Annotated in this window: 50 protein-coding genes and 1 pseudogene (1 of these 51 cut by a window edge); 6 read left to right on the top strand and 45 right to left on the bottom strand. The window is 71.3% G+C overall.

Annotation, left to right across the window (positions count from 1 at the left end; all coding sequences use genetic code 11):
• Window positions 1–64 carry the beginning of an allophanate hydrolase gene (atzF, locus tag AB0M46_RS04185; protein WP_363332820.1) on the bottom strand. The gene continues 1,607 nt to the left of window position 1, outside the view, so only the first 64 of its 1,671 coding nucleotides appear in the window; its start codon is at window positions 62–64; its stop codon lies off the left edge, out of view.
• Window positions 65–218: 154 nt separating this feature from the next.
• Here atzF and AB0M46_RS04180 point away from each other — a divergent pair, with 154 nt between their 5' ends.
• On the top strand, window positions 219–1,424 hold the full coding sequence (locus AB0M46_RS04180; protein WP_363332819.1) for an RNA-guided endonuclease TnpB family protein: 1,206 nt from the start codon (window positions 219–221) through the stop codon (window positions 1,422–1,424).
• Window positions 1,425–1,439: 15 nt separating this feature from the next.
• Here AB0M46_RS04180 and AB0M46_RS04175 read toward each other — a convergent pair whose 3' ends face one another.
• From AB0M46_RS04175 to AB0M46_RS04160, 4 genes are read right to left on the bottom strand one after another with little or no spacing between them, the layout of a single operon-like run.
• A complete protein-coding gene (locus AB0M46_RS04175) occupies window positions 1,440–4,934 on the bottom strand; it encodes a 5-oxoprolinase/urea amidolyase family protein (RefSeq protein WP_363332818.1) in 3,495 nt (1,164 codons plus the stop codon).
• Window positions 4,935–4,938: 4 nt separating this feature from the next.
• On the bottom strand, window positions 4,939–5,577 hold the full coding sequence (locus tag AB0M46_RS04170; RefSeq protein WP_363332817.1) for an urea amidolyase associated protein UAAP2: 639 nt from the start codon (window positions 5,575–5,577) through the stop codon (window positions 4,939–4,941).
• Complete coding sequence (locus AB0M46_RS04165; protein WP_363332816.1) at window positions 5,574–6,371, bottom strand: urea amidolyase associated protein UAAP1; 798 nt, start codon at window positions 6,369–6,371, stop codon at window positions 5,574–5,576. The genes AB0M46_RS04170 and AB0M46_RS04165 overlap by 4 nt, the downstream gene beginning before the upstream one ends.
• Window positions 6,368–7,957 carry an amino acid permease gene (locus AB0M46_RS04160; protein WP_363332815.1) on the bottom strand — a complete coding sequence of 530 codons (1,590 nt, stop codon included), beginning with the start codon at window positions 7,955–7,957 and terminating at the stop codon, window positions 6,368–6,370. Before AB0M46_RS04160 ends, AB0M46_RS04165 begins: the two co-directional genes overlap by 4 nt.
• A 191-nt stretch (window positions 7,958–8,148) precedes the next feature.
• Here AB0M46_RS04160 and AB0M46_RS04155 point away from each other — a divergent pair, with 191 nt between their 5' ends.
• Complete coding sequence (locus AB0M46_RS04155; protein ID WP_363332814.1) at window positions 8,149–8,778, top strand: helix-turn-helix domain-containing protein; 630 nt, start codon at window positions 8,149–8,151, stop codon at window positions 8,776–8,778.
• A 281-nt stretch (window positions 8,779–9,059) separates the two neighbouring features.
• Here the strand turns inward: AB0M46_RS04155 and AB0M46_RS04150 are convergent, their stop codons facing one another.
• Window positions 9,060–9,998, bottom strand: a complete 939-nt coding sequence (locus tag AB0M46_RS04150) for an alpha/beta hydrolase (protein WP_363332813.1) — start codon at window positions 9,996–9,998, stop codon at window positions 9,060–9,062.
• Window positions 9,982–11,859, bottom strand: a complete 1,878-nt coding sequence (locus AB0M46_RS04145; RefSeq protein WP_363332812.1) for an AMP-binding protein — start codon at window positions 11,857–11,859, stop codon at window positions 9,982–9,984. Before AB0M46_RS04145 ends, AB0M46_RS04150 begins: the two co-directional genes overlap by 17 nt.
• Window positions 11,860–12,017: 158 nt before the next feature.
• On the opposite strand from AB0M46_RS04145, the gene AB0M46_RS04140 reads away from it, so the two are divergent.
• A complete protein-coding gene (locus tag AB0M46_RS04140) occupies window positions 12,018–12,716 on the top strand; it encodes a TetR/AcrR family transcriptional regulator (protein WP_363332811.1) in 699 nt (232 codons plus the stop codon).
• Between the two features lie 43 nt (window positions 12,717–12,759).
• Here AB0M46_RS04140 and AB0M46_RS04135 read toward each other — a convergent pair whose 3' ends face one another.
• The 36 genes from AB0M46_RS04135 to AB0M46_RS03960 all read right to left on the bottom strand — a co-directional run bounded on the left by AB0M46_RS04135 (window position 12,760) and on the right by AB0M46_RS03960 (window position 50,015).
• On the bottom strand, window positions 12,760–12,972 hold the full coding sequence (locus AB0M46_RS04135; protein ID WP_363332810.1) for a hypothetical protein: 213 nt from the start codon (window positions 12,970–12,972) through the stop codon (window positions 12,760–12,762).
• 1 nt (window position 12,973) lies between these two features.
• The gene (locus AB0M46_RS04130; RefSeq protein ID WP_363332809.1) at window positions 12,974–13,327 is read right to left on the bottom strand and encodes a tail fiber domain-containing protein; all 354 of its coding nucleotides are present in this window, start codon (window positions 13,325–13,327) and stop codon (window positions 12,974–12,976) included.
• A gap of 78 nt (window positions 13,328–13,405) precedes the next feature.
• Window positions 13,406–15,616 (bottom strand): hypothetical protein, encoded by a 2,211-nt coding sequence (locus AB0M46_RS04125; protein ID WP_363332808.1) that lies wholly within the window; start codon window positions 15,614–15,616, stop codon window positions 13,406–13,408.
• 3 nt (window positions 15,617–15,619) lie between these two features.
• Window positions 15,620–16,255 (bottom strand): phage tail protein, encoded by a 636-nt coding sequence (locus AB0M46_RS04120; protein WP_363332807.1) that lies wholly within the window; start codon window positions 16,253–16,255, stop codon window positions 15,620–15,622.
• A complete protein-coding gene (locus tag AB0M46_RS04115; protein WP_363332806.1) occupies window positions 16,252–17,181 on the bottom strand; it encodes a hypothetical protein in 930 nt (309 codons plus the stop codon). The genes AB0M46_RS04120 and AB0M46_RS04115 overlap by 4 nt, the downstream gene beginning before the upstream one ends.
• Window positions 17,182–17,187: 6 nt before the next feature.
• A complete protein-coding gene (locus AB0M46_RS04110; RefSeq protein WP_363332805.1) occupies window positions 17,188–20,538 on the bottom strand; it encodes a putative baseplate assembly protein in 3,351 nt (1,116 codons plus the stop codon).
• 2 nt (window positions 20,539–20,540) lie between these two features.
• Window positions 20,541–20,927 (bottom strand): GPW/gp25 family protein, encoded by a 387-nt coding sequence (locus AB0M46_RS04105; RefSeq protein WP_363332804.1) that lies wholly within the window; start codon window positions 20,925–20,927, stop codon window positions 20,541–20,543.
• A complete protein-coding gene (locus tag AB0M46_RS04100) occupies window positions 20,924–21,316 on the bottom strand; it encodes a PAAR domain-containing protein (RefSeq protein ID WP_363332803.1) in 393 nt (130 codons plus the stop codon). The genes AB0M46_RS04105 and AB0M46_RS04100 overlap by 4 nt, the downstream gene beginning before the upstream one ends.
• 30 nt (window positions 21,317–21,346) lie before the next feature.
• Complete coding sequence (locus AB0M46_RS04095) at window positions 21,347–21,982, bottom strand: phage baseplate assembly protein V (protein WP_363332802.1); 636 nt, start codon at window positions 21,980–21,982, stop codon at window positions 21,347–21,349.
• 1 nt (window position 21,983) lies between these two features.
• Window positions 21,984–23,015, bottom strand: a complete 1,032-nt coding sequence (locus AB0M46_RS04090; protein ID WP_363332914.1) for a contractile injection system protein, VgrG/Pvc8 family — start codon at window positions 23,013–23,015, stop codon at window positions 21,984–21,986.
• Between the two features lie 5 nt (window positions 23,016–23,020).
• Window positions 23,021–23,737 (bottom strand): LysM peptidoglycan-binding domain-containing protein, encoded by a 717-nt coding sequence (locus AB0M46_RS04085; protein WP_363332801.1) that lies wholly within the window; start codon window positions 23,735–23,737, stop codon window positions 23,021–23,023.
• Entirely contained in the window at window positions 23,737–24,864 is a 1,128-nt protein-coding gene (locus AB0M46_RS04080; RefSeq protein WP_363332800.1) for a hypothetical protein, read from the bottom strand. The genes AB0M46_RS04085 and AB0M46_RS04080 overlap by 1 nt, the downstream gene beginning before the upstream one ends.
• Window positions 24,861–25,406 carry a phage tail protein gene (locus tag AB0M46_RS04075; RefSeq protein WP_363332799.1) on the bottom strand — a complete coding sequence of 182 codons (546 nt, stop codon included), beginning with the start codon at window positions 25,404–25,406 and terminating at the stop codon, window positions 24,861–24,863. The genes AB0M46_RS04080 and AB0M46_RS04075 overlap by 4 nt, the downstream gene beginning before the upstream one ends.
• The gene (locus AB0M46_RS04070) at window positions 25,403–25,576 is read right to left on the bottom strand and encodes a DUF6760 family protein (RefSeq protein WP_363332798.1); all 174 of its coding nucleotides are present in this window, start codon (window positions 25,574–25,576) and stop codon (window positions 25,403–25,405) included. The genes AB0M46_RS04075 and AB0M46_RS04070 overlap by 4 nt, the downstream gene beginning before the upstream one ends.
• Window positions 25,573–25,965 carry a hypothetical protein gene (locus tag AB0M46_RS04065; RefSeq protein WP_363332797.1) on the bottom strand — a complete coding sequence of 131 codons (393 nt, stop codon included), beginning with the start codon at window positions 25,963–25,965 and terminating at the stop codon, window positions 25,573–25,575. The genes AB0M46_RS04070 and AB0M46_RS04065 overlap by 4 nt, the downstream gene beginning before the upstream one ends.
• Window positions 25,956–26,393 (bottom strand): phage tail protein, encoded by a 438-nt coding sequence (locus AB0M46_RS04060; protein ID WP_363332796.1) that lies wholly within the window; start codon window positions 26,391–26,393, stop codon window positions 25,956–25,958. The genes AB0M46_RS04065 and AB0M46_RS04060 overlap by 10 nt, the downstream gene beginning before the upstream one ends.
• 38 nt (window positions 26,394–26,431) lie before the next feature.
• Entirely contained in the window at window positions 26,432–27,559 is a 1,128-nt protein-coding gene (locus tag AB0M46_RS04055; RefSeq protein ID WP_363332795.1) for a phage tail sheath subtilisin-like domain-containing protein, read from the bottom strand.
• 19 nt (window positions 27,560–27,578) lie between these two features.
• Window positions 27,579–28,775: a phage tail sheath subtilisin-like domain-containing protein gene (locus AB0M46_RS04050; RefSeq protein ID WP_363332794.1), complete on the bottom strand. Its 1,197-nt coding sequence runs from the start codon at window positions 28,773–28,775 to the stop codon at window positions 27,579–27,581.
• Window positions 28,776–28,795: 20 nt separating this feature from the next.
• Entirely contained in the window at window positions 28,796–29,374 is a 579-nt protein-coding gene (locus tag AB0M46_RS04045; protein WP_363332793.1) for a DUF4255 domain-containing protein, read from the bottom strand.
• Window positions 29,375–29,449: 75 nt separating this feature from the next.
• Window positions 29,450–31,201 (bottom strand): DUF4157 domain-containing protein, encoded by a 1,752-nt coding sequence (locus AB0M46_RS04040; protein WP_363332792.1) that lies wholly within the window; start codon window positions 31,199–31,201, stop codon window positions 29,450–29,452.
• Window positions 31,202–31,255: 54 nt separating this feature from the next.
• Complete coding sequence (locus tag AB0M46_RS04035; RefSeq protein ID WP_363332791.1) at window positions 31,256–33,100, bottom strand: ATP-binding protein; 1,845 nt, start codon at window positions 33,098–33,100, stop codon at window positions 31,256–31,258.
• Window positions 33,100–34,005, bottom strand: coding sequence for a bacterial transcriptional activator domain-containing protein (locus tag AB0M46_RS04030; protein WP_363332790.1), 906 nt, complete (start codon window positions 34,003–34,005; stop codon window positions 33,100–33,102). The genes AB0M46_RS04035 and AB0M46_RS04030 overlap by 1 nt, the downstream gene beginning before the upstream one ends.
• 484 nt (window positions 34,006–34,489) lie before the next feature.
• Window positions 34,490–35,725, bottom strand: coding sequence for a Na+/H+ antiporter NhaA (gene nhaA, locus AB0M46_RS04025; RefSeq protein WP_363332789.1), 1,236 nt, complete (start codon window positions 35,723–35,725; stop codon window positions 34,490–34,492).
• Between the two features lie 168 nt (window positions 35,726–35,893).
• On the bottom strand, window positions 35,894–37,222 hold the full coding sequence (locus tag AB0M46_RS04020) for an LLM class flavin-dependent oxidoreductase (RefSeq protein WP_363332788.1): 1,329 nt from the start codon (window positions 37,220–37,222) through the stop codon (window positions 35,894–35,896).
• Window positions 37,219–38,538 (bottom strand): LLM class flavin-dependent oxidoreductase, encoded by a 1,320-nt coding sequence (locus AB0M46_RS04015; protein WP_363332787.1) that lies wholly within the window; start codon window positions 38,536–38,538, stop codon window positions 37,219–37,221. Before AB0M46_RS04015 ends, AB0M46_RS04020 begins: the two co-directional genes overlap by 4 nt.
• On the bottom strand, window positions 38,525–39,493 hold the full coding sequence (locus AB0M46_RS04010; protein ID WP_363332785.1) for an LLM class flavin-dependent oxidoreductase: 969 nt from the start codon (window positions 39,491–39,493) through the stop codon (window positions 38,525–38,527). The genes AB0M46_RS04015 and AB0M46_RS04010 overlap by 14 nt, the downstream gene beginning before the upstream one ends.
• Window positions 39,490–40,488, bottom strand: coding sequence for an LLM class flavin-dependent oxidoreductase (locus AB0M46_RS04005; protein ID WP_363332783.1), 999 nt, complete (start codon window positions 40,486–40,488; stop codon window positions 39,490–39,492). The genes AB0M46_RS04010 and AB0M46_RS04005 overlap by 4 nt, the downstream gene beginning before the upstream one ends.
• Complete coding sequence (locus AB0M46_RS04000) at window positions 40,481–41,272, bottom strand: ATP-binding cassette domain-containing protein (RefSeq protein WP_363332781.1); 792 nt, start codon at window positions 41,270–41,272, stop codon at window positions 40,481–40,483. The genes AB0M46_RS04005 and AB0M46_RS04000 overlap by 8 nt, the downstream gene beginning before the upstream one ends.
• Window positions 41,269–42,075 (bottom strand): ABC transporter ATP-binding protein, encoded by an 807-nt coding sequence (locus AB0M46_RS03995; RefSeq protein ID WP_363332779.1) that lies wholly within the window; start codon window positions 42,073–42,075, stop codon window positions 41,269–41,271. Before AB0M46_RS03995 ends, AB0M46_RS04000 begins: the two co-directional genes overlap by 4 nt.
• Entirely contained in the window at window positions 42,056–42,931 is an 876-nt protein-coding gene (locus AB0M46_RS03990; RefSeq protein ID WP_363332777.1) for an ABC transporter permease, read from the bottom strand. Before AB0M46_RS03990 ends, AB0M46_RS03995 begins: the two co-directional genes overlap by 20 nt.
• Window positions 42,928–43,890 (bottom strand): ABC transporter permease, encoded by a 963-nt coding sequence (locus tag AB0M46_RS03985; protein WP_363332775.1) that lies wholly within the window; start codon window positions 43,888–43,890, stop codon window positions 42,928–42,930. Before AB0M46_RS03985 ends, AB0M46_RS03990 begins: the two co-directional genes overlap by 4 nt.
• 3 nt (window positions 43,891–43,893) lie before the next feature.
• Complete coding sequence (locus tag AB0M46_RS03980) at window positions 43,894–45,477, bottom strand: ABC transporter substrate-binding protein (protein WP_363332773.1); 1,584 nt, start codon at window positions 45,475–45,477, stop codon at window positions 43,894–43,896.
• Entirely contained in the window at window positions 45,474–46,790 is a 1,317-nt protein-coding gene (locus tag AB0M46_RS03975) for an aminotransferase class I/II-fold pyridoxal phosphate-dependent enzyme (RefSeq protein WP_363332772.1), read from the bottom strand. The genes AB0M46_RS03980 and AB0M46_RS03975 overlap by 4 nt, the downstream gene beginning before the upstream one ends.
• Before the next feature lie 160 nt (window positions 46,791–46,950).
• The gene (locus AB0M46_RS03970; protein WP_363332770.1) at window positions 46,951–47,829 is read right to left on the bottom strand and encodes an alpha/beta hydrolase; all 879 of its coding nucleotides are present in this window, start codon (window positions 47,827–47,829) and stop codon (window positions 46,951–46,953) included.
• A gap of 127 nt (window positions 47,830–47,956) precedes the next feature.
• Window positions 47,957–48,904, bottom strand: coding sequence for a hypothetical protein (locus AB0M46_RS03965; RefSeq protein ID WP_363332768.1), 948 nt, complete (start codon window positions 48,902–48,904; stop codon window positions 47,957–47,959).
• Between the two features lie 82 nt (window positions 48,905–48,986).
• Complete coding sequence (locus tag AB0M46_RS03960) at window positions 48,987–50,015, bottom strand: YafY family protein (RefSeq protein ID WP_363332766.1); 1,029 nt, start codon at window positions 50,013–50,015, stop codon at window positions 48,987–48,989.
• Between the two features lie 62 nt (window positions 50,016–50,077).
• Between AB0M46_RS03960 and AB0M46_RS03955 the strand changes: the two are divergent.
• Window positions 50,078–50,638, top strand: a pseudogene (locus AB0M46_RS03955) (DinB family protein); the annotation flags it as partial.
• Window positions 50,639–50,662: 24 nt separating this feature from the next.
• A complete protein-coding gene (locus AB0M46_RS03950) occupies window positions 50,663–51,055 on the top strand; it encodes a RidA family protein (RefSeq protein WP_363332913.1) in 393 nt (130 codons plus the stop codon).
• Window positions 51,056–51,227: 172 nt separating this feature from the next.
• Here the strand turns inward: AB0M46_RS03950 and AB0M46_RS03945 are convergent, their stop codons facing one another.
• Complete coding sequence (locus AB0M46_RS03945; protein WP_363332764.1) at window positions 51,228–52,478, bottom strand: discoidin domain-containing protein; 1,251 nt, start codon at window positions 52,476–52,478, stop codon at window positions 51,228–51,230.
• 190 nt (window positions 52,479–52,668) lie between these two features.
• A complete protein-coding gene (locus AB0M46_RS03940; RefSeq protein WP_363332762.1) occupies window positions 52,669–53,460 on the bottom strand; it encodes an SMI1/KNR4 family protein in 792 nt (263 codons plus the stop codon).
• A 379-nt stretch (window positions 53,461–53,839) separates the two neighbouring features.
• On the opposite strand from AB0M46_RS03940, the gene AB0M46_RS03935 reads away from it, so the two are divergent.
• A partial coding sequence (locus AB0M46_RS03935; protein ID WP_363332760.1) for an FG-GAP-like repeat-containing protein occupies window positions 53,840–57,405 on the top strand: 3,566 nt, incomplete at its 3' end.

Genomic DNA, 57,405 nt, shown 5'->3' with positions numbered 1-57,405 from the left:
CTTCGGGTCGTTCGCCGAGGGCGAGCCGGGCGTAGGCGGCGCGGACGCGGTCGGTCGGGGTCATCAGATTCCTTTCGTGGATACCCCGGCCTTCAGGCCGGGGAGGAAACGGAACCCCTGCGGAGCAGGGCAAGGGCAGCCGATCCGCCGCTAAGGCGGACCGGCGTGTACCGGCGTGTCGCCGCAAGGTTCACCACAAGACTGTGAACATGTGAGCCATGTCCAGGAGTGTGAAGCGGGCGTTCAAGTACCGCTTCTACCCGAGCCCGGGGCAGGCAGCCGAGTTTGCCCGGACGTTCGGGTGTGTCCGGCTGGTCTACAACATGGCGTTGCAGGCCCGGACCGAGGCGTGGACGCTGCGGCAGGAACGGGTCAGCTACAACACCACCAGCGCGATGCTGACCGCGTGGAAGAAGACCGAGGAACTGGCGTTCCTCAACGACGTCTCCTCCGTGCCGTTGCAGCAGGCACTGCGGCACCTGCAAGTCGCGTTCGCCAACTTCTTCGCCAAACGCGCCCGGTACCCAAGCTTCAAGAGCAAGAAGAAGTCGCGCCGGTCGGCCGAATACACGACCAGCGCGTTCCGCTACCGCGACGGCCAACTCACGTTGGCGAAGATGGCCGAACCCCTGCACATCGTGTGGTCCCGGCCCCTGCCCGACGGTGTGTCCCCCTCCACGGCGACCGTCAGCCAGGACGCGGCGGGGCGCTGGTTTGTGTCCCTGCTCTGCGACGACCAGATCGAGCAGAGCCCGGCCACGGACGCGGTCGGCATCGACGCCGGCCTCGACAGCCTGCTCGCCCTGTCCACCGGGGAGAAGATCAGCAACCCGCGGCACGAACGCCGCGACCGGGCCCGGCTGGCCCGCGCGCAGCGAGCGTTGTCCCGCAAGGAGAAAGGCTCCAACAATCGGGCGAAGGCCCGGGTCAAGGTCGCCCGCGTCCACGCCCGGATCGCCGACCGGCGCCGCGACCACCTGCACAAGCTGACCACTCGGCTCGTTCGTGAGAACCAAACGATCGTGATCGAAGACCTGACCATCCGCAACATGGTCAAAAACCACAGCCTGGCCCGTGCCATCTCCGACGCGGCCTGGCGGCAGTTCCGCACCCTGCTGGAGTACAAGGCCGAATGGCACGGCCGGAACCTGGTCGTCGTGGACCGCTGGTTCCCGTCGTCCAAGCTGTGCTCTGTCTGCGGTGCCCTCGCCGAACGGATACCGCTGCACGTACGGTCGTGGACGTGCCGGTGTGGCATCGTCCATGACCGTGACGTGAACGCGGCCCGCAACATCCTCGCGGAGGGGCTCTCCGTGACTGCCTGTGGAGGCGGTGTAAGACCTCAACGAGAGTCCTCTCGGACGGGGCAGTCGTCGGCGAAGCAGGAACCCCCTGGGGCGACCCAGGCAATCCCCGTCCCTTGAGGACGGGGAGGATTGTCAAGCCAGCACCACCAAAGGGCTGCCCGGTGCCACCTGGGTGCCGGGGGTGACGAGGACGTCGATGACCGTGCCGTCGCGCGGTGCGGTGACGACGCTCTCCAGTTTCATCGCCTCGAGGGCCAGCAGCGGCTGCCCGGCGGCCACACGGTCGCCGGGGCGGACGTCGACCCGCCACACGCTGGCGACGAACGGGGCCTCTACCAGTGCGCCGCCGTCCGGCACGGACACTGTTGAGGCGGCGGGCGGCGCCTGCGATTCGGGGCGGGGGTCGAACTCGCCGGCCGCGGCCCAGGCTTCGCGTTCGGTGCCGAACGCGGCGGCCTGCTTGGCCCGGAAGGCGGCGATGGAGGCGGCGTTGCCGGCCAAGAAGGCTTCGTGATCGGCGAGGCGGAAGGTGCCGTCGTCGATGCGCAGCCGGTGCCGCCCGGCGGCGACGTCGGCGCGCAGGTCGAGCAGTTCCTCGGCGCCGACCGGGTACCACTGGATGCGGTCGAAGTGGCGCAGCAGCCACGGGTCACCGGCTTCGCGCTGCCAGCGGGACCAGACCTGCACGGTACGGCCGACGAACTGGTAGCCGCCGGGGCCTTCCATGCCGTAGATGCACAGGTAGGCACCGCCGATGCCGACGGCGTTCTCCGGGGTCCAGGTCCGGGCCGGGTTGTACTTGGTCGTGACGAGCCGGTGCCGCGGGTCGAGCGGGGTCGCGACCGGTGCGCCGAGGTAGACGTCGCCGAGGCCGAGGACCAGGTAGCTGGCGTCGTAGACGGTGCGGTAGACGTCGTCGACCGACGCCAGGCCGTTGACCCGGCGGATGAACTCGATGTTCCACGGGCACCACGGCGCGTCGTCGCGGACGCCGTTGATGTAGCGGGCGATGGCCTCCCGGGTGGCCGGGTCGTCCCAGGACAGCGGCAGGTGCACGGTCCGGCTGGGCACGACCAGGTCGCGGGTGGCGGGCAGGTCGGCCTGCAGCGCACGGACCAGTCCGAGCAGCTTGCGCACCGGCAGCCGGGCCGGGTCGACGTGGACCTGCAGCGAGCGGATGCCCGGGGTGAGGTCGACGACGCCGCCCAGGCCCTCGGCGCGCAGCCGGTCCATCAGGGCGTGGGCGCGCATCCGCAGGCCGAGGTCGAGGGTCATCGGGCCGTACTCGATGAGCAGGTTGTCGTCGCCGGAGCGCCGGTAGGTGACATCCTCGTCGCGGGCCAGGATGCCGTCGTCGGCCGGCTGCAGCAGCGGTGTGCAGTCGAGGTCGGAGACGGGCACGAACCGCACGGTGTCGCCGGGGGCGAGCTGGCCGAGCTTCCACCGGTCGGCGGTGATGACGGTGGCCGGGCAGACGAACCCGCCGAGGCTGGGCCCGTCCGGGCCGAGCAGGATCGGTACGTCACCGGTGAAGTCGACGGCGCCGACCGAGTACGGGGTGTCGTGGATGTTCGACGGGTGCAGCCCCGCCTCGCCGCCGTCGGTGCGCGCCCACCGCGGCTTCGGGCCGATCAGCCGGACGCCGGTGCGGGCGGAGTTGAAGTGCACCTGCCACTGCGCGGCGTAGAACGCGTCGATGTCCTCGCGGGTGAAGAACTCGGGGGCCGCGTGCGGCCCTTCGGTTACCCTGAGCCGCCAGTCACGGCCGATCACCGGTCGCTGCGCCACCGGTACAGCAGCGGCGGCTGCTCCGGTCGGTGCCGCCGTGCGCAGCACGTCGCCCAGGCGGAGGGTTCGGCCGCCGTGCCCGCCGAACTGCCCGAGGGTGAACGTCGCCGCACTGCCCAGGTACGCCGGGACGTCGAGCCCGCCGGCGAAGAGCACGTAGGTGCGCAGGCCGCCGCCGGTCGCCCGGCCCACGTCGAGGACCGAGCCGGCGGGCACCCGGACCGGCTCCCAGTGGGGCACCGGGACGCCGTCGACGGTGACCGGCATCGCGGCGCCGGTGATGCAGACGGTGGTGTCGGCGGTGCACCGTAGCGCCGGTCCGTCGACGGTGCACTCCAGGCCGGGTGCGCCTTCGGGGTTGCCGAGCGCCTTGTTGCCGAGCCGGAACGAAAGGTCGTCCATCGGCCCGGACGGTGGCACACCGACCTCCCACAGCCCGGTGCGGCCCGGCCAGTCCTGCACGGCCGTCAGCGTGCCGGCCCGTTCCACGACGATGCGCGGCTCCGTGTCGTGCACGCCGGCGAGGGTCGCCGTCGCGTGCCGGGCGGCGAGCACGTCATCGTGGCCGGCCGCCGCCCGCAACAGGCCGAGGTTGGTTTCGATGCCGTCGACGCGGGTGGCGAGCAGGGCGGTGCGCAGGTTGGCGAACGCCTCGTCGCGGGTCGCTCCGGTCACGATGACCTTCGCGAGCATCGGGTCGTACGCCGTGCTCACCTCGGTGCCGGCCTCGACCCAGCCGTCGACCCTCACGCCGGCCGGGAACTCGACATTGGTGATGAGGCCGGCGCTGGGCCGGTGGTCCTGGGTGGGGTCCTCGGCGTAGACCCGGGCCTCGACGGCGGCGCCGGCCCCGCCCCGGCGGGGGGTGTCCAGGACGGTGTCGTCGCCCTGGGCCAGGCGCAGCATCCACTCGACCAGGTCGACGCCGAGGACCTCCTCGGTGACCGGGTGCTCGACCTGGAGGCGGGCGTTGACCTCGAGGAAGGACGCCTGTTCGCGTTCGGCGTCGTAGACGAACTCGACGGTACCCGCCGACCGGTAGCGCACCGACGCGCACAGGGCCGCCGCCGAGGTGTGCAGCCGCTCACGCACGGCGTCGGACAGTCCGGGCGCGGGCGCCTCCTCGATCACCTTCTGGTTGCGGCGTTGCAGGCTGCAGTCGCGGTCGCCGAGCGCGACGACGCGGCCGTGGCCGTCGCCGAAGACCTGGACCTCGACGTGGCGGGCCCGCCGGATGAAGCGTTCCAGGAAGACGCCGCCGCTGCCGAAACTGGCGACGGCGAGGCGCTCCACCCGGTCGTAGGCGGCGGTGAGCTCGGCTGGTGTGTGGCATGCCTGCATACCGATGCCGCCACCGCCGCCGGTCGCCTTGACCATCACCGGGTAGCCGATCCGGCCGGCGGCGGCGAGCGCCTCGTCGAGGCCGGACAGCAGACCGGTGCCCTCGATCATCGGCACGCCGGCCGCGTGGGCCAGCTCACGCGCGGTGTGCTTGGCGCCGAACGCGGTGAGCTGGGCGGGTGTCGGCCCGACGAAGGCGAGCCCGGCCGCTTCCACGGCGGTGGCGAAGGCGGCGTCCTCGGAGAGGAATCCGTAACCGGGGTGCACGGCACCGGCGCCGGTGGACAGCGCCGCGTCGAGCACGCGGTCCACCAGCAGGTAGCTCTGCCGGGCCGGGGCCGGCCCGAGCCGTACGGCCTGGTCGGCCAGGCGCACGTGCGGGGCGCCGCGGTCCGGGTCGGAGAAGACCGCGACCGTCTTGAGGCCGAGCCTGGCGGCGGTGCGGATGATGCGGCAGGCGATCTCGCCGCGGTTGGCGACCAGCAGGGTGTTGAACACGTGGCTACTCCCCCGTGACAATCATGCGGACCGGCGTCGGGTCGAAGCCGTTGCACGGGTTGTTGATTTGCGGGCAGTTCGATATCAGGACCAGCACGTCCATCTCGGCGCGCAGCGCGACCCGCAGGCCGGGGGCGGAGATGCCGTCGACGATGCCGAGGCTGCCGTCCGGGTCGACCGGGACGTTCATGTACCAGTTGATGTTGCTGACCAGGTCCCGTTTGCCCAGGCCCCACCGGGCGCCTTCGATGAGGAAGTTCTCCACGCAGGCGTGCTGGTGCTTGGTGTGCTGCCCGTAGCGCAGGGTGTTCGACTCGCGGCTGCAGGCGCCGCCGACGGTGTCGTGCCGGCCCACCTCATCGCCGACGACGCGCATCAGCGCCCGGCCTTCGCTGGAGTGCAGCACGCTGCCGGTGGTCAGGAAGATGCCGCCCTGCGCGGCGATCGTGTCCGGCGCCGAATAGCGTTCGCTGGTGTCCTCGGCGTTGTAGAGCAGACAGTCGACGGCCTGGTTGCCGTACAGATCCACGATGGTCAGGACCTGGCCGCGGCGCACGATCGCCGACCAGGGCGCGCGGGCGGCGACGGTCTCGTCGAGCACGATCCGACCGGCGACCAGCGCCGGTGCAGCGGTGGTTGTCATGCGATCCCCCGGGCGGTGAGGTAGTCCGCGGTGTTGAGCAACGCGCGCTCGCCTTCCGGCGTCCGCGACCACAGGGCGTCGGCCGGCGCGGTGGGTAGGCCGGGCCGGGCCTCGATGCGTACGGGTGTGCAGGTGTACGCCTCGCGCGGATCGAGCGGGTGCGGCACGTTGGCCAGCAGCACGATGAGCGGCATCTCCGCGCGCAGTTCCACAATCGCGCCGGCCCCGGCCGATCCGAGCCAGGTGCACGCGCCGTCGTCGCCGACGCGGACCCCCTGGAAGAACGAGATGCACGGCGGCAGGTCCCGGCGGGTCAGGCCGTGTTTGGCGGCGGCCAGGGTGAACAGCTCCCGCCCGGCCGGTGTCGGGCTGTGCGGCGAGCCGTCGCCGTACCGGCCGGTGTTGCTGGTCAGCGTGGAGGTACCGCAGAAGGTGTCCGAGCGGTCCTGGGCGCCTACCGTCACCGAGGCGAGGACGCGCCCCTGGTCGGACAGCAGCAGGTGGCCCTCGCCGATGTACGCCTGCCACAGGACTTTGACGGTGTCGGCGACGTTGAGGCGCTCCCACGGCTCGTCGGCGTTGAACAGCAGCACCGAGACGCAGGCGTCGCCGTACAGGTCGGTCAGGCGCAGTGTGGTGCCGCGGGCCAGCCGTTTGCCGGCGTAGCCGCCACCCGGGACGGTCTCGGCCCAGCTGAGGCCGTCACCGGCCGGGATGGTGGGCATGCACTCCACGACGGTGCCGCCCTGGGCGCGGGCGTGTTCACGCGCGCCGGCGGTGGTGGCGGTGCTCATGCGGACTCCCCCGCGGCGACGGGCGCGGTGACGGGCGCGGCGAAGTCCAGCCGCGGGTGCAGGGCCGCGACCCGGGCGCGGTGGCGCAGGTAGGCCAAAGCTCCGGCGAGCAGGGCGGCGCCGACGAACAGCAGCGAGAAGTAGTGCAGGTACCAGTGGGTGCCGGCCGGGTCGTAGACCTCCTGCCGGGGCCAGCCCAGGTTGAGGATCATGCCGATGCCGTAGAGCACGGCCACGGCGTTGACGACGATGCCGAACCGGCCGAGGGAGAACAGTTTGCCGCCGCGTTCGGTGGCGGCGGCGCCCTCGCTGTGCGGCCAGCCTCGGCCGCGCCGGATCAGCAGCGGGACCGTGACCAGGGCATAGGCGATGTAGAGCAGAACGATGCAGACGCTGGTCAGGGCGGTGAACAGGGCGGCCTGGCCGATGTTGACCAGCAGGACCGCGGCCGCGCCGACACCGACGACGACCGCCGGCACCGCCGGCGTACCGGTGCGCGGGTTGACCTTGCTGAGCGCGCCGGAAAACGGCAGGACACCGTCGCGCGCCATCGAGAAGATCATCCGGCTGCCGGCGGTCTGGATCGCCAGGGTGCAGACTGCGACGGCGATCGCCACGTCGACCAGCAGGATCCGGCCGCCGGTCTGGCCGAGGCGGCTCGTCAGCACGTACGGCAGGCCTTCGGTGGCCAGCCGGCCATCGGTCAGGCTCGGCGCGGCCATCAGCGCGACCAGCAGCATCAGGCCGCCGCCGATTCCGGAGGCGGCCAGCGCCCGCAGGATCGTCCGCGGCGCGATGTGCCGCGGGTCGCGGGTCTCCTCGCTGAGCTCGCCGGCGCTGTCAAAACCGACCACCACGTACGCGGCCATCAACGCCGACACCAGGAACGGACCGACGTAGGACAGGCCGCTGCCCAGACCGCCGGTGTCGAAGACCACGCCCGGTCCCCGCTCGACGTTGAACAGCAACAGGATCACGACGACCGCGACACCGATGATCTCGAGGGTCACCCCGGTGCTGTTGACGATCGCCATGAGCCGCACGCCGCTGACGTTCACCAACGTGGTCAACGCGATCAGGATGGAGCCGAGGACGACGGCGTTGGTGGCACCGCTGGTGGAGGTGAGCGCGGGATCGCCGCCGACGAGCTGGAAGCCGGACCAGATCTGCGGAAGCACCACCTGCAGGGCGATCGCGGCGGCGGCGACCGTGACGATCTGCGCGACGATCATGACCCAGCCGGCGAACCAGCCGATCGTGGCGTTCGACAACCGCCGCGACCACTGGTAGATGCAGCCGGAGAGCGGGTAGCGGGCGGCGAGCTCGGCGAAGTTGAGCGCCACCATGAACTGGCCGGCGAAGACCAGCGGCCAGGTCCAGAAGAAGGCCGGGCCGCCGAACGAGAACCCGAAGGCGAAGAGCTGGAAGACCGTCGTGAGGATCGACACGAAGGAGAAGCCGGCGGCGAACGATGCGTAACTGCCGATGCTGCGGCGCAGTTTGGGCTCGTAGCCGAAACCACGCAGGTCTACGGCGTCAGCTCGGTCGCCCGCCGGCGGTGTCGCCAGGGTGGGGGTAGTGGACAAGACCGCCTCCTCGATGCAGGCGGCGGCGGGTGCTGGCCGACCCGCCGCCCGAATACCTGTCGGGTGACAGATTTGCCGGTGTGAGATCGACGGTCGTTTCCCGGCCGTAAACCTTCGATTGCCGGATGTGTCGGCGCGGTTACGTCGCGGCCGGATCGACCGGGACATCGACCGCGTGCGACGATGCTGGCGTGAGCTCCGCACCTTCAGTCGGTCGTCCCCGCTCCGGAGCTCGGCGCCTGCCTGTCGGTACGGCGCGGGAAGAGATCCTCGACGCCGCGGCCGAGCTGTTCGCCGAACGGGGGTACGCCGCCACGTCGACCCGCATGATCGCCGAGATGGTCGGGGTGCGGCAAGCGTCGCTCTACTACCATTTCAGCACCAAGGAGCAGATCCTCGCCGAACTACTCGAGTCCACCGTCGGCCCGTCCCTGGCCTACGCCGAGCGACTGGCCCAGGAGGCACCGAGCCCCGCCGACGCCCTGCATGCGCTCGTCCGGTACGACGTCGGGGTCCTGCTCGGCGCGCGCTGGAACGTCGGCATCCTCTACGCGCTGCCCGAGATCGCGACCGAACCGTTCACCCGCTTCCGCGCCGACCGCGAGCAGCTCAGGGCCGCCTACCGCCGCCTGGTCGCGGCCGTCGCCGGCGCCTCTTCGCCGGACGCTGACGTGACCGGCGACCTGGTCTTCGGCCTGGTGGAGAGCGTCATCGGCATGCGCCGCGACCTGCCGGCACTGCCACCGCCGGACCGGCTCCAACAGACGGTGGCCGCGGCGGCGTTACGCCTCGCCATCACCCCGTGCGCCGAGCCGGATTGACGCAACGGGCATGAACCCTTTCGTCACTGGGGCCTTGGGCTACTGCGGGGCCAGCTGCTGACGAGCGCTCGGCGAACATGACCGCGACGACGTTCGCTCAGCGCGAGCCGGGAGTGGTTCAGCGCGCGGCGGGACCGGTTGTCGCCGCCCCGGTGGAGCCCGGTTCGTCCGTCATGGCCGTCGCGGGATGGATCGTGGCTGAGCCGCGACCGCATTGGCCGCGAGGCAGGCGGGCGTCCGGCCTGGGCCGCCGCCCGGGAGGCCTCGTGGTGGTGCGCGGATCAGGGCAGCGTGGCCATCCATTCGCGCAAGGTGGTGACGAAGAGGGCGGGGTCCAGGGCGTGCATGAGGTGGCCCGCTTGCGGGAAGGAGCGGTAGTCGAAACGCTGTCCCGCGGCGCTGACCAGTTCGCCCACGCGGCGCGCCTGCAGATCCGAGATCGCACCCTGCAGGGCGCCGGTCGACTCGTCGATCCGGCGGAAGTGGTGGGTGAACAGGACCGGGACCTTCACGGCGCTCAGCATGCGTTCGTGATCGCAGGAGGCGCTGACGGTGCCGGTCGCGAACGCCCGGCCCCACTCCGGGTCGTACTCCTTCAGGCGCTGCGGTGGCGTGTCGCCGTCGATTCCCAGGATCCCCGACATGAAGGGCGGCAGCTCGTTGCGCGCGGCCGCGCACAAACCCGGCCAGTCCGCGATGCTCCACTGGTCGCCGAGATACTTGTTCAGCAGGGCGAGCATCGGTCCGAGTCCCTGGCGCAGCGACGGTCCGTACGCCGGGTCGATCTCGGAGGCGAACAGCGGCGGATCCTCGTAGCAGGCCGCGCGGATCATGCCGGGCGGCGCGTAGGCCGACAGCCAGGCCGATACCACTCCGCCGGAGGACGTGCCGCTCACGATCGTCGGGCGGGCGATCCGCCCGGCGATGAAGCGCACGAGGTCGTTGCCGAAGTTGTCGATCGTGTATCGGCCGGGTGTGCGGGTCGACCGGCCCTGGCCGCGCAGGTCCACGGCGAAGACCTGGAAGTCGTCGGCCAGCAGCGTCATGGCCTGCTCGAAGCCCCACCAGGACTCGGTCTGGGCCGGGACGAGCAGCAGTGCGGGCCGGTCCGGGTCGCCCGCGACGGCGTAGTTGATCGTCACCTCGCCGGTGTCGAAGCTCGCCTCGTCGAAGGCGTGGGACACGTACGTCTCGTCGGGTGTCTCAGGTCCGTACCGCATGAAGATCCTTCCGGTCAGAGGGAGCGCCTGTGCATCCAGTGCGCCGGCGAGCGCTTCGCATCGGTCGCGGCGGTCCTCGCTCGTACGGAAGCGGGTGTTCGCCGCGCCGGCCGCGTCGACGCCCGGCGAGACGCTTGAATCGCTCGACGGCGGGACGGCGGGTCCTCTCGCACGCGTCGAAGGCCGCGGCCGCCGAGCCCTCGCCGACGAGAGCGGCCGCGAGCGCGATGGCGTCCTGGCGCAGCACGTTCTTGGCGACCTTGCCGACGTTCGTCAGCGGGAAGGCCGGGACGATCTCGACCCGCTCGGGGAGCTTGTACTTCGCCAGCCCGCAACCCAGCAGGTACTCGCCGAGGCCACGCACCGTCAGCGGAGCCGCGCCGGGCGCAAGCACCAGGTAGGCGCAGGCCTTCTCCCCCAGCAACCGGTCGGGCATGGCCACGAGCGCGACGTTGACGACGCCGGGGTGCCGGGCGATGAGCTCCTCGACCTCCTCGGCGTGGATCTTCTCGACGCCGCGGTTGATGACGTCCTTGATGCGCCCTTCGATGGAGTAGAAGACGCCCTCGGGGGTGTGGTGGCGCCGCGCGAGGTCGCCGGTGCGGTAGAAGCCGTCGGGCGTGAAGGCCGTGGCGTTGTGCGCCGCCGCCCGGTAGTAGCCCCGGATCGTGTACGGGCCGCGGGTGACGAACTCGCCGATGTCGCCGTCCGGGACGTCGTCCGCGCTGTGGGGGTGCAGGATGCGCACCTCGTCGAGCGGTGAGATCGGGGCGCCCACCGTGTGGTGGCGCACGTCCTCGCCGGCGTCCGCGGGCGTCAGCAGGAACATCCCCTCGGCCATGCCGAACATCTGCCGCACCGCGATGCCCAGCTCGTCGCGCAGCCGCTCGGCGACCTCGACCGCCAGCCGCTGCCCGCCGACGACGACGTCCCGGAGACAGGAGAAGTCCGTGCCCTTGGCGCGCGGCGACTCCAGCAGGCGGATCGCCAGCGCCGGGGGCAGCAGCGGGAGGACGTCGGGGCGATGCTCCTCGATGAGGTCGAGGAGGGTGTCAGTGTTCGCCGAGCGCGCCAGGACCAGGCGGGAGCCGGCGAGCAAGGCCGGTTGCAGGGCCAGCGACACACCGGCGTTGTGCAGCAGCGGCAGCGGGTAGAGCAGCACGCTGCCGGGCCGGTAGTGCATCGTCTCGGCCCAGGCGCGGGAGTTGTAGGCGTACTCCTCGTGCCACCGGGGGGCGACCTTCGGCAGGCCGGTCGTCCCGCCGGAGAGCTGGAAGACGGCGATCTGCTCCGGGTCGAGTTCACGCCACGGCAGCCGATGGACATCGGTGCCGTCCCCCGCGTCGAGCACTTGCCGGTAGTCGACGGCGCCGTCGAGACTGCCACGGACCGCGACCACCTCGGCCGGTCTGCCCTCGGCCATCAGCTGCTCGGCGACCCGGACGAGCCGGCCGCCGTCGTGGTCCAGCTGTGTGATGAGCAGGGTGGCGCCGACGTGCTCGGCCAGCAGCCCGATTTCGCGTACCCCGTGCTGCGGCAGCGTGCACACCGGTCGCAACCCGGCCAGCAGGCACCCCAGATAGCTGACGACGGTCTCCGACACGTTGCCCATCTGGAACATCACCGGGTCGCCGATCCGGGCGCCGGTCACCGCGCCGATCCCGCCCGCGAAGCTCGCCGCGGCCGCGAGGAGTTCCTCGTACGTCCAGGTCCCGTCCTCGGTGACCAGGGCGACCCGACCGGCGTGCCGCTCGGCCGCCGCCACCAGTTCGGCCGCCAGAGGCTGTGCCCGCCAGAGGCCGGCCGCCCGATAGCGATCTCGGTCGGCCGCGGTGAAGGCCACGTGACCCTCTGGACTCATCGAGCCAACCCCTCTGATCAGGCGCCATACGGCGTCATCATCATGGGCTGGCTTTACGTCTACGTCAATAGTTCGACGATTACGTCAAGTTTCCACCGGCGGCGTCAGGTTGTCGACGCCTGCGCAACAAATCGCCTGACCGTGACTAGACTCCGTGCATGACTGCGCAGCACGAGGGCCAATCGCCGAAGCCTGCGCGCAGCACAACCCGGCGGACGCTGGTGACCACCGAGCTGCTGGACCAGGCGACGCAACTGTTCGCCGCCAAGGGATACGAGAGCACCAGCCTGCAGGACATCGCCGACGCCATGTGCATCTCGCGGCCGGCCCTCTACCACTACGTACGCAGCAAGGACGACCTGCTCGCCATGCTCGTCGAGCAGGTCAGCCAGAACCTCGCCGACGTGCTGGCCGACCTCGCCGCGCGGGCGGACCTCTCCCCCACCCAGAAACTCCGCGAGCTCACCGGGCTGCTCGTCCGCCAGCGCGTCCAGCACCCGGCCCAGTTCCGGATCCTCGACCAGTCCGAGAAACTGCTCCCGGAACCGGCCGACACCAAGCACGTCGAAGCCAAGCGGCGCGTCCTGCGCGAGATGACGGCCATCATCGACGCGGGCGTGGCCACCGGCGAGTTCATCCCCGTCCCGGCCAGAACCGCGGCCCTGAGCCTGCTCGGCATGTGCAACTGGGTCGCGTGGTGGATCAAGCCCGGCGCCGAGGTGGAACCGATCGTCGCGACGCTGACCGGGTTCGCCCAGCGCATGCTGGCCAGCACCGCCGACGGCCGGCCCGCCACCCCCGCTGACGCCCTCCGCGAGATCCGCACCAACCTGGATTGGCTCGAACAGCGCATGTGACCCGGCCGGCCTCGCCTGAACCGTTGCGGGACGACGCCTCTGGTCAGGACGCCGCGGCGGCCGGCTGCGGATCCGCCGGGGCCGCGCCCGCGGCAACCGGCCCGATCAGCTCTTGCAGCACTTGCAGGGCACCGCTGATGCGCAGCAGGGTCGCCTGCAACTCGGTCCGGCGCCGGTCCAGATCAGCGAGCATAGCCTCGCCCTCGCGATATTCCTGGACGAGTTGCTCGATCCGTTCCTGCATCTGTTCTCGCATATCAGCCAGCTTTCCTCTCGAGGATGGCCACTCGGCGTTCGAGTTCCTTGACCGCCTGCACGAGCACGGCGGCGAGCTTGCCGTAGTCGACGCTGATCATGCCCGCGGCGTTGGTGTGGACGATTTCGGGCAGGACCGTGGCCACCTCCTGAGCGAGGACGCCGATCTGCCGCTGTCCCGTGGCGGCTCCCGAGGCCGGACCACCGCTGGCCTCGTCGACCCAGGAGAAGCGGACACCACGCAACCCGGCGATGGCGCCGAGCGCGTTGTCGAGCTCGACGACATCGGTCTTCAGCTGAGCGTCGGAGAGCATGGCGAAGCCGTAGGAGAACACGACGTTGTCTATCTGCGTCATTTGGGAGACGTGCATGGCTCCCGCGACGTCGAGTTTCCACGCGGGATTCATGGTGCCGATGCCGACGTTGCCGGACGGTTACAGGATCAGGTGGTCGTCGGCGTCGTTGTTGATGCCCACGATGAAGCGGGCGCTCTCGCCTGTGCCGCCGACGGTCGGCGCGTCCTGATACTGGATGAAACCGTAGTCGCTGCCGCGGTTGCCACAACTGCGGAACACGATGCTGCTGGCTCCGCCGGAATTGTCGTGGTCGATGATCAGCGACCCTTGGTCCGGGCCATGTGTCGTGCCGGTCGGCTCCATGATGCGTACCCGGCCGCCCCAGACGTCGAGGAGGGTCCAGGGCGTGGTGGGGCTGCCGATGCCGACGTTCCCGTTGGCCGCGACGATGAGCCGGTTGGCCTTGTTCGTCACCAGGGTGAGCGGATGGTTCGTGGCAGTTCCGATGATCTGGCCGGCTGGGGCTCCGTAGGTGCCGGCGTTGTGCGCCATGATGCGTGCGTCGATCCCTGGGGCGCGGACCGACAGTTTGGCGGTGGCGGAGCCGTAAAGGTCGAGGGTGCGTGACCAGCCGTCGGCGTTCTCGGGGGTCGTTGTGCCGACGCCGACGTCGCCGCTGGCGTTGACGGACAATGCGGGGCCGGCGTCGCGCGACGAGTCTGCCGTGACGTTGAGGGTGCCGAGCAGGTCGAGCTTCGCCGCGGGATTCATGGTGCCGATGCCGACGTTGTTGCCGATGGGGTTGATCGCCAGCGGCGACGGACCGTTCGACTGGATCCACGTGTACGTCGCCTGGTAGCCCAGCCGCAGGTTCGGCTGGTTCGTCGGCCCGACGATCACGCTGCCCCCGCTGTCGGGCGAGGTGTTCGCGTCCACGACGTGCAACCGGACAGCCGGTGTGGTCGTGCCGATGCCGGTGTTCCCGTTGGCCGCGACGGTGAGCCGGGTGGCCGAATTCGTCGCCAGGCTGAGTGGGTGGTTCGTGGCGGTCCCGATGATCTGGCCGGCCGGGGCTCCGAAGTGGCCGGTGGGGTGGGCCATGATGCGGGTGTCGATCCCTGCGATGCGGACCGACAGTTTTGCGGCGACGGAGCTGTAGAGGTCGAGCGTGCGCCACCAGCCCTCGGCGTTCTCGGGGGTCGTTGTGCCGATGCCGACATTGCCGCTGGCGTTGACGAACAACGCGGGGCCGGCATCGGCCGACGAGCCTGCGGTGACGCTGAGGGTACCGAGCAGGTCGAGCTTCGCCCCGGGACTCATGGTGCCGATGCCGACGTTGCCGGACGGTTGCAGGATCAGGTGGTCGTCGGCGTCGTTGTTGATGCCCACGATGAGGCGGGCGCTCTCGCCTGTGCCGCCGACGGTCGGCGCGTCCTGATACTGGATGAAGCCGTAGTCGCTGCCGCGGCTGCCCTTGCTGCGGAACACGAGGCTGCTGGCTCCGCCGGCGTTGTCGTGGTCGATGATCACCGACCCTTGGTTCGGGCCGTGTGCCGTGCCGGTCGGCTCCTGCACGTGCAGCGGGGCGGCCGGCGCGGTCGTGCCGATGCCAACGTTGCTACCGGCGGGGTTGATCGCCAGCGGCGCCCCGTTGTGCGACTGGATCCACGCGTACGTCGCCTGGTAGCCCAGCCCCAGGTTCGGCTGGTTCGCCGGCCCCACGATCACGCTGCCCCCTGTGGCGGGCGGCGTGTTCGCGTCCACGATGTGCAGCCGCGCCTTCGGGTCGGCGGTGCCGACGCCGACGTAGCCGGGCACCCGCAGGCCCGCCACCTGCGCCGTGCCCGCGGCCACGAATGAGCCGTTCGTGATGGTCCACGAGCCGAGCCCAACGCCTGGGTCGTCCCACGTTGTCGGCGCGTCCGAGGGGGCGACGACGGCGGTGCCGTCCTGCAGCGCGGCGCCGGCAGTCGGGCTCTCGTCCCACCGGGTCGCGCTCTGCCCGCCGGTGGTGGCGATGTCGGACTCCACCTCACGGAATCTGATCGAGACCGGGAACGCCTCCGTCACGTTCTTCTTCGGGAAGGTCAGCACCAGCGGCTCGGTGAGCACGATGTGGCGGCCGAGTGCGTCGACGGCCGTGCCGGGCGAGATCGTCATCTCGTATGGCGCGGACGTCGTCACCTGCAGGCCGGTCAACACCCCGGGGACGCCGAGCTCCCGCAGCGTGCGGCGCTCACGGTCGAGGTGGTACTTCTGCTCGTCGATGAAGTCCTGGTCCTGGAGGAACTGGCCGTCGAAGAACCGGACCCGCTTGGTGGCGGCGTCCGGTTGCCTGTAGTCAGCCATGGCTCATCCTTCCATCTGCTCGGCCGTGCCGAGCCAGGTGTTCTGTCCGAGGATCAACAGGGCGGGTGCGTCGTGCTCGGCTTCGCGGAGCGGCACGGAGACCAGGCGCATGGTCGGGACCACGACCTTCAGCGCGTAGAACGTGTGTGCCGGCTTCTCCAGGTCGATGATCGCCCGGGCTACCTGCTGGGTCCGGCGCAACCGGTCGGGATCGCCGTCGTGCAGCGTCAGCTTGACCTGGAAGTAGTGCGGCGGGTCGACGAAGTCGTCGTAGATCGCGACATTGTCCGCGGTCGAGTCGGGACTCAGGGGCCGCATGTAGATCCGCAGCACCCGGCGCAGGCCCCCGAGCGTGCCGCGCTGGCGGTAGAGCGGCACGACCTCGCGCAGGAACCCGCGCACGGTGGCCTCATTGAAGTCCGCCCGCAGGCTCAGCGCGACCCAGCCGGCCAGCCAGGGCAGGAACTCGGTCGGGGTCGCGGCCGGGTCGAAGAGTTCCGACAGCCCGTCGATCCGGGGCTGCAGTCCGACCTCGTTGACGTCGGGTGCGCCGTCGAGCACGGCCTCGAACGCGAGCAGGAAGCGCCCGAGGAAGTCGCCCTGCCGGAAGGTCGCCGGGAGGTGATCCAGGTAGCTCACGACGCCGCCCAGGTGTACGGGTAGGTCCGGCCGGTGCTGCCGTAGCCGGTGAACGTGACGGTGGTGAGCCGTACGAGGTCGGCCGGGCCGGGGTCGGGTGCCGTGACGGTCAGGTTCTCCACGTAGTCGATCCCGGTGACACCCTCGAGGGTGGCGTAGAGCTCGGAGCCGAAGACCGCCCGCCCGAACGGCCATCCGGCTCCGTCCGCACCGCCGGTCAGCGGGTCGAGCAGCGCCGCGAGGGCGTTCTTCGCCGCGGGGAAGGTGGTGTCCGGGACGGCGTCGGACCGCAACGCCACATCCGCCTGGACCCGCACGGGCAGATATCCCGGCCCGACCACATGGTGCCTGGTGGTCAGCAAACGGCGAGGGAGCAGGAATTTGGACAGCGCGTCGAGGAGGGCGCCGGACGGCTGCGGCGGCCCACCGCCCCGCGGCCCGGCCGGCACCACGACCACGCTCAGGTGGGCGGGCGCCTCGGCGGTGGGCTCGGCCGCCGTGAGGTCGCGGTTGGGCAGGCAGAGCACCCGGGCCACCCGGCCGGCGCCACCGAGTGCGATCGCATCCGCGGTGCCCGGCCAGGTGGTCAGCAGCAGGTACCGCACGTCGTCCTCGGTGGCGGCTCGGTACCGCTCCCGCTGGCCGCGGGCCACCTGGGTCTTGGCGCTGTCCAGCGGCAGTGCCGCGCTCGCGCCGTGCGGGCCTTCGAGCAGGGCCAGGAACACCCGGACGTTCTTCTCCGGCACCTGACCGGCCTGGAACATCATCATCTCGGTGAGCCAGGCGAACAGCTCGGCCAGGGCGACGCCGGGATCGCTGGGGTTCAGGTCGGTCCAGCCCGGGTCCAGGGCCGGGATCAGGGTCCGGGCCTGCGCCATCAGGTCGGCGAAGGCGGGCGCCTCGTCACCGGGGACGGGGATCGGCATCGTCGCTCACCTTTCCAGGCTCATGGTCACGGTGTGCTCGCCGGAGTGCACCAGTGCCCGGTCCAGCCACTGCGCGATGTCGGCGGCGACCGGGTCGGCGGCGTGGGTGATGGAGCGGTCGAGCACCTGCGAGACCCGGTCGGCCAGGCCGGGGGCCTCCGGCGTGAGGGTCAGCGTGAGGTTCTTGACGTGATCGACGCCGGGCACCCGTTCGGCGACCGCGTAGATCTCCGACTGATGCGGTTTGCGGCCGAACGCCCAGCCCGCGCCGTCCGGGCCGCCGGTCAGCGGGTGCAGGAACGCCGACAGCGCGGCGACGACGGCGTCGCGGGTCTGGTCGGCCGCGCCGGCGTCCACGGGCACGACCGTGGCCGCGACCGTCGCACCGATCCACTCCGGGCCGGCGACCCACGGCTGGACCGTGGCCGCGCACCTCGCCCGCAGGTATGCCCGGACCTGGCTGAGCAGCCCGTACCCGGGTGCCGGCCGGGCGACCGCGGAGTCCGGCACCACGATGACACCCCACTGACCGGCGTCGGCGCTGCTGTGGCCGGGCAGCAACACCGGGTGGTCGGGGTCCATCCACAGGGCCAGTGGGTCGAACTGGGTCGGCACGACCGCCTTGACCCGGGCCACCTCGGTGGAGGCCTCCCGGGCGAGATCCTCGACGTCCTGGGCGGTGACCGCTCGCTCGCGGTGACGCAGTACGAGCGGGCCGCGGGCGATGACGTCGTGCAGCGACTCCTCGGCGGCACCACCCTCGGCCGGCATGTGGTTGGTCACCGAGTCGACCGATGGCAGCGCCACTTTCAGGGTGGTGACCGCGCCGGCGGGCTGGTTGCCGCCCGGACCACCGCCGGTGTGGTAGCTGATGCGGACGTTGGACGGCGCGACCGGGGGCAGGGCGCCGGCCGTGCCGTCACCGAAGGTTACGGCGCCGGTCAGCGGGTCCAGGGTGTAGTGCCGGTCGGTCGGCCCGGAGTCGTAGAAGTCGCTCACCTGCTGCCAGGTCGCCCAGGTGCCGTCGCTTGCCCGGATCTCCAGCCGCGCGCCCGGCAGTACGGGCGACTGCGTCGTCGTCAGCACCTGGCCGGGGCCGCCGTTGCCGGATCCCAGCACCTCGGCCGTCACCGATGTCGCCTGCGTCGCGGTCACCGTGTTGGCCAGGACGGCAGCCAGCCGCGGCGTGACCGGGAAGTAGCCACTTTGCCAGCGCAGCCGGACCCAGGCCGCGGTGACGCCGAAATGGGGCGCGAGGGTCAGGTCGGCCGGCGGCAGGAACCGGACCACGCCGCTGGCCGACAGCGTGGCCGTGCCGTCCTCGACCAGGAGCGGCGCCCAGCCGGCGGGCGACAGATAGTCCCAGCGGACGTGGGCTGCGGTCTGCGGGTCGAGCCCCGCCAGCTGGTCGGCGCTGACCTCGGCCGGGTCGGGGTCAGCCACGGCCAGGTAGAGGGTGACCGGCGATGGGCCGGGAGCTCGGTCGAAGCCCAGGTACAGCGCGGGCTCGTCGTCCTCGACGGGTTCGAAGGGCGCGAAGCCGCCGGTCCGGACGACGTGGCCGCGGTCGTCGGAGGTCACCAGGGCCACCGGCGCGGCGTCCGGCCGGGCGCCCGGCAACCAGCTCAGGGTTTGCACCACCGGCGGCGCCAGTGTGGCCGGCTGGAGTACGTAACCGCCGTCGCTCGCCTGCACGTACCGGGCCGGCGAGCCGTAGCCGGGACCGGCGAGCCGGGCCCGGACCTTCGCGATCGCCGCCACCCCGGCCGCGGGCGTGAGCGTTACCCGGCCCCCGGTACTGAAGAAGGCGCCGGCGTCGGCGGTCATCGGTGTCCAGGTCGTGCCGTCGAAGCCATCCCAGGCGATCGCGGGCCGGTCCTGGACCGCCGGGACCGGCGCGCCACTGCCGTTGATCGGGTTGACGAGCGACGCCTCCAGCGTCAACGGGGCGGCCAGGCCGGTCGGGCAGCTGATCTCGAGCGTGTCGCCGAACGCCGGCTGGGTGCCGAAGGGCCAGAACGGACGGGAACTGTCCAACGGCGCACCGTTGAGCGCGATCGTGGTGACGGGTACGGCCGGCGGCCCGGGATCGCCGGCAATGTGGACGGCGTCGAGCCGCGGCAGGTCCCATTCGGAGTCGACCACGACCGACCCGATCACCGGCGGGGTCGTGTAGTCGCCTCCGCCACCGTCGATCTCGATGCGCAGCCAGCGCCCAAGCCGAGTCCGATAGAGCGCGACCGGCCAGGTGGCCGGGGTGACGAAGTCGATCACACCGTCCCGGCTGAAGGCGAACGTGCCGTCGCGGAAACCGGTGCCCGCGGAGCTGCCGTCGTCCGCCGAGGTCGCGGTGCCCAGCGGGACCCAGTCGTTGCCGAGCTTGTACGCCCAGTTCAGCCTCGTCGGCGACGGGCCGGCGCGGCCCGGGGTGCTCAGCGAGACGTGCAGGTGGGCGAGGGCGCCACCGGGGGCCAGGGCCTGGTCCACGCTGAGGTAGAACCGCCGCACCTGGCCGGTGTCGCCGAACGGCGCGACTCCGGGCGCGAAGTCCTGCGGGCTGCGGGCGCCGACGGCTATCGACTCGGGAGGCTGGCCTGCGTCGCCGGCCGGCAGGCCGTGAGCCAGGCTCGCCCGGACCCAGCCGGCGCTCACGGCGGCCACGGTCAGGGAAGGTAGCGGCGCAACGGCGTCCAGGGCGACCACCACGTCGCCGCCGTGGACGGAGACGGCGGCCGGGACCGGGACCCAGCGGGTGCCGTCCCACGCCGACCAGACGAGCGACCCGTTGTGCCAGATCGGCGCATCCGAGGTGGTCAGCCGGATCGTCAGCGGGCCGGCCTCCTTGGTGGGCGCAACGCCGATGAGCAGGTCGTGGGGTACGGGCCGGTCGCCGGTGAACGCCGGGAACGGGCCGGCCGTCGCCGTCCGGTCGCTGAACCTGTCGCCGACGGGGTCGCCGACGAACACCGCGACGAGGTTCGCCGGCGAGACGGTCAGGTCGGCGTCGGTCGCGAATCCGACCTCGTCGCCGGTCGCGACCGGGGTGCCCGCCGGCACGAGCACGCCGGCCGTCGTACCGCTCGCGAGCGTGAAGGTCAGTGGCACCTGGGCGGGCCGCGGCGGGCGGGGCTGGGTGCCGATGAGGTTGAGGAATGACACGAAGTTGCGCATCGGCGCCTGGTTCAGGTGGTCCACGACCAGCTGGGCGAACCGGCTGAACACGCCGATCAACGCGGTGCCGGGGTCCGGCGCGGCGCCAGGCCCGGGCGGGGTCCAGCCGCTGTAGTGCGCGGCCAGCTCGGTGGTCCGGCGGGCGAGGTCATCGCCGGAGCGCGGGTCGACGAGGGGGGCGTCCACACTCACTCCAGGTAGAAGGGGTAGACCAGATTGACCCGGCTGTTGCTGGACCGGATCTGGTAGGTGATGGCCACCGACAGGCGGCGCGGGTCCTGCGGATCCTGCGTCGTCGTCACGTCGACGACATCGATGCGCGGCTCCCACTCGGCCAGGGCCTCGCGGACCGCCTGCGAGATCTGCCCGGTCGTCCCGGAGTCAACGAGCCCGAAGACGTACTCCGAAATGGTGCAGCCGTAGTCGGGCCGCATCACCCGCTCGCCGGGCGTGGTGGACAGGATCATCCGGATGGCGTCGTCGACCGCGCCGTCCGGTTCGGGCGAGCGCAGGATCGTGCCGTCGCCGGCCAGCCGGATCGGGAACGCCCACCCGCTGCCGAGGAAACCGCTCACCCGATCATCACCGTCCCGGCCGCGACCACCGTGCCGGCTGGCACGTCCTGCGGGTCGTTGCACGTGTCGGCGGGATCGCCGGACCGGGCGGCGGGTTTGCCGTTGATCTTCACCGTGGCGCTGCCCTGCTTGATCGTCGACAGGTTGGAGGGCGGCCGCTGGAAGGCGGTGCCCGGCGCGGTCGGCAGGTGTGGCGGAGTGTTGGTCGCCGTGCTGCCAACCACCGCCGCGGGCTTGCCCATGATCATGACGTTGGTGCTGACGCCGCCTTGGATGACGCCGTCGAACGGGTGCGGCAGGGCGACCGGCGGCACGGGGGCCGGCGGCAGGACGATGTGCACGTCCATCCCGACCACGCGGTCCCCGGCCTTCGCGGCTGGCTGTCCCATCGTCGTTGCCTTCCTCGGTCGGTCCGGGCTTCAGTTGATGTTGATGGTCGAGCCCTTGAGCACCAGTTCGTCCTTCGCGGTGACGTTCGCGGTCCCGCCCCGCACGCTCAGTTCGCTCTGCGCCTCGATCTTCACCGAGCTGCCCTTGAGGGTCAGCGTGCCGCCATCCGCGCTGATCGTGACGTCCTGGGCGGCGGTCACGGTCACGGCGTTGGCGGCGGTGTCGATCACGACGGAGTTCTTCCCGCTCTTGTCGACGACTTCGATCTTTTCGGCGCCGTCGGTGTCGGTCAGTCGCACGACGTGTCCGCTGCGCGACTTGATCATTCGGATGTCGTTGCTGCCGCTCTCGTTCGCGTCCGGCGGCTTGTCCACGCCGTTCCAGAGGGCACCCACGACGTACGGCCGCTGGGAGCTGCCGTGCTCGAAGGCCACCAGGACCTCGTCGTCGACCTCGGGAGGGAAGAAGACGCCGCGCTGCGGTCCGGCCATCGGGACGGCGATGCGGGCCCAGTCGGTCTCGGTGTCCTCGGCCAGCCAGGGCAGGCGCAGCTTCACCCGGCCCAGACCGTCCGGGTCGCGGGTGTTGGTGACAACGGCGACGCAGACGCCTGGGAAATACTGCGCCGTACGTTCCTGCGCGAACAGCTCGTCGTAATCCCCCATGTCACACTCCCGATCGCCGGACGTCGAAGCTCGTCCGGAAGCCCCGGTCCAGTTCGAGGTCGTGACGTACGCCCGTGATGTAGTAGGCGCCGCTGAAGGTCTTGCCGGCGCCGGTGATCTGGACCGTGGTGCCGGCGTGCAGGTCCGGCCGCCCGGCGAGCTCGGCCTCGCCCCGCACGTAGCCGTCGCCGAGATCCGCCCGTAGTCCGCGGGCCGCCAGGTCGGCGTCCGCCGCCGTCGCCACCGGCGCGTCGACGACCACCGCGTCCGTGCGCAGACCGAAGGCCCGGTCCGAGCTCGTACCGCCGCCGGTCGCCGGCAACCGGGCCGTGACCGGCTTCTTGGTCTTCGGGTCCCAACCCCGCACGACGGCATGACCCGACTGGCCCATCGAGCTCAGCCGCGGCGTGAAGCTGCTGAGATCGTCGGTGACGTCGAGGACCACCGACGGCGGCCGGTCGTCGGCGGGCGGGTGGAAGTGCAGCACCCGGTCGCGGACGAAGAACTCGTAGCCGATCAGGCCGGCCCGCTGCCGGAGGAACTCCAGATCGCTCTGGTTGCTCTGCAGCACGAGGTCGCGCACGGTCCCGCTGTCTGTGACCTGGGCGCGCAGGCCCGCTTCGACGGCGACATTCGAGGCGATCGCGCTGTCCTTGGTCGCCGTGAAGCCCCGGGTCTTGCGGCCGCGGGCGAGCCGGTGCCGGTGGTCGTACCCGCGCACGGTCAGGGTCGGCGGCGAGTCCTCGGCGAACGACGGCTCCAGGCCGGTGATCTCGCCGGTCATCACCGTGGTGAGCGCGTCGACGTAGCCGAGCTGGATCGTGACCTGGTTGCCGACGGCGAAGGCCGGGTCGTCGGGCCACGTCACGGTCAGGGTGGCCGGATCCCAGCAGTACAGGTCGATGGTGAACATGCTCAGCGCGTCGATGGACTCATCCACATGGATCGCCCGGATGTCCCCGGCCGCGGCCGGGGTCAACGGGGCGCCGTTCACGATGACGGCGAAGTCTGGGACGTTCGACTTCAGCGGCATCGCGGTCACCGGGCCAGTTTCGGGATCGTGAGCACGGTCCCGGGCAGCAGTGTGCGCGGGCTCGCGATGGCGTTGGCCACGGCGATGTCCCGCCAGCGGGCCGAATCCTGGTACTCCTGGGCGGCGATACTCGCGAGCGTGTCGCCGCGCCGGACGGTCCGGACCTTGACGACGTCGGCCGAGTGCACCTCGTTCGCCTTGGCCGTGGCGGAGGTCTGGTACTCGGTGAAGGTGCACTGCAGCGTGGCCCGCACCGGCGTGCCGTCGCTGAGGAACATCGAGAACCGCTGGTCCAGCTGGGTCAGTACGCCGGTGAAGATCTCCGACTGGATGCCCCAGCTCAGCCGGCATACCGGCGGGCTGTGCAGCTCGCGGTCGACCTCCGCGAGCACGGCGATCCGGCGGGTGGCCCGGGTGACGTCCTGGCCGCTCTCGTACGTGTCGAAGAACAGTTCGAGCGACAGCGTCTCCGGTTCCAGTCCGAGGAACTGCTGCGGTGCGGACCATGCCGGACTGCCGTCTCCCGCGACCTGAGTCTGGCTGACCTTGGCCCGGTGCCAGTTGACCGAGCGGGAACGGCTGAGCTGTCCCGGGTTGTAGGCCAGGGTCACGGTCTGCGTGGAGCGGGTCGCGCCGCCGGTGTAGCTGATCCGCAGCTTCTGCACGTCGTCGCCCGCGGATCCCGAAAGACCGGTGACTCCGGTCAGGTCCAGCAGTCCCATCAGCGCACCCTTCGACGTTCGGCCTCGATCGCCAGCTGCCGCACGACCCGCCGCTGGACCTCTACGGCCAGGCCATCGAGGTCGATGGCGTGGCGGCCGGCCGGGTGAGTGGGCGCCGTGGGCCGGTCGGCTGCCTCGGCCCGCCGGGACGGCAACGTGTCCTGCTCAGCCCGCGTCGGGGTGGCCGACGCGCGGGTGGAGGGCACGGACGAGGTCCGGGTGGGCAGGGCGCCGGCCCGGCGCTCATCGTCGGCGCCAGCCAGGGGCAGCGGGAGTCTGCTGGTGGCGGCCGGGAACGGTGCGGATGCGGTGGTGGCGAGTGTCGTGGCGATCGGTGTCATGGGCGCCGCGGCCCGGCTGATGGCGGGCAGCGGGGCCGCCGGGCCGGCCGGGGACGTCGCGACCGCCGGGGTCGTGGCGGCCGAGGATCCAGACGCGACATCCAGCGGGCGCGCCGGCCAGATCGGGTTCGCCGGCATCGCAGGCTGGCTTGTCGCCGCCACGGCGACCCATGGCGCATCGGCCCGTGACGCATCGATCGGTGGAGTCGGCCGTACCGCAGCCGTCGGGGGCGGCGACACGGACCGCACATCAGCGTCCGGACTCGACGCGATGCGCGACGGTGCCATCGGGACGCCGGGAAGCCCGATGGGCACCCTGGCGAGAGGGCCCGCGTCAACGAATGTCGCCATCCAGGCGGAGCCCGTGAGATGCGCCGATCGGGCCGGACCCGAGCCAGGGGAGAACAGGTCCGCACCGCTGCCGAGGTCATGCGGCGCGTCACTCGCCGCGGCGATGCGGCCGGGGCTTGCCGTGATGGCCTTGAGCTGGACCACGGGTCCGCCGTCGGGTGCTGCCACCGGAGTCACCCGAGTTGCCGCAACCACGGGGGTGGCGGTGGACGGCTGCGGCGGATGTTCCGGGGACGCGGCGACCGGCTCGGCGTACACGAACGGCACCGCGTCCAGACGGGTCTCGTCCATGCCGACGTACCGCCGGATCATCCCGGCCAGCGGCGCCGGCGCCATACGAACGTGGCGGGTGAGGATGCGCTCGGCCAACTCCGCATGGTCGACCAGGCCGGGGCGGTGGGCGCGCTGCCAGAGCCGGGCCCCCAAGACGCTCATCGCACGCCCTGACTGATCGTGTTGCCGGTCGCCGCGGCCTGACCGAGCACCGGCCTGGTCAGGCCCTCGTGGGCGATCTCGATGGCCTCGACGCCCATCTGGTCGCCGGTGGCGCTGAACTCGGGACCGGTCCAGCTGACCGGCAGCCCGTTGCGGAAGTTCCACCACATCACCGGGATCTGCTGCCGGTCGAGCAACAGGATCGTGCCGTTACGCCGCTGGATCCGACCGGCGACGGCGTCGGCGTGCCAGTTCCAGAGCGCGCCGCTGGTGGTCAGGCCGTGCCGCAGCGTGAGATTGCCGGGCGTAGCGCCGGTCGGCAGGGTGTGCACGTATCCGTTGACGCCGCCCTCGCGGTACTGCTCGGTTTCCAGCCGGCTCTCCAGCCCGGTGACCTGGGTGAAGCCGCCGACCAGCAGGCCGTCGATCTCGACCGCGAAGTTGAAGGTGGGAAGGGGTTCCAGGGCCGGGACCGCCGGTACCCATGCCCCGGCCACCGAGGCCGCCCAGGACAGGCCCAACGGCACACCCGACGACGTCATCTGCTGGCTCCCGTCTGCTCGTTCAGTCTCTGGTTGATCCGGGCGATCTCACCGACCCAGCGGCGCCGTTCGGCGTGTTCCAGCCGCATGATCTGCTCGTATGGCCAGTGGAAGTGAAAGGCCACGTACGCTACCTCCGCGTGCAGCTGGTCCGCGGGGTAGCGCGTCATCCCCCCTGGCCGGCGGTCTCCACTTCGAAAGCCTGAGTACAATGTGGACACTGGACCTGGAAGCGGGCGTGGCCGGTGAGGTTGATCCGCTGGTAGAAGTCCTGCAGGTAGGCCAGGTCGGCGGCGTACAGGTTCTCGACCGTCCGGGTGTTGATGTGCTCCAGACCGCCCAGCCGGGTGATCACCCGGGCCAGCAGGATGACCACGAGGTAGCCCGGGTTGGCCCGCACCCGCGGGTCCTTGATGGGCTCGATCTCGTCCAGCGCCGTGGCCAGACGCATGATCCCGTCCCGGTGCACTGTGCCGTCCGGTGCGACCAGGCCTCGCGGCAGGGTGAACTCGAACTGGGTGGCCTGGATCTGCGCTACGGAGCCGGCGGTCAGCTCCACTGATCGACCTCGATCCGCTCGTAGGCGAGGGTGATCTGCTCGACGGCGATCTCGTCGCTGCTGGCCGACAGGCTCGGACCGGTCCAGGACGTCGGCCAGGCCTCGAACAGGTTCCAGGTGATCTTTGCGTTGCCGGCGTCGTCGAGCATGCTGATCGAGATCGTGTGCCGCTCGACGGCGCCGCCGGCGGCCTTCTGCCGCCACTCCCAGAGCTTGGAGTCGCTGGTGAAGCCGCGGCTCAAGGTGATGTCGGAGTACGTGTTCAGGCCGGGCCGCTTGCGCGAGCTGAGCTGCTTGTCGGTGCCCTCGCGGTACTCGATCGCGTTCTGGGTGCTGGCCAGTCCGGAGCACTCGCGGAAGCCGGCCCGGGTGATGCCGTCCAGTTCCACCGCGAAGTTGTAGCCGCCGTAGGGGTCCACTCTGGTCATGTCGCTTCTCCTTGGTCTGTCGCTGCCGATCGGGGTGCTCAGGCGGCCTGCACGTCGGTGCCGTCCGCGGTCCGCACGACGTTGAGGACCAGGACCTCGGCCTGCGCGGCGAGGCAGACACCGACCTGGGTGACGACCTGGCCGGTCGCGCGCACGTCCGGCGGGTTCGTCTCGCTGTCGCACTTGACGAAGAAGGCGCTGTCCGCGGTGCTGCCGCGCAGGGCGCCGCGCTGGTACAGGCCATCCAGGTAGACGGTGAGCTCGCGCATGATCCGCACCCACAGCCGTACGTCGTTGGGCTCGTCCACCAGGTCGGTCATGAACGTCTCCAGCCGGCGGACGATCTCGGCGACCACCCGCCGGGCGGTCACGTCCCGCCAGGCCGGGTCGTCGCTGACCGTCCGGGCGCCCCAGACCTGAAACCCACGCCCGGGCAGGGCCAGGACGGTGTTGACCCCGGCCGTCGTCAGCTGGGCGAGATCGTCCGTGTTCCAGGCGACGTGTACGTCCAGGACGGTGTTCAACGGGATCCCGGCCGGCGCCCGCTGCGTGCCCGAGGCGTCGTCGGCGGCGGCATACACCCCGCTGACGTGGCCGCAGGGCGGCACGAGCACGTTGCCGGCGGCCACCAGCCAGGGCGCGTAGAGCGCTCCGTACGTGGCCGACGGGCCGGACAGCGCGGCCCGCTGGGCGAGCACGGTCGACGCGGACCCGGTCGGGACGGCGTCGAGCACCGCGAACCGGTCGCCCCGGGCGGCGCAGTGGTCGAGCACCTGGCGCTGCCGGCCGGTCACCGCGGTCAGGTCGCCGGTGCCCGGCCACGCCGGCGCGGTGACCAGATCGGGGACGCAGACCAGGTCGGCGTCGGCATCCTCCAGCGCGGCCAGCCCGGCGGCGAGCGCGTCGGCCTCTGGCATGTCCTCGCGCAGCCGGACCACGTGACACCGCTGCCCGCCGTTGGCGAAGAAGCCTGCCACGGCCGCCGCAAGGTATCCGCCGGAACTCGTGTACGTGCCCGCGAAGGCGCCCGGCCGCGCGAGCGGTGTGACGGTCCACGGGCCCGAGTCCGCCCTACCCAGAAACGCCGGTACGCCGGTGCGCACCGTCGGGGCGGGTGCCGGGGCGGTGGCTTGGATGTACAGCCCCGGCATCGGATAGGTCGCCATCACAGTCGTCAGCCCGTGATCAGCTCGACGCCGGCCCGGACCATTGGCTGATCCGGAACACCACGAACTCGGCCGGACTGACCAGGGCGACCCCGACCTCCGTGACGAGTTGTCCAAGGTTGCGGATCTCGGGCGGATTTGTGGTCTCGTCGCAGCGCACGTAGAAGGCCTGGGCGGCGGTGTCGCCGAGCAGCGCGCCGGACTCCCAGACGGTGGTCAGGAACGCGCCGACGTTGCGCCGGATCTTCGACCACAGGTCGGGGCCGTTCGGCTCGAACACTGCCCACTGGGTGCCCCGGTCGATGGAATCGCGCAGGTAGAGGAACAGCCGCCGGGAACTGATGTAGGTCCACTCGGGGTCCTCGGCACCGCCCATCGTGCGGGCACCCCAGATTGTGGTGTTGGTGCCGAACTGGCGGATCACGTTGACGCCGTCGGGGTTCAGCCCGGCCTGGTCGGCCTTGCTCAACAGGGTCTGGACGCCCAGCGCGCCCCTGATGACCTCGTTGGCGGGGGCCTTGAAGACACCGCGCTGGGTGTCCACCCGGGCGTAGACACCCGCGATGTGACCGCTCGGCGGCTGGTAGACGACCGCACCATCGCTGCCCTTCAGGCCAAGGTCGATCCATGGGTAGTAGACCGCGCCGTACGAGCTGTCGCGGCACTGCTGGATGCCGGCCTTGGTGAGGGTGGTCGTCGGCTGCCCGTCGAGGATCGCGAACCGGTCCTGCGTGTACTGGTTCTCGCAGTGGTCCAGCACGGCGTTCTGCACAGCCGCGCTGACCGCCCCCGGCACCGCGACGATGGCGATCTCGTAGATCGCCGCGAATCCGGTCAGCGCGGCCTTGACGTTCTCGACCGTCGCGATGTCGGCCACCGACGTCACCCAGCAGCGGCTGCCGCCATTGTTGAAGAACCCGTAGACGGCGTTACCGAGCACCGAGTTGCCGGCGCCCAGCTTCCCGAAGTTGCGTTGGAAGACGTCCCAGCTGGTCACCAGCACGGCCTTGCCGTCGGCGGCCCTGGTGTAGAAATCGGCCGGCTCCTTCGTCGTGCCGTCGGCCTTGACGCCGGAGCGGCCGGGGATCAGGGGCATCGTCACGTCTTGCGCGACCGTGCCGATGAAACCGGCCGTGCTGGTGCCGACTCCGGCGATGGGCTGGATCGCCGAGGGCACCTCCTCGACGTACACGCCGGGGGTGAGGTACTGGGGCATCGCAGGTCCTCCTCGATGGATCAGCCGGCCGGAGTGGGGTTCGGGCGAAGGTTCAGGGTGTGCGTGGTCACCTGCGGACCGGCCGGGGCCGGGGCGGCAACGTCGAAACTGAGGGTGATGGCGTAGTGCAGCGAGGCCTTGGGCCGCCCGCCCATCGCCTGCCAGAACTCGCCCAGGCTGGTGAGCTGGTTGTCGGCCGTGATCCGGGTCGGCATCGGCGGTTCCTGCCCGATCAGCTCGCCCCGCAGGTACTGCGCCGGGATGCTCCGGTGCCGTAGCAGTACCTTCAGCAGCGCACCGAGCATCCGGTGCTCGTCCTCGGCCGGGTTCGGCGCGGTGGCGGTGGGCCAGGCGGTGATCAGGTACGAGCAGTTCACCCGGGCCGGCGGCCGGCGGCGCTGCCCGTCCTCGATCTCCCAGACACCGCTGCGCAGATCGAGATCCTCGCGGATGTCGTACAGGAAGAACGAGATGGCGGGCAGCGCCACGGACGCCGGCGGGAAGTCGTTGTCCGGCCCGACGAAACTGACCGCCACGTCGGGAATGCCGAGTTCGGCCTCGACGAGCGCGGCCAGCGAGGCGTCCAGGTCCTGGAACATGCGCCATGTCTACCGGGGCGGTGACTCGCCGGCGTCTCACGACGCGTCTTCGACGCCGTCTTCCGGGCCGAAGCGTCAACCGGACGCGGGGGTGACCTTCACCCGGAGCAGTTCGTTGACACCCGAACCCTCAACCTCCCTGGGCAGCGTGCTGGATGCGAGCACCTGGGGAGTCGATGCCCGCACCACGGTTCCCGGCAGGATCACCTCTTCGTCCTCGCGCCGTACGGCGGAGAGGGGGCTGATGTCGTGGGCCGGAACATTGCGGAACTCGATCATCACCGCAGTGGTGTTCTCCGGCGCGTCGCTCGGGTTCCTGCGCGCGAATGCCCAGGCCGTCGCTTTCTTGCGACTGGCGCTGAGTATGCCCCCCACCAGATGTGGCTTGCCGCTGCCGACCATACTCCTGATGGCGGAACGCATCTTGTCCCCCTCGCCCCGCATTCCCCGGTACAGCAAATCGGTCCCGGTCACCGGCAGCTTCCGCATGGCGGCGTTCGCGATCCCGCCGTGCAGGCGCCCATCGCGGACCAGCTCGGCCGCCGTCGCCCTGGTCGCGGAGTCGGCGTTTTGCGGCTGCCAGGACGGGTCGTTGGCCATAGCGGGATTGATGTACTTGTAGTCTTGGGCCGTGTAGACGTACACGGCGTACGCCTCCGCCTTGGTCAAGTCGGGCGCGTCGGCCGGATCGGACGGCCGGTAACGAATATCCGGGTCCCTCATGCGCCTCCTCATCACCTGGGAAAGCGCGGGCAAGATTCGCTCGCCACTGTCCAGCGAGGCGATCGCCAGGTCGCGTTTCTCCGGGGTCAGTCGTCGATCGCGCAATGGGAATCCATGCCTCGCCGCGTCCCGCTCCACGAGGAGCCGTTCACGCCATTTCCTCTTCTTGATCTCCTGGCCGTAAGCGTCGACGGTGATCTGGTACGACAACTCGTGCGCGGCCTCTTCCTTGATCGCCTGTACCAGCTTCGCGCGATCGCGATGGTCGCCGTCGGTGCCCCGGCCGTCCGATGCGTGCGCCCCCAGCCACGTCGAGGCGGCGGCGATCAGCGCGTCCAACTCCTGCATCATCACCTTGGGGTCGAGGTGCACCTGGGAAGTCGCGACGCTCTGCAACGCCGTATGCAAATTCGTGCTGTCGTCTCCCCAGCTCCTGATCGTGACCACCAGGTCCGAGTCGGCGCCGTCGCCGAGCGAACGCATCAGACGCTCGTCCCGCAGCCGCCTGGTCAGGCCCTTCAACTCCCAACCTTCTCGGTCCCGCAGCCGGCTGATCGTGCCTGACCCCGGGAAGTGCTGGACCGCCGGAGCGCCGGCATCGCCGGATTGCTGGGCGACGTGCGTCATCTCGTGCGCGATCAGCGCGCGGCCCGTGCTGGTGTGCGGGGCGTACTGTCCGGCGCGGAAGAAGATGTCCCGGCCGCGGGTGAGCGCGAGCGAGCCCGCACCGCGGTTGAGGTTGTCGGCGTGGAAGTCGGTGTGCAGGTGGACGCCGGACAGGTCGGCACCGGTAGCCTGTTCCATCCGGATGCGCAGGTCGTCCAGGCCGGTGGTGGTGCCGGCGAGGCGCTGCGCGATCCGATCGGCTTCGCGTTCCCAGCGGTCGCCGGGGTTACCGGTGGCAGCTTTTGCCTGGACCGCTTTTGCCTGCACCGCGGCGCCGAGCAGGGCCTGCACGGCCTGGTTGCCGTGCGACTGCTGCAGGCGACCGAACCCCGAGCCCGGGCGCCGTCCTCGGTTGGGTCCGGGCCCCTCCGCAACCGCGGGGGTTGCCGGCGCGGTGACGATCGGGGGCTGGAACGGCTTGTGCTGGCGAGCGATCACGCCGATCAGATATACGTGCCCGCCGTCTTTCAGGCGTCTGCCCGAGCGTCTCGCTCAGGTGGACGGGATCTTCCCGAGCTGCTGGTACTCGCGGCGGGTGGCCCGCTCGAGGTGGTCCATCGTGATGGTCCCGCCGTCGGCGGCGGCGAGGAAGGCCGCGCTGACGGCGATGTTGCGCAAATGCCCGCCGGGCAGGTCGATCCGGGTGGCCAGCTGGTCGAGGTCGAGGTCGGGGGCCACGGGGGCGGCGGCCGGCCAGATCCGCCGCCAGATGCGCAGCCGTTCCTCGACCCGTGGCACGGGGAACTCGATCACGGCGTGCAGGCGGCGCACGAAGGCCTCGTCCATGTTCTTGCGCAGGTTCGTGGCCAGGACGACGACGCCCTCGTGCTCCTCCAGTTTCTGCAGCAGGTAGCTCGTCTGCAGGTTGGCGTGGCGGTCGTGGGCGTCCTTGACGGCGGTGCGCTTGCCGAACATGGCGTCGGCCTCGTCGAAGAAGAGCACGCAGTCGCCGTCATGCGCGGCGGCGAAGACGGCGGCCAGGTTCTTCTCCGTCTCCCCGATGTACTTGCTGACCATCGCGGCGAGGTCGACGGCGAACAGGTCACGGCCGAGCTCACGCGCGATGACCTGGGCGGCCATCGTCTTGCCGGTGCCGGAGGGCCCGGCGAACAGGACGTTCAGCCCGGGGCCGGAGGCCACCGACGCGCCGAAACCCCAATCGTCGAGTACCTTGCCCCGGAAGCGGGCGACATCGGCGAGCTCGCGCAGGCGCAGCGCCTTGTCCGCCGGCAGCACCAGGTCGGACCAGCCGTGCCGGGGCGGCACCAGCCGTGCCAGGGCACGCAGTCGCCGGCGCGAACTCTCCCGGGCGCGGAGCCGGTCGACCGGTAGCTCGACCCGGCTGCCGCGCGGCAGTACCGTTGCCAGGAGCTCGTCGGGCCCGGCCACGATGGCCGGGCCGGGCAGGCAGACCGCCCAGGTGGCCAGCTGGTCGAGCCGCGCGGGTGACCCGGTCAGTTCCTCGAGGCCGCTGAGCATCGTCGGCGATCCGGTCAGGCGCAGCTCCCGGCCCGTTTCGGCCAGCAGTAGCCGGAAATCGAGATCGGACAGCCCGGCGAGCCGGTCGGCGCGCAGGTGCAGCAGCGCCTGTCCGCGCCGCCCGGCAAAGGCGGCGGCCACCGCGGTCGCGTGCGCCGCGTCGGACAGCGGACACAGCAGCACCGTGCCGCCGGCCGCGGCCTCGACGAGCCGGGAGACGCCATGCAAGTCCGGCTCGGCCCCCGGCCGGACCACCTGCACGAGACCCTGCCATTGCTCGGGGACCTCGGGCTCGGTGCCCTGGCCGAGCAGGAACCGGGCGACCCGCGGTTCGAGCCGGACCAGTTGGTCGAGCAGCGAGACCGCCGGACCTCCCGGCGGATCGCTCAGGCGGACCAGCCGATGGGTGACCAGCGGCGCCGACGGCCCGAAACGCGCGCGGGCCGCAAGCTTGGTCTCCAGGTCCACACAGGTCAGGTCGAGGATCAGGTCGATCGACGGCAAGCGGCGGGTGGCGTCGTCCTGCAGATAGCCGTAGAGCCGCTCGTAGCGCCGGTCGACCTCCGGAGCCAGGCAGATCAGCAGCGCGTCCAGGTCGGCGTCGTCCAGGCCGAACGCCTGAGCCAGGAGGCGCAGCCGCGGCCACCCGGCCTCCGGATTCGGCTCCGGGCGGGGATCCGGGAGTGGATCCGGGCCCGGTGGGGTGTGCAGGAGCGTGTCCGCTTCCGCGTCCGAGACGTAGTAGGCGGACATGTCGTCGCCGTGGACGCGCTCGCGGAACCGGCCGACCGCCGCCTCGAGGGCGGCGTCGAGCCTGGCGAGGTCGGCGAGCAGAAGGCCGACCGGAGGCGGCGACATCAGCCGACGCCGCGATGATGGCGGCCGACCAGGGCGATCAGCTCCTGGAGGCTCGCCTGGATCTCATCGAGCCGGGCGTGCAGGGCCAGATCGGGCGCAGGCTCCCGACGGGCCGGCGACGTGGTGAGCGTGGTCGTCGACGGCACCTCGTCGCGCAGGATCTGCTCGTACAGCTCTCGGGTTTGCGCCGACGGCCCGACGCCGAGTTCCCGGCCGAGGACGTCGGCACAGGACTGGTACTGGCGCACCGCCTCGCCCCGGTTGCCGTTCGCGTAGTGCAGGCTCATCAGCTGGCGATGCACGGATTCACGGGCCGGGTCGTGCCGCAGGGCCAGTTCGCCATAACCGACGGCTTTGACGCCGAGCTGTCGAACCCGGCACCAGGTCATCAATTTTTCGAGCATCACCAAATAGGCCTGCTCGAACCGCGCCCGCTCCGGGAGGCACCATTCCTGGGGCCAGCCGGCGAGCAATTCGCCGCGGTAAAGGCCGATCGCCTTCTCCATCGCCCTCCCCTCGGCGTCGCTCAGATTTTCCCCGACGTCCGCGAGCAGTCCGGAGTACGCCTGGTCGAATTCATTGACGTCGGTCCAGACAGCAGCGCGAGAATTGATCTGTAACCACCCCGGACTCGAACTGTCAACCAACTCCTCGCCGATTCCTTCGGAAGGCCGGTTCAACGCGGCGTTGAGCTTCCAGAGGGCTTGCCGCAGATATCGTTTGGACGACGCACCGCTCTCGTCGGGCCAGAGAAACTCGGACAGCAGCTCCCGGCTGGACCCACGCTCATGGTGGATGAGCAGGAAGCAAAACAGCTCGAGAGACTTCGCTGGAATTCGTGTGGTCTCGCGGCCCGATCGATGCACCGACGGTATTCCGAAAAGTCTTACGCTGAGTCCGTTCACCCCGTTGTCCTCACGATGCCAGAAACGATCACAGTGCCTTCCTGAGGAGCCGGACAGACCTGAGGGTCATGACCCAAACGCAAGCGTACGAGAAGTACCTGGCATCGGCAAACATCATTGCAAAGGTTGTCAGGTGATTTTTGTCCACACCGGAGGCTTTCGTGTTGGTAGCGCGTATCACCCAACATGTCGCCGGCGCAAGAGGCCATGGCGCTCAAGTTGTATCCGAGTCAATGATTGACACATTTACCCTAATTTCCGATTTGAGCGCACCAACCCGGCTGTTTCGTGCGCCAGGCAGACTCGGAGGCAGCCTGGCGCCGCGGGTCGCGCTCGATCAGCGTCCCCGATGCCGGGGTGGCGCGGTGGGTCGTGGCCGAGCGGCAGCCACCACGGCCCGGGCGATCGGCGACCTCGGCCAGCATCACCGCGGTGCCGCAATGCAGTGCCACCGGTGGGAGCGGGATCGGCCGGACCCGCAACCTCAGGTCTCGCCAGCGGCCGCGGTCCGGTCCAAGGCCGGGCGCCGGGCCACCGGCGGTTGCCGGCGACGGGACCGCAACAGCAGCGTCGCCGCGGCTGCCGAGCCGCAGGAGGCCAGCAGGATCGCCAGCCTGGCATGCTCCCCGGCCGGGGTGCCCGCGCCGAAGGCGAGCTCGGCGATGAGCAGCGACACGGTGAACCCGATCCCGGACAGCATTCCCACCACCGCCAGGTCCTGCCGGCCGAGCCCGCCAGGCAGGGCCGCGCCCGTCACGCGCCGGGCCAGCCACGTCGCCGCCAGCACGCCGACCGGCTTGCCGAGCATCAGGCCGGCCAGGACGCCGAGGGTCACCGGGTCCCGCAGCGCCGCGCCGAGCGACGTGGCGCCCGCGAGGGGCACACCCGCGGCGAAGAACGCGAAGACCGGCACCGCGAACCCGGCCGACACCGGCCGCAACCGATGCTCCAGCCGCGCAGCAACATCGACCCGACCAGCCGGCCGCACCGGCACCGTGAACGCCAGCAGCACCCCGGCCACGGTCGCGTGCACCCCGGACGCATGGACCAGCAGCCACACCAGAACGGCAAGCGGCCCGAGCAGCCACCGCCCGGGGCCGTCGCGGCGCATCAGCCACGCGAACACGGCCAGCGGCACGGCCGCCGCCAGCAGCGGCAGAACCGCCAGCCCGGCCGTGTAGGCGACCGCGATGATGCCGATCGCGAGCAGGTCGTCGACCACGGCCAGGGTCAGCAGGAACGTCCGCAACGCCGCCGGCACCCGCGACCCGCCCAGCGCCAGCACCGCCAGCGCGAAGGCGATATCGGTGGCCGTGGGCACCGCCCAGCCGCCCAGGTCACCGGCGGAGGCGTTGACCGCCACATACAGCAGCGCCGGCACGGCCATTCCCCCGACGGCCGCCACGACCGGCAGCACCGCCCGCCGCGGATCGCGTAGGTCGCCGGCGACGAACTCGCGCTTGAGCTCCAGCCCGGCGACGAAGAAAAACACCGCCAGCAGCCCATCCGCCGCCCACGCCGCGAGCGTCAGGTCGAGATGCCAGGCCGCCGGCCCAACCCGCCAGTCGCTGAGGCGGGCATACCCGCCCGCCCACGGCGAGTTCGCCCACCCGAATGCCACCAACGCCGCGACGAGCAGCAGCAGCCCGCCAACCGTTTCGGTACGCAGCATCTCGGCGATGCGCCGAGACAACACCCAGCGCCCGGTCAGACCGGTCATGAAATCCTCCGGAGTCGATCGGCATCAACACGCCGACCAGACTTCCCGGCACACCAGTTCACGAGCCTACGCGATGAACCCACCCGGCGAACAGCAGCACCCCGGCTATCGCAGCGCTCGGCGAGGTCACGGACAGCCTCGGGGACGCCCCGCTCACCCCGGGCCAAGTCAGTCGCCGGCGTGCCTCGAGGCGGGGCGGGGCAGGCCGAGGTGGTCGCGCAGCGTGGTGCCGGTGTATTCGCTGCGGAACAGGCCCCGGCGGCGCAGCTCGGGCACGACCAGCTCGGTGAAGTCGATCAGGGTCTGCGGCAGCCACGGGAAGGAGACGTTGAACCCGTCGGCCGCTCCCCCGGTGAAGTACTCCTCAATGTGGTCAGCGACGTCGGCCGGCGTGCCGATGATTGCCCCGTCGCCGTCGGCGACAATGCGCACCAGGTCGCCGATGGTCAGGCCGCCGCGCTCCGCCTGCGCGTAGATCTCGGCCTGCGCCCCGGCGCTGCGGTTGTTGCCGGGCGGCAGCGGCGGCAGCGGGGCGTCCGGCGGCAGCCCGCTCAGGTCGACGCCGGCCCAGTACTGCACGTCGGCCAGCGCGACCCGCGGGTCGAGCAGCTCGCGGACGGCGGCGAAGCGGTCCTCGGCCTCGGCCCGGGTCGGCGCCACCACGGTCGCGAGCTCGGGCAGCACGAGGAGGTGCTCGGGGTCGCGGCCGAACCCCGCCGCCTGGTCCTTGACGCTCGCGTAGTATGCCTGCGCGTCGGGCAGCGGCAGCGCGCGGGTGAACACGACGTCGGCGATCCGCGCGGCCAGCGCCCGGCCGGGGCCGGACGAGCCCGCCTGGGCGATCACCGGGCGTCCCTGCGGCGGCCGGCGGATGTTCAGCGGGCCGGCCACGTCGAAGAACTCGCCGTGGTGGTCCAGCCAGTGCAGCCCGGCCGGGTCGAAGAACGCTCCCGTGGCCTGGTCGGCGCGCACCGCGCCGTCGTCGAAGGAGTCCCACAGCCCGGCGACGACGTCGAAGAACTCCTCGGCGCGGCGGTACCGCACGTCGTGGGGCAGGTGCGCCGGCAGGCCGAAGTTGCGCGCCTCGGCGTCGTTGAGCGACGTGACGACGTTCCAGCCGGCCCGGCCCCTGGACAGGTGGTCCAGCGAGGCGAAGATCCGGGCGATGGTGTACGGCTGGTGGTAGGACGTCGAGGCGGTGGCCACCAGGCCGATGTGCCGGGTAAGCGTGGTCAGCGCGGCCAGGACGGTGGTCGGCTCGAGGGTGTCGTTGGACCAGGCGACCCGCTCGCCGACCTCGGGCGGGTCGTCGGGCACGCCCAGCAGGTCGGGCAGGAACACGGAGTCGAAGGTGGCCGCCTCGAGGCGGCGGACCTGCTCGGCGAGGAAGGGAAAGCTGACGCCGGCGTCGGGCGGGCTGCCGGGCACGCGCCAGCCGGCGTGGTACTCCCCCGCGCCCTTGAGAAAGCCGTTGAGGTGCAGCTGCCGGGGGCTCATCGGGCTCCTCGCTCCGGACGGGGCAGGCCGAGCCGCTCGCGCAGGGTGGTGCCCCCGGCCGGGCGGAACAGGCCGCGCTCGGCGAGGATCGGCAGCACCTCGGCGGTGAAGCGGTCGGCCTGCTCGGGCAGGTAGGGGAATGAGACGTTGAAGCCGTCGACCGCCCCGGTGCGCCAGATCGCCTCGATCCGCTCGGCGACGGTCGCCGCCGAGCCGGCGGTGTCGGCGCGGGCGGAGTAGCGCAGGGCGAGCTGGCGCAGGGTCAGCCGCTCGCCCCGGGCCAGCGCCAGCAGCCCGGCACGGCGGCTCTGCGAGCGGTTGGTCTGCGCGCCGAAGTCCGGCAGCGGCTCGTCGAGGTCCAGGTCGCTGAAGTCCTCGTCGCCGAAGTTGTCCTGGACCAGGCGGCGCAGCACGTCGTCGTGGATGAGCGAGCCGAGCTCGGCGAGTATGCCGGCGGCCTCCGCGTCGGTGTCGGCGACGATCGGGGTGAGGATCGGCCAGACCCGCACGTCGCCCGGGTCGCGGCCGGCGGCGGTCACCGCGGCGTCGAGCTGCCGGCGGTACTGGACCGCCTCGCCGGTGCTCAGCGGGGCGGTGAAGACGACCTCGGCGACCCGCGCGGCGAACGCGCGGCCGGTCGGCGACGCGCCGGCCTGGAACAGCACCGGGTGCCCCTGCGGTGGGCGGGCCAGGTTGAGCGGCCCGGCGACGTGGAAGTGCTCGCCGTGGTGGTCGACGCGGCGGCGGCCGTCGCGGCGGAAGTACAGACCGGCACCCTGGTCGCGGATGAGTGCGTCGTCGGCGTACGAGTCCCAGAGGCCCTTGACCACGTCGACGAACTCGGCGGCGCGAGCGTAGCGCTCTTCGTGTCCGAAGTGCTCGGCGCGGCCGAAGTTCGCCGCCTCCAGCGGGACCACGCTCGTCACGACGTTCCAGCCGGCCCGCCCGCCGGAGATGTGGTCGAGGGAGGCGAACTTGCGGGCCAGGTGGTACGGCTCGTTGTAGCTCGTCGTGGCGGTGGCGACGAGGCCGATGCTGGACGTCTGCTGCGACAGCGCGGCGAGCAGCGTGATCGGCTCGAGGTAGTCGGCGCGGGTGGTGCGGTGCAGCGAGTCGAGCTGGTGGCCCCAGATCGCCACGACGTCGGCCACGAACAGCGCGGTGAAGCCGGCGTCTTCGAGGGTGCGGGCGAGGCGGGCGTGCAAGTCGATGTCGAGCTCGCCGTCGGGGTTGGCGCGCGGGTGGCGCCAGCCGGCGATGTGGCCGCCGGAGCCATGCACGAGGGCGCCGAACTGCAGGTGATCAGGGCGCGGCATGGACGGCTCCCCGCAGGTGCGGCACGACGTCGGCAGCGAGGCGTTCCAGCGTGCGCACGGCGGCGTCGATGCTCGTGCTGGCCGACTGGACGGCGAAGACGAAGTGCTCGGCCACGGGCAGCAGCGGGTCGGCACGCACCGACTCGGTCACCTGCTCGGCGCTGCCGTAGTGGACGTTCAGGGCGGCCAGGACGTCGTGCGGGCCGGGGTTGTCGCCGAGGTACCGCCGCGACAGGGGCCCGTCGGCGAAGCCGCGCACGTCGGGCCACAGCAGCGCGGCCTGGCTCTCCCGCTCCCCGCCGGGCTCCAGCGCCGGGAAGCCGCCGCGGAAGGCCGCCACCCGGGTGCCGCCGGCGGCCAGGTAGGCGTCGGCGAGCGCCCGCTGGACCGGGCCGGGCCCGATGCCGACGAGCAGGCCGCGGCCGGTCGTCGCGAGCGCGGCGGCGCGCTCCGGTGTGGACGGCGACTCCCACAGCCGCGCGGCCAGGTCCGGGGCGGCCGGCCCGACCCGCAAGCCGCCGGCGACCTCGCCGCCGCCGAGCAGGTGCAGCAGCCGGTCGAGGTGCTCGGCGTAGAGCTCGTGGCGGCGCGCGGCGTCCCGGCCGAACGCGGCGAACTCGGGGGCGGACGGGCCGCCGACGCCGAGGCCGAGCTCGAGCCGGCCGCCGCCGAGCGCGTCGAGCACGGCGGCGTCCTCGGCGAGGCGGACCGGGTGCTCCAGCGGCAGGACCACGACGCTGGTGCCGAGCCGGATGCTCCTGGTGGCCTCGGCCGCGGCGGCGAGCAGCACCAGCGGCGAGGGCAGCCGGCCGACGTCGTTGCCGAGGTGGTGCTGGGCCAGCCAGCCGGAACTGAAGCCGAGTTCCTCGGCGGCGACGAACAGGTCGACCAGGCCGGGCAGCAGCTCCCGCGCGGGGGCGTGGCCGTGGACGTGGGTCTGGAATCCGAAGCTCACGACGCGGGCCTCCAGCCGAGCTCGGGTGCGATGTCGGTGGCGATGATCTCCAGGCGGCGGATGTCCTCGGCGGCGCTGGACGCCTCGTGCTGCACGACGGGAAAGAAGTAGTCGACATGGCCGAGGAGGGCGGGGTCGCGGCGCAGGCCGTCCACGACCTCGGCGGGGCTGCCGTAGTGGACGTTGATGCGCTCGGCGAGGCGCTCGTCGTCGTACTCGGACAGGTCGGCGAAGGGCCGCACCTGCTCGCGGAAGCGGGCCAGGCCGCGGCCCAGGTCGGCCAGGGCTGTGCCGCGCGACGAGCCGGGGAACACCGCGCGGGTGGCGCCGATGCGCGGCGGGGCCGGGGCGGTCCAGGCGTCACGATAGGCCTCGATGAGCGGCAGCTGGTCCTCGTCGGGCTTGTGGATGAAGGTGCCGAGCAGCAGCCCGTCGCCGGCCCGGGCGATCCGGCGAGCCTTCTCGGCGCGGGAGGTGGACTGCCAGACCCGGCCGCGCAGGTCCGGGGCGGGCGGGTGCAGGACCGGCCCGGTACCGCGGATCGGCTTGCCCTCCAGCGCCTCGTGGACGGTCGCCAGCGCGGCATCGTACCGCTCGTCCAGCGTGTCCTTCGTGAAGCCGAAGGCGGGGTAGGCATCGGCGTTGGCGCCGCCGGTGCCGAGGCCGAGCTGCACCCGGCCGCCGGCGAGCGCGTCGAGGACGGCAGCGTCCTCGGCGAAGCGCAGCGGGTCCTCCAGCGCGATGGTGCTGACCGCGGTGCCGAGCTCGATGCGGCGGGTCCGGCGGGCCGCGGCGGCGAGCAGCACCAGCGGCGAGGGCAGCCGGGCGCCGTCGTGGCGGAAGTGGTGCTGGGCGAGGAAGACGCCGTCGTAGCCGAGTTCCTCGGCGGCGGCGATGGTGTCGAGCAGCTCGGCGTACACCTGTGCGGCGGGCTTGCCGTAGCCGTGGACATGGGTCAGGAAGCCCAGCTTGAACGGCCGGCCGGGATCAGGCATCGATACTCCTCACGGGCAGGCGGGGGACGGCGGCGACGAGGCGTCGTGTGTAGGCGTGCTGCGGATCGCCCAGGACGGCGCCGGTCGGGCCGGACTCGACGATGCGTCCGCCGTGCATCACCACCACCCGGGCGGCGAGGTGCTGCACCAGACCGAGATCGTGCGAGACGAGCACGACGGCCAGGCCGAGGCTGGCGTTGAGCTCGCGCAGCAGCGCGACGATCGCGGCCCGCACGGTGACGTCGAGGGCCGACAACGGCTCGTCGCCGATGAGCAACCGGGGGCCGTGGACGATGGCCCGGGCCAGCGCGACGCGCTGGCGCTGGCCGCCGGAGAGCTCGTGCGGGTACTGGGCGGCCCGGTCCGGCTCGAGGCCGACCCGGGCAAGGACGTCGGCGACAAGCCGGCGGTGGTCGCCGGGGATACGCAGGGCGCGCAGCGGCTCGGCAACGGTGTCGTGGATGGTGAAGCGCGGGTCGAGGGAGGCGTAGGGGTCCTGCAGCACAATGCCGGTGCCGGCGCGCAGCCGGCGCCGGTCGGCCTCGATCGGGCGGCCCTCGAACTCGACGCCGCCGCGGGTGGGCCGGTCCAGGGCGAGCAGCAGGCGGGCGAGCGTCGACTTGCCGGAGCCGGACTCGCCGATCACCGCGAGAATCTCGCCCTCGGCGACGTCCAGGTCCACGTCGATGAGCGCGTGCTGGACCGGGGCCGGGCCGCGCAGCCGCTGCCGGGGCAGCCGGTAGTCACGGGCGAGGCCGCGGGCGCGCAGCAGCGGGGCGGTCACGAGCGGCTCCCGGGTGCGACGGACGGCTCGCCGGTGAAGCTCGTCGCGTAGGCGGCCTCGGCCAGGGCCGCGGTGACCGGGTGGGCCGGGGCGGCGAGCAGGTCGGCCACCGCCCCTGTCTCGACGACCCGGCCCCCGGCCAGCACCACCGCCCGGGTCACGATCCGGGCCAGCACGGCCAGGTCGTGGGTGATGAACAGCAGCGCGGCCCCGGACTCGGCGACCTCGCGGTCGAACAGCTCGAGGATGCCGGCCTGGACCGTGACGTCCAGCGCGGTGGTCGGCTCGTCGGCGATGATCAGGCGGGGGCCGGTGGCGATGGCGACGGCGATCGCGACCCGCTGACGCTGGCCGCCGGAGAGCTCGTGCGGGTACCGATGGAGGATCCCCTCGGGGTCGGGGAGGTGGACGCGCTCGGCCAGCCGGACGGCCCGCTCGTGCGCCTGGCGCCTGGAGAAGCCGTAGTGGATGCGCAGTGACTCGCCGATCTGCGCGCCGACACGGCGAATGGGGTTGAGCGCGGTGGCGGGTTCCTGCAGGACGATGCCGACGCGCTTGCCGCGGATGGCGGCCAGGTCGGCGTCGCGGCGCCCGACGAGCTCCCGGCCGTCGAGGCGGATGCTGCCGGTGACCCGGCTGCCGGCGGGCAGCAGGCCCAGCACCGCCAGCGCGGTGAGCGACTTGCCGGAGCCGGACTCGCCGATCAGCCCGAGCCGCGCACCGGCCGCGAGGCTGAACCCGACGCCGTCGACGACGGTCCGGCCGCGGATCTCGATGTGCAGGTCATCGACGTCGAGGCTCACTGCTCCTCCTCTCCCGGCGCAGGCGGGGGTCGAGGGCCTCCCGCAGCGCGTCGCCGAGCAGGGTGATGGCCAGCACGGTCACGGCGATGGCGAGTCCGGGCCATACGACGGAGGCGGGCTGGACCGCGATGTACTGCTGGGAGTCGGCGAGGCTGCGCCCCCAGGACGGTGTGCCGGCCGGCGCGCCGTAGCCGAGGTAGGACAGGCCGGCCTCGGCGAGGATCGCCACCGCCGCGACGTAGGAGAGCTGGACGATCGCGACGGCGGCCACGTTGGGGATGACGTGCCGGGCCAGGATGCCGGCCGGGCCGACGCCGCCGGCCCGGGCCGCGAGGACGTAGTCGGAGCCGGTCACCCGCCGGATCTCGGGGCGTACCACCCGGGCCACGTTCATGCCGATGCCGACGCCGACGGCGGTCACCACGACCCAGAGCGAGCCGCCGAACCCCGCCGCCAGCAGCATCGCGATGAGCAGGACCGGGAACGCGATGAGGATGTCGACGAGCACGATGACGGGCTCAGCGACCCGCCGGGGGCTCAGCGCGGTCAGCGTGGCGAGGGCGAGGCCGACGGCGGCCGCGATGAGCGTGGCCCAGAACGCGACGAACACCGTGGTGCGGCCGCCCGCGAGGAGCCAGCTGAGGGTGTCGCGGCCGATCTGGTCGGTGCCGAGCCAGTGCCGGGCGCCCGGGCCCTGCCAGCGCTCGGCGACGCTCTGCTGCAGCAGGGGGTACGGCGTCCAGAACAGCGACACGAGCGCGGCGGCGGCCACGATGGCCACGACGGCCGAGCCGAATGCGCCGGCGGGGCGGCGCAGCAGCTCACCGATCCACTGTGGACGGCCCGGGGCGCTCATGCCGCTTCCGCCCGCTGCCGCGGGTCGATCACCCGGTGGGCAACGTCGACGAGCGTGCCGATCACCAGCACCAGGCCGGTGAGGAACAGCACCTCGCCCTGCACCTTGGTCAGGTCACGGTTGCCGACGTCGCCGACGAGCATCCGGCCGACGCCGGGCAGGTTGAACAGCGACTCGATCACGACCGCCCCGGTGACCAGGGCGGCGATCTGCAGCGCGGAGACCGACAGCAGCGACAGGCCCACGTTGGGCAGCCCGTGGCGCAGCAGCGCCTGCGTGCGGGTCAGCCCGCGGGCGGCGGCGGCGCGCACGTAGTCCTGGCCGAGCGCGTCGAGCACCGCGGAGCGCACGAAGCGCAGCAGCGCGACGCCCTCGATGAGCCCGATGGTGACCGCGGGCAGCACCAGCGCCGCGAACGCCGCCCCGGGCCGGCCCCAGCCGGCGTCGGGAAAGCCGTTGCCCGGCAGCACCCCGAGCAGGCCGACACCCTCGCCGAAGACGACGATGAGCAGCAAACCCATCCACAGGGCGGGCACGGCTGCGAGGGCCTGGGAGACGAAGCCGATCGCGACCCCGACCGGCCGGTCGTGGCGCAGGCCGGAGTAGACGCCGAGGGTGAGCGCGATAGCCACCGCGATCACGAAGGCCATGGCGGTGAGCGGGACGGTGACGCCGGCTCGCTCGGCCAGGGCCGAGGCGACGGTCTGGTTGGTCAGCAGCGACCGGCCGAGGTCGAGGTGGAGCAACCCGCCCAGCCAGCCCAGATACTGGCCGGGCAGGCTGCGGTCGAGGCCGAGGCCGGCCCGAATCCCGGCGACCTGCTCGGGGGTCGCGTTCGTGCCGGCGATGAGCTGGGCGACGTCGCCGGGCAGCACCCGCAGCACGAGGAAGATCGCCAGGCTGGCGACGAGCAGGCCCAGCGCGAGCAGCGCCAGCCGGCGAACCAGGAAACGGGCCACGGCTCAGCGCTTCGCGTGGGTGAGGTTCAGCCGCGAGCTGGTGGAGTCGGTCGGCACGCCGGTGACCCCCTTGCGTACGGCGGTGATCAGCTGCGGGTTGTAGAGCCAGTCGGCGGCCGCGTCCTGGGCCACGATCCGCGCCGCCTGCTTGAGCAGCGAGACGTAGGACGCGTCCGAGGTCGCGGTGGTGGCCTGCTGGAACAGCTGCTGCACCTGCGGATTGTCGTAGCCGAAGTAGTACTTCGGGTTGGCCCAGTTGCCGAAGTCGCGCGCCTCGGCGTGGTCGACGATGCTCAGCTGGAAGTCGTGGTTGGTGTACACGTCCTTGAGCCAGGCCGCGAACTCGACCGACTTGACCGTGAGCTTGATGCCGGCCTGGGCGAGCTGACTGGTGAGCAGGTCGGTGATGGCGGAGCCGTAGAACGAGGCGAGCTCCACGGTCAGCTCCAGGCCGTTCGGGTAGCCGGCCTCGGCGAGCAACTGCTTGGCCTTGGCCGGGTCGTGCGCGTACTGGCCCGAGAGGTCCTCGTAGCCCGGGTCGGAGTCGACGATGGGGCCGAACAGCGTCTTGCCGCCGCCGGCCGCCTTGACGAGCGCGTCGTGGTCGATCGCGTAGCGGATGGCCTGGCGAACCCGGATGTCGGTGAAGGGCTTGGCCGCGTTGTTGAACGCCAGGACGTACTTGTCCGAGGCGAACCCCGTCACCAGGTCGTAGTCCGGGTTGTTCTTCACCTGGGCGACAAGGTTCGGGTCGATGCCGGCGACGTCGACGGTGCCGCCCTGGACCGCGGTGACGACCGCGTTGGTGTCGCTGTACAGCTTGAACACCACGGTGCCGAGCTGGGCCTGCACGCCCCAGTACGACGGGTCGCGGGCGAGGGTCAGGGTGGCGCCCGGCTTGAAGCTCGACACCACGAACGGGCCGGAGCCGACGGCGGAGGACTTAGGGTCGTTGGTCGCCTTCTGGTCGAGCACCAGGCCGACGCGGCCGGAGAGGTTGTACAGCAGCGTCGGGTCGGGCTGCTTGACCTTGACGACGACGGTCTGGTCGTCGGGCGCGGTGACCGAGGCGACGCTCGCCAGCTTCTGGTAGTCGTTGTACTTCTTGGCCGTCACCTCGCTCAGCGACCAGGCGACGTCCTTCGCCGTGAGCGGGTCGCCGTTGCTGAACCGGGCGTTGGGAAAGAGCGTGAAGGTGTACGTCAGCGCGTCCGGCGACACCGTCCAGCTCTTGGCCACGCTCGGCTGGATGGTGCCCTTCGGGTCGCTGGTGACCAGCGGCTGGAAGACGTTGTCGATGAGCGTCTGGTCGAGCGCGGCGCCGGCCGTGCTGCGGATGTCCAGGTTCTCCGGGAACAGCCGCAGCGCCACGGTGAGCGTGGTGTCGGCGGCCGCGGGCCGGTCGTCGTCCGCGCTGCCGCTCCTGGCCCAGGCGGTGATGCCGCCGGCCGCGGCGAGCACGACGACGACCGCGGCCGCGGCGAGCACGACGGTGCGCCGGCGCCTCGAGGCGGCGTTGGCGCGGCCCTGGTCCTGCAGCGTGGGGTCGGTGCTGGTGTCGTGGTCGATGGGGGGTTCGTCGCTCATGCCGAAATTCCTTTTTCTCGGGAGGCCGCGAAGCCGCGGTCCAGGTCGGCCAGCAGGTCGGCGACGTCCTCGATGCCGACGGAGAGGCGGATGAGGCCGGGCGCGATCCCGGCGGCCTCCCCCGCACCGGAGCTGACGGTGGACGCGGGGTGGATGATGAGGCTGCGCACGTCGCCGATGTTGGCCAGGTGGCTGAACAGCCGGACCGCCTGGACGAATCGGCGGCCGCCGTCCAGGCCGGAGGCGAGCTCGAAGGAGACGATGGCGCCGGCGCCGCGGGGCAGGTACCGCTTGGCCAGCTCCGCCGACGGGCTCGACGGCAGGCCGGCGTAGTGGACCCGGGTCACCTGCGGGTGGCGGTCCAGGTATGCGGCGATCGCCTGGGCGTTGGCCACGTGCTGGCGCATCCGCAGGCTCAGCGTCTCCAGGCCCTGCAGGAGCAGGAAGCTGTTGAACGGCGAGGGGGCGGGGCCGTAGCCGCGTAGCACGGTGGTGCGCAGCCGGAGCGCGTAGGCGAGGCCGAGGCCGGCGAAGCGCTCCCAGTAGCCGACGTCGCCGTGGCTCGGGTCAGCGGTGTGGAAGCCGGGCCAGCGGTCGGGCTCCGCGCCGAAGTCGAAGGTGGCGCCGTCGACGACGACGCCGCCGATCGCTGTGCCGTGCCCGGCGAGGAACTTGGTTGTGGAGTGCACGACGATGTCGGCGCCGTGCTCGAGCGGGCGCAGCAGGTACGGGGTGGCGAGCGTGTTGTCGACGATCAGCGGCACCCGGGCGTGCTCGTGCGCGACCCGGGCCACCGCCTCGACGTCCAGCACGACGCCGGTCGGGTTGCCGATGCTCTCGGCGAAAAAAGCGCGCGTGTTCGGCCGGGTCGCGCGCCGCCACGCCTCGGGATCGTTGACGTCGCCGAGCAGCGTCGTGGCGATGCCAAGCTCGGCGAAGCGCTCCCGCAGCAGCAGGACGGTGCCACCGTACACCTGGCCCGAGGCGACGACGTGGTCCCCGCTGCGCAGCAGATTGAGCAGGGCCAGCGTGGTCGCGGCCTGGCCGGAGGCGACGGCGACGGCCGCCGAGCCGCGCTCCAGAGCCGCGATGCGCTGCTCGGCGACGACGGACGTGGGGTTGGACAGCCGCGTGTAGGCGTGCTGCTCGAGGTCGTCGAGGCGGAACGAGGCCGCCGCGTGCTCGGCGTCGCCGAACACGTAGCTCGTCGTGGCGTAGATCGGCGTCGCGCGCGCCCCGGTGGCCGGGTCGGGCGCGGCGCCCGCATGCACCTGGAGCGTGTCGAAGCCCCAGCCTTCGTCAGAGGTCGTCATTGACGAGTGATACTACACTAAACCTATCGGCTTGATAGGGGTTTATCGCCGCCGACTACGCCGCGGCGGTGCATCTGGAGGCGCTCGTCCGGCTCGGCACACGCCTACGCCCGCGCCCACGGGCTCACCGAGGAGGAGCCCGACCTGCTGATCCGGTCGCTCAGCGCGGCGTGAACTGCCCGATGAGTGCGGCCAGCTCGGCCGGGCGGTGCTCCTGGACGTTGTGCCGGGAGTCGATGTCCACGATGCGGGCGCGCGGCGCGCGGGCCGCGAACTCGGCGACGACGTCCGCCGGCAGGTAGCCGCTCGCAGCCCGCACGAGCAGCACCGGCACCTCGGCCGTCTCCAGCACCGGCCACAGGTCGGTGTAGTCCGCGGGCACCTGCCCGGCGGCGCCGGGCGGCGGACTGCCGAAGTGGTGCTTGAAGACGACCGAGCCATCCTCGCGGACCCGGGTGTTGTGGAACACGCCGCGGTCCAGGGACGGTCCGGGCCCGGCGATACCGGCGGCGATCGCGAGCTCGGCGATCTGGGCGCGCGACTCGAAGACGAGCTCCCCCGCCAGGAACGAGCGCACCTGCTGCGCGTCCTGCGCACGGATGCCGGGCGAGACGTCGACCAGCACCAGGCCGCGGACCAGGTCCGGGCGCTGCCCAGCAACGGCCAATGCGGTCAGGCCGCCGAGCGACTGACCGACCAGGACCTGGGGCCGGCCGGCGGCGAGCGCGTCGATCACGGCCGCCACCGCCGCAGCGATGGTCCGCGGTGCGTAGTCGAAATCGTCCCGCCAGGCCGAGTCGCCGTGCCCCGGCAGATCAAGGGCGAGCGCGGGACGCTGGAGCGGCAGCACGGTCGCATCCCACGTGTGCGCGTTGAGCGCGGCACCGTGCAGGAACGTCACCTCCGGCGCCTCGCCCCACACCAGCGCGCTGACCCGACCGTCCGGCGTGGCGACCTCCGCCCGGCGCAGGCGCGGCAGCAGCCCGGTGAAGCACACGTCGCGTGCGGTCTCGGCCAGCAGCCCGAACTCATCGACCATGGCTGCATCGTATCCTAATCCTATCAATACGATAGGGAATTCGGCGACCGCCTGTACGCATGGACCCTCCTCGACACCCAGCAGGCGATACGTCGGATACACGCGTGCCGGCCCCGCAGGGCCGGGTTCAGGCCGGCAGTGGCTGGAACCCCGCGGCCGTCGCATCGGCCTCCGCGGCCACCAGGAGCGCGCACGTCTCGGAGGGCAGCAGTCCCAGGTCGTCGACGATCTGCATGAGGATGCCGATCCGGGCGGCGTACCGGTCGGCGCGGCTCAGGTCACCCGGCCGGGCCATCCCGTCGCGGGCCTGGTCCAGCAGCAGGCGGACCTCGGCGGCGGTGACCAGCGGCGAGGTCGCCCGCTTGGCCGCCCGGCCGGCGAGCGCCTCGATCTCGGCCTCGCCGGCGGCCCCGTAGCGGCCGGTGGCCAGGCGGCGCACCGCGGCGCCGACGACCGCCTCTACTCCGTCGAAGCCGTCGTCGTCGGGCAGTTCGGCAGCGTGGTCGAACTCGTGCACCGCCATTGCCAGCAGCACCCGGCCGATCCGTGTGCCCGGCTCCGGTCGCGGCCACTGCCAGGCCGGCGTCGCCCCGGCCAGCTCGCGGTGGAACCGCCGCCAGCGCAGCGCGCGCCAGCCGATCGCCGGGCCGGGCCGGTAGACCTGGGCCACCCGCCGCTCGACGAAGCCGACCAGCTCGGTGAGCTGCTCGTCGGCGAGCTCGGCGGTGCGGACCAAGTCGAGCAGCAGCGTCATCGGCAGATCCCGTTCGCCGGCACCGACCAGGCGCCGTGGCGGGAACGCCAACGCGGCCGTCATCGTCGCGGTGCCGGCCCGCAGCCGGGCCGGGGTGGCCGAGCCGTCCCGGCCGAGCGCGGCGGCGACGTACTCCTCGAGGTCGGCGGGCCGGTGCCCGGCGCCGAACCGGCGCCGGGCGAGCACGGCCAGCGTCACCGACATCAGCACGTATGCCACCCACGGCCGCGCGAACAGCCGGATGGCCTTGCCGACGCTGTCTCCCCGGAGGAAGCGCAGCAGCGCCCGCCCGCTCGACGTCGAGACGATCCGCGACTGCATGAGGCTGATCTTCTTTCCCGAGCAGCTTGCTGACCACGTCCGATCTTCTTGCCCACCCAGGCGGCAGCCGCCGTCAACGGTATCAACAGATCCAAGAATCCCCGGACGTCGGTTGGTGGTCCTGGATGTCCGGTGCCGGTGAGATCGTTGCGCCGGCCGACAGCAGTCTCTGCGCCAGCGCACGGCAGCGCGTCCCGAGCTCCGGAGGGTCGAGGATCTCGAAGTCGTGTCCCAGCAGGAGTACGTGCATGAGCACGGCGTCGAGGCGTTCGGCGCCACTGAGCACCTCGCAGCGTTCGCTCCCGCGCTGTCGTACGACGGCCGCCGACGCCGGAAGCTGCGCGCGTACCGTGTCGGCCGACGCGTGCACGAGGAAGCGCGCCTGGTGCGGGTAGACCCGGCTCGCCACGCCCTCTTGCACGTACGTCGCCGCATCGGGCGCCGCGCGCGGGCGGAAGCGCCAGGCCCGTGCGGAGACATCGGTCATCCGGTCGACGCGGAAGCTGCGCCAGCCGGCGCGATCGAGGTCGTAGGCAAGGAGGTACCAGCGCCGGTCGGACGTGACCAGGCGATAGGGCTCGACCCGTCGCCGTCGCACCTCGCTGCCGGACGGGTAGTCGAAGCCCGCCTCGACCTCGTCGCGGCAGGCTCTGGCCAGCATCATGAGCACCTCGGGGTCGACCGGCGTGCGGCCTCCGTCGAAGGACACCACCGAGCCGGTGAGCGCGCGCACCTCGTGCCGCAGCCGGGTGGGCAGCACCCGGTCGAGCTTGGTCAGCGCCCGCAGCGCGGCGTCGCCGACGCCGGCGACCGCGCCGCCCGCGCCGGCGAGCAGCGAGACCGCGGTGGCGATGGCCTCGTGGTCGTCGAGAAGCAGCGGCGGCAGGTCCTGCCCGGGGCCGAGCTGGTAGCCGCCGCCGACGCCCTGGCTGGCATGCACCGGATAGCCGAGGGCGCGCAACCGCTCGACATCACGCCGTACCGTGCGCGGGGTGACCCCGAGCCGGTCGGCGAGCTCGGGGCCGGTCCAGACCTGGCGCTGCTGCAACAGCCCGAGCAGCATGAGCACCCGCTCCGTCGTGCCCCGCTCGTCACCGCTTGCCACATACATGTCGCCCACCATGCCAGAGATAGCGGACCGATCCTGTCCGCTAGGGGTGCCAGTCTGACTCCATGGACGCAACCGAACTCGACGTGAACCGGACGCTGCGCGAGCAGTTGGAGTTCCACTGGAACCACCAGCTCCGAGCCCGGCTCGAGGGCCTGACCGACGACGAGTACTTCTGGTCGCCGGTGCCGGACGCCTGGAGCGTGCGGCCGCGCGGCAGCTCGACGGCGCCCGTGCGGCTCGGTGCCGGGGACTTCGCGATGGACCACGCCTCACCCCAGCCGGTCCCGGCGCCCTTCACCACGATCGCCTGGCGACTCGGTCACGTCATCGCCGGCGTGCTCGCCGCGCGCAACGCGGCACACTTCGGCGCGCCGGCGGCGTCGTACGAGACTTGGGAGTACGCCGGCAGCGCCGCCAAGGCACTCGACCAGCTCGAGACCCAGCTCGACGTCTGGCTGGCCGGGGTGCGCGGCCTCGGCGACGCCGGGCTCCGGGTGCCGGTCGGCGCGAAGGAGCCCTTCCCCGAGATGCCCATGGCCGGCCTGGTGCTGCACATCCACCGCGAACTGATCCATCACCTGTCCGAGGTCTGCCTGCTGCGCGACCTCTACCTGTACACGAAACCTGGCACCTCTGGGGAGAGGCTCATGACCGCAAAGATGACCCACCTCGACCCTGAAGAACTCCACCGCAACCCTGCCTTCACGCAGGGTGTGATCGCACCCGCTGCCCGGACGCTCCATGTTGGTGGCCAGCTCGGCACCGATAGCGCCGGAAACCTGCTGGACGGTATTGAGGCGCAGACCGCTCAGGCAATGCGAAACGTGCTGACTGTGCTTGCTGCCGCGGGTACCGGTCCTGAGTATGTCGCCAAACTCAACATCTACCTCGTCAATGGGGTCGACGCACAGGTGGGCTACGCGGCGGCGCGATCGGTGTGGGGCGATCACCGCACAGCCATCACGGTCGTTTCCACCGCAGGGCACGCTCGCCCGGGCGCGCTCGTGGAGATCGACGCAGTAGCGATCATTCCCGAATAGGACGAACCCACGGATCGAGACTGCAAAGGCGCAACTCGCACGCCCGCGCCGCCGGCACGCCGGCGCGGGCGTGCGGCGCTCGATGCGAACGGCCGGCGGGGCGCGGGGCACGCCCGGCGGGTGGCGCTGACCGCGAACAGGAGCACGGGGCGGCTCTGGAGTGGTCCATGGTCTACAGTGGATAGACCTCGAACTCGCCGAGCTGGGCCGACGGCGACATCGTATTGCCGAAGAAGGTGAGCTGCACGTATCGCGCGCTGGTCGGTGGGAACGTGATGGTCACCGTGTTCGCGCTGGCCGGGTCGAAGAGATACGGCCTGATGTCGGCGACCGTGGTCCACGGGTCGGTGGTGAGCGAGGTCGCGACCGCGATCGTCTGGGTCCGTGCCGGCCACCCGGCCGGGAGCTTGAGCACCACTCGCGACACCTGGTAGTTGGCGTTCAGGTCGACCATGATGGGCAGCGGGAAGGCGTTTGCCCGGCTCTCCCACACCGTGTTGGGGTTGCGGTCGACCGCGTCCGCGCCGGTGGACATGCCCGAGGACTCCGCCCAGACCTGGCGGAACGCGGCCAGGTCGGGCGGCGGCGCGGCGGCTCCCGTGCCGGAGAGCGCGACTGACAACGAGTTCACCGACAGCGTGCCGGTCCGCGAACCGGTGACGGTGGGCTTGAACACGACCGTGATGGTGCAGGAGCCGCCGCCCGGCAGGGTCGCGCCGCAGGTGCCGCCGAGCCGCTGGAAGTCGCCGGTGACCGTGACGGGCGTGAGGGTCGCCGGGCTGCCGCCGGTGTTGGTGAGGGTGACGGGCTGTGCCGCGCTCGTCGCGCCGACGGTGGCGCTGCCGAAGCTGAGGCTGTCCGGGCTGATCGAGAGTGCCGGCGGCGCCGGCGGGACCTCGTACACCTCGAACTCCGCGAGCTGCGCCGCCGGCCAGGCGGAATTGCCCTGGATGACGAGCTGGACGTAGCGGCGGTACCCAGGCGTGAAGTCGATTGTCACAGCGTTTCCGGCGGCCGGGTTGAACGTGTACGCCCTGGCTCCGATGACGATGGGATTGGGATCCGCATTCCCTGCTCGCACGGTGATGGTCTGCGTCCGTGTCTGCCATTGCGGCTGCGGCGGCAGCTTGAGCACCACGCGGAAAACGTTGCGCGCGCTGCCGAGGTCGACCGTGATGTACTGCGGGAAAGCATTCGGCGGACTTTCCCAGTACGAATTCGGGTCCCCGTCGTTGGCATAGTAGGACGCGAAGGGCATGACCGAGGCGGCGGTGATCGGCCGGCCGAGCGCGACGTTGCCCGCGTCCGCGGCCGCAGGAGCCGCGCCCGCCACAACGGGCAGGACGGCGCCGAGGACGGCGGCGACAACAAACGCGGCAAGCCCGGCTCGGCGCGACCGGGGCGCGGAGATGGAGTGGACCACTGCGTGGTGTCCCTTCCCACGGACAACGGCAACCACAGAACGTGATGCCCGGTTAATCATACGTAACATTTCGATGTTTAGATACTTGCGCCGCACCACCGATCCGCACCGCCGCGGTCCGTGGGGCCGGCCGGGGGCGGTGGTTCGGCACCCGATCCCCCGGCCGCGCCGTGCGCATGGACGAGATGGTTCAGCCTTCCAGGCGATGACCGATGCGGTCGAGGGTCTCCTTGCCCCAGTACGTGCTGAGCTGCGTCGCCAGGCCGGTGGACGCCCGAACGGTGGTGACGAGGTCGACGAGCAGGTCATCGCTGGCTGCCCACAGGTAACACTGACCGGTCGGGCCCCACGCGTCCTTCTCCAGCAGGACCCGCTGGTCGTCGGCGCTTCCGGCGAACCGGTACCGCTGGCCGTTGCTGTCCGCAGGCCGCTCCTCCAACCGCGTGCCGAGACCCGCCCAGGCGGCCGGGTCGAAGCTCGCGACCGGCGCCCGGAGCGCCAGGACGCTGGACATCGCCCGGTGGTCCCAGATCCGGGTGTACACCAGATCCGAGAACGAAGCCGTGAGCATCGTCCACTCGTCGGTGGGCTCCAGGTCGTCGAACGAGATCATCACGGGCGGGTCGTCGCTGCCGTCGAGCATGACCGCCCAGTAGCAGACTCCCTGATTCTCGATCATGAACGGCAGTAGCTGGCACTCGGCGACCGGATCCCAGTCGCGTTCCCGGTCGGGCTCGCCGTCGGGCCAGTAGGGCTCCGGCCGGCCCAGCTCGTGGGCCGCGTACACGAGGTCCTCGTTGCTGAACGTGCGCAGCGTCTCCTGTCCGGCGGCGAGTGAATACCACTCCCGCACCGACGCGGGCAACGGGAAGCCGCGCACAGCGGCGAACCGGTCGACTGCCGCAACGGCGTCGGGTGAAGTCTCCGCGGTCCGCCCGGCCAGGGCCAGTGAACGCGCGTGATACTGCGGCTGGGACGTCATATGTGCAAAGCTCCTGAATGCCTTGGGTACGTTGATGCAATGCGATCTTGAATCGCGCGGTGCATCGTACAGAGGCAGTTCAAGGCAGGCCGGGCCGAACAACTAAACACCAGTCATCACCATGCGTGCATCCCCCGCCTACTGTCGATAACGTCCGCGGTGGACCCGCAATGCGATGATCAAATATTTCGATATCTTGATAGCGCCGGGCGAGTGTCGTAGCCTCCGCCTGAAACATCCATCGCCCACAGACATTCGTCCGCGCGGAGCCCACCAAAGGCTGATGCCGGAACACGGGGCTTTGCGCTTTATCCACGGGGGAGCGAGCGTGTCGAGTTCACGCACGCGCCGACCACGCTGCACGCGTGGACCGGCGCTCATGTTGTCTGCAGTTCTGGCCGGATCGGGTTTAGCCACCCTCGAACATGCGCCACCAGCGCACGCCGGCCCACCGTCAACACACCAGCAACAGCAGCCCGTACACCCCGAGGACGCGTCAGCGCGCGCCCGCGCGACGGGAAAGCCGGTCGAGGTGGCCTCCGCCACGTCACCGAACGAGCTGACCGAGGCGAACCCCGACGGGACCTTCACCACGACCATCAACCCGCAGCCGGTGCGGACCAGGCGCGATGGCCGGTGGGTCGCTCTGGATGCGACGCTCAAGCAGAACGCTGACGGCAGTTACAGCCCGATCGCTTCCGCGCGGCCGCTGTCGATCTCCAACGGCGGCGGCGCGGCGTTCGCCGTCATCCGCGACGGTGGGAGCGAGCTGGGCCTGAAGTGGCCCGGTCAGCTGCCGAAGCCGGCCGTTTCCGGCGCGACCGCCACGTACGCCAACGTGCTTCCGGGCGTCGACCTGGCGGTGACCGCCTCGGCACAGGGCGGCTTCTCGCACGTCCTCGTCGTCCACGACGCTGCGGCCGCCGCGAACCCGGCGCTACGTTCGCTGCGCCTGGAGACCGTCGCCGTCGGTGTTTCCCTCAAGGCCGGCACCGGCGGGGGCATCACCGCCGTCGACCACACCGGCAGGGTCGCCTTCACGGCGACCGCCCCGATCGCTTGGGACTCGACGGCTCCGACCGACGCGCAGGCCAAAGCCGCCGGCCTCGACGGCACCGACCCCCCGCAGCAGCAACGTTCCCACGGCGAGGCCGTCCACTCCAGCGTCACCGAGCCCGGCATCGCCGCGAAGCGGCACACCGTGCGGATAGACGCCGGCGCGGACAACGCCATCACGCTGACCACCGACCAAGCGGTACTGCAGAGCCCGGACACGACCTATCCGCTGTACATCGACCCGTCCTGGAACCCGAATTCTGCCCCGGCGTCGCGCAACGCGTGGGCCTACGTCAACAGCTATTGGAGCGGAACCTCGTACTACAACAGCTCGGACTGGGCCCGAGCCGGGTTCGCCGGCTGGGAATCGCCCACCTACAAGGCGCGATCGTTCTTCCAGTTCGGCATTCCGAGCAACATCTGGGGCACCACCATCAAGAGCGCGACCCTGCAGCTCAGGTCGGTCTGGTCGGCCACCAACACCGCCTTCACGTTCGAGATCTACCACATGTGCGGCATCGGCAGCACGACGGCGTGGAGCAACCAGCCGTGCAAGGGCAACCTCATCACCAGCGCTTCCCTGCCCGGGAACTGGCGTGCAAACGGGTCCTACAACCCGATGGAGCACGACTTCGACGTCACCGCAGAGATCGCCGCGGCGGCCGACGGTCGCTGGTCAGCCACCACCCTCGGCCTGTTCAACGCCACCGAGACGAACCGTGACGCGTGGCGGAAGTTCGAGAACAACCCCACGATCGCGATCACGTACAACGCGACACCGAACACGCCGTCGAATTACGGCACCAGCCCGTCGGTACCCTGCACCGGCGGACAGATCGGTAACACCGCGATCACCTTCTCCGCGACGCTCAGCGATCCGGATGGCACCCAGGGGCTGCTCGACGGGGAATTCAACGTCACCGACACCACCACCGGCTCGACGATCGCATCGCCGACCGTGACGGTCTCCAACGACCAAAGCGCGTCCTTCAGCCTGCCCGCGAGCACCTTCGCGAACGGACACACATACAGCTGGGCCATCCACGCCACCGACGGCGACGCGTGGTCACCGTGGTCACCAACCTGTCGGTTCACCATCAATCACAACACACCCGCCGCACCGCAGGTCAGTTCCGTTCAGTACCCGGCCAACACCGTGGGCGCACCTGCCCGCACATCCGGCACGTTCACCTTCACCCCGACGGCCGGCAGCGACACGCCGGTCAGCTACGTCTACAGCCTCAACGTGGCGCCGCCCGCGGTCATCCCGAGCGGGTTCGGTCCGTTCCACGGTGGCCAGCTCCTGCAGGCCGCCGCCGGGGGCGCACCGACCAACGTGACCATCGCTCCGCGGCGCTTCGGCCCCAACGTCCTGTACGTCTACGCCATCAACGGCGCGGGGAACGCGGGAACGGTCACGGCCTACCGCTTCACGACCGCCGCCGCCGCGCCCGCACCGTTCGGCGACTTCACCGGTGACGGCAAGCCGGACCTGATCACCGTCGGAAACGCCGGCCGGCCGGGTGCGTGGCTCTACCCCGGCACCGACGCCAACGGCCACCTCGGGACACCCATCCAGGTCGGTTCCGCGGGCACCGGCGGCGCAGGCAGCACCGGCGTGGCAAGCGACTGGACCGGCAGCACGGTCAGCGCGCTCGACCTCACCGGTGACGGAGCCCAGGATCTCCTCGTCAAACTGCCGCGCAGCGACGCCGACGGCAACGTCGAGGTCATCCCCGCCTACGGCGACGGTGGCACATTCGCCCCGGAGGAACGCATCAAGCTGCTGCTTCCCAAGGTGGACGGCAGCGGAGGCAACCAGGTCGTGGACCAGATCACAGCATCACCGCTGCCGAGCATCACCGGCTCACCGCTGCCAGACCTGTACGCCATCGTGGGTGACTGCCTGTACGTCTACCCGCCAAGCTTCCCGCCGGGCGCATTCGAAAGCCCGGTGCTGCTCGGCTGCGGCTGGACCGGCAAAACGATCACCGCCGTATTCAAAGGCAACGATCCAGCGCTGTTCGCACGCACCGACACCACCGGCAAGCTCCAACTCCTCACCGGCAACACCGCCGGCGGCGTATTCGCCGGCGCGACCGGCACCACCACCGTTACCTACTCGGCGAACGGCTTTCCAGCCACCGGCAATCCGGTGATCGCCGGCGCCGACATCAACCTCGACGGCAAGCCCGACCTGTGGGTCGACACCCGCGGCACCACCATCACCGGCAACCTCAACGCCGGTAACAACACGCTCGCCGCGGCCGTCGCCAACCCGACGAGCGGTAAGACCGACATCGCCCTGTTCCATGACAACGGCGGCGGCCACGTCGGTCTGTCCACCCTCACCACCCACGCCAACGGCGATGGCGGCCTCGATGGACCGATCACCCGCTGGGACGAGCCCGCCTGGGGGTCTGGCACCACGCTCACGGCAAAGGGCGACTTCAACGGCGACGGCAAGGCCGACATCGCCCTGTTCCATGACAACGGCAGCGGGCACGTCACCCTGTCCACCCTCACCGCCCACACCAACGGCGACGGCGGCTTCGACGACGTGGTGAACCGCTGGGACGGCCCCTTCTGGGGGTACGGCACGAAGTTCCTGGCGACCGGCGACTTCAACGGCGACGGCAAGACCGACATCGCCCTCTTCTACGACTACGACACCGGCGGCCACGTCACCCTCTTCACCCTCACCGCCCACACCAACGGCGACGGCGGCTTCGATGGACCGATCACTCGCTGGGACGGCCCGTACTGGGGATCCGGCACGAAGTTCCTGGCAACCGGCGACTTCAACGGCGACGGCAAGACCGACATCGCCCTCTTCTACGACTACGACACCGGCGGCCACGTCACCCTCTTCACCCTCACCGCCCACAC

The sequence above is a fragment of the Dactylosporangium sp. NPDC051485 genome (assembly GCF_040682015.1).
Taxonomy (GTDB): Bacteria; Actinomycetota; Actinomycetes; order Mycobacteriales; family Micromonosporaceae; genus Dactylosporangium.
The sequence above is the reverse complement of the archived record's forward strand: the minus strand, read 5'-3'. Positions and strand labels throughout refer to the sequence as shown.

Excerpts from the sequence above, each read along its gene's own strand:
- AB0M46_RS04140 (WP_363332811.1), top strand. The coding sequence starts at position 12,018 with ATGACTGCGCAGCACGAGGGCCAATCGCCGAAGCCTGCGCGCAGCACA.
- AB0M46_RS04050 (WP_363332794.1), bottom strand. The coding sequence starts at position 28,775 with ATGCCCCAGTACCTCACCCCCGGCGTGTACGTCGAGGAGGTGCCCTCG.
- AB0M46_RS04045 (WP_363332793.1), bottom strand. The coding sequence starts at position 29,374 with ATGTTCCAGGACCTGGACGCCTCGCTGGCCGCGCTCGTCGAGGCCGAA.
- AB0M46_RS04080 (WP_363332800.1), bottom strand. The coding sequence starts at position 24,864 with ATGAGCGTCTTGGGGGCCCGGCTCTGGCAGCGCGCCCACCGCCCCGGC.
- AB0M46_RS04170 (WP_363332817.1), bottom strand. The coding sequence starts at position 5,577 with ATGACAACCACCGCTGCACCGGCGCTGGTCGCCGGTCGGATCGTGCTC.
- AB0M46_RS04055 (WP_363332795.1), bottom strand. The coding sequence starts at position 27,559 with ATGGCGACCTATCCGATGCCGGGGCTGTACATCCAAGCCACCGCCCCG.
- AB0M46_RS04095 (WP_363332802.1), bottom strand. The coding sequence starts at position 21,982 with ATGGGGGATTACGACGAGCTGTTCGCGCAGGAACGTACGGCGCAGTAT.
- AB0M46_RS04085 (WP_363332801.1), bottom strand. The coding sequence starts at position 23,737 with ATGGGACTGCTGGACCTGACCGGAGTCACCGGTCTTTCGGGATCCGCG.
- AB0M46_RS04060 (WP_363332796.1), bottom strand. The coding sequence starts at position 26,393 with ATGACCAGAGTGGACCCCTACGGCGGCTACAACTTCGCGGTGGAACTG.
- AB0M46_RS04125 (WP_363332808.1), bottom strand. The coding sequence starts at position 15,616 with ATGGCTGACTACAGGCAACCGGACGCCGCCACCAAGCGGGTCCGGTTC.
- AB0M46_RS04135 (WP_363332810.1), bottom strand. The coding sequence starts at position 12,972 with ATGCGAGAACAGATGCAGGAACGGATCGAGCAACTCGTCCAGGAATAT.
- AB0M46_RS03970 (WP_363332770.1), bottom strand. The coding sequence starts at position 47,829 with ATGGTCGATGAGTTCGGGCTGCTGGCCGAGACCGCACGCGACGTGTGC.
- AB0M46_RS04180 (WP_363332819.1), top strand. The coding sequence starts at position 219 with ATGTCCAGGAGTGTGAAGCGGGCGTTCAAGTACCGCTTCTACCCGAGC.
- AB0M46_RS04015 (WP_363332787.1), bottom strand. The coding sequence starts at position 38,538 with ATGCCGCGCCCTGATCACCTGCAGTTCGGCGCCCTCGTGCATGGCTCC.
- AB0M46_RS04115 (WP_363332806.1), bottom strand. The coding sequence starts at position 17,181 with ATGCCGATCCCCGTCCCCGGTGACGAGGCGCCCGCCTTCGCCGACCTG.
- AB0M46_RS04130 (WP_363332809.1), bottom strand. The coding sequence starts at position 13,327 with ATGACGCAGATAGACAACGTCGTGTTCTCCTACGGCTTCGCCATGCTC.
- AB0M46_RS04150 (WP_363332813.1), bottom strand. The coding sequence starts at position 9,998 with ATGCGGTACGGACCTGAGACACCCGACGAGACGTACGTGTCCCACGCC.
- AB0M46_RS03980 (WP_363332773.1), bottom strand. The coding sequence starts at position 45,477 with ATGAGCGACGAACCCCCCATCGACCACGACACCAGCACCGACCCCACG.
- AB0M46_RS03975 (WP_363332772.1), bottom strand. The coding sequence starts at position 46,790 with ATGACGACCTCTGACGAAGGCTGGGGCTTCGACACGCTCCAGGTGCAT.
- AB0M46_RS03990 (WP_363332777.1), bottom strand. The coding sequence starts at position 42,931 with ATGAGCGCCCCGGGCCGTCCACAGTGGATCGGTGAGCTGCTGCGCCGC.
- AB0M46_RS04165 (WP_363332816.1), bottom strand. The coding sequence starts at position 6,371 with ATGAGCACCGCCACCACCGCCGGCGCGCGTGAACACGCCCGCGCCCAG.
- AB0M46_RS04020 (WP_363332788.1), bottom strand. The coding sequence starts at position 37,222 with ATGAGCCCCCGGCAGCTGCACCTCAACGGCTTTCTCAAGGGCGCGGGG.
- AB0M46_RS04005 (WP_363332783.1), bottom strand. The coding sequence starts at position 40,488 with ATGCCTGATCCCGGCCGGCCGTTCAAGCTGGGCTTCCTGACCCATGTC.
- AB0M46_RS04145 (WP_363332812.1), bottom strand. The coding sequence starts at position 11,859 with ATGAGTCCAGAGGGTCACGTGGCCTTCACCGCGGCCGACCGAGATCGC.
- AB0M46_RS03950 (WP_363332913.1), top strand. The coding sequence starts at position 50,663 with ATGACCGCAAAGATGACCCACCTCGACCCTGAAGAACTCCACCGCAAC.
- AB0M46_RS04075 (WP_363332799.1), bottom strand. The coding sequence starts at position 25,406 with ATGACGTCGTCGGGTGTGCCGTTGGGCCTGTCCTGGGCGGCCTCGGTG.
- AB0M46_RS03965 (WP_363332768.1), bottom strand. The coding sequence starts at position 48,904 with ATGCAGTCGCGGATCGTCTCGACGTCGAGCGGGCGGGCGCTGCTGCGC.
- AB0M46_RS04090 (WP_363332914.1), bottom strand. The coding sequence starts at position 23,015 with ATGCCGCTGAAGTCGAACGTCCCAGACTTCGCCGTCATCGTGAACGGC.
- AB0M46_RS03960 (WP_363332766.1), bottom strand. The coding sequence starts at position 50,015 with ATGTATGTGGCAAGCGGTGACGAGCGGGGCACGACGGAGCGGGTGCTC.
- AB0M46_RS04100 (WP_363332803.1), bottom strand. The coding sequence starts at position 21,316 with ATGGGACAGCCAGCCGCGAAGGCCGGGGACCGCGTGGTCGGGATGGAC.
- AB0M46_RS03940 (WP_363332762.1), bottom strand. The coding sequence starts at position 53,460 with ATGACGTCCCAGCCGCAGTATCACGCGCGTTCACTGGCCCTGGCCGGG.
- AB0M46_RS04070 (WP_363332798.1), bottom strand. The coding sequence starts at position 25,576 with ATGACGCGCTACCCCGCGGACCAGCTGCACGCGGAGGTAGCGTACGTG.
- AB0M46_RS04035 (WP_363332791.1), bottom strand. The coding sequence starts at position 33,100 with ATGTCGCCGCCTCCGGTCGGCCTTCTGCTCGCCGACCTCGCCAGGCTC.
- nhaA (WP_363332789.1), bottom strand. The coding sequence starts at position 35,725 with ATGACCGGTCTGACCGGGCGCTGGGTGTTGTCTCGGCGCATCGCCGAG.